Source organism: Lysinibacillus sp. BF-4 (assembly GCF_000743635.1).
GTDB lineage: Bacteria > Bacillota > Bacilli > Bacillales_A > Planococcaceae > Metalysinibacillus > Metalysinibacillus saudimassiliensis.
The window spans coordinates 1-48483 of sequence record NZ_JPUW01000016.1 but is presented as its reverse complement, the minus strand read 5'-3'; the positions used below and the strand labels follow the sequence as shown (position 1 = coordinate 48483).

Below are 48483 nucleotides of genomic sequence, written 5' to 3'. Positions count from 1 at the left end.
CTTTTTTAATGCAATTGAACGAATTTTACAAAAAGATAGTGATTAAAAAGGTTTACCTTTAATAAAAGTAGGGGAAAGTAAGTAAATATTGAAATATGAAGGGGGCTCCTAGGGTAATGGAGAGGGAGTTATGCGAGGTTAAAATACCAAATGGTGTTGTGGGCGATATTCATAGCTTTCGTAATTATGATCCTTTGCGTATTAAGCGCTATGCCATTCAACAAGAGCAGCTTTGTTTAGTAATGACAGAAAAAGATCGACGACAGGCATTAGAGGAGTTTAAGCAAATAAGCTATACCTTTTATGACGCAGTACAGGCGCAACAATTGCCAGAGGTCATGGCTTATAGCAATGTGATTTTTGAAGATGAGTTGACAGTGTTCACTTTCTATATGAAGAAAGCCAATTATAAAGCAGATTTATTAACAGCAATCATTGAACCTACCTTGCTGATTGATGCCTTTTACTATCAACTATATCGTGGTATTACTACACCGCAAATTACAATACGTTATGCAGCGGCAGATGGCTCAAGCGTGTATGATGTACAAACGCACTATCATATTTAGCAACTCACTATCTAAACCTACTGTTAGTGGGATTTTTGTATTGGGATTTGGTGATTCAACTATGGTATAGTTAAGAGGTACGGACAACTATAAAATATTGAGGAGTTTTTTGGTATGACAACAAATTATGCAAAATTAATCGACCATACATTATTAAAGGCGGATGCAACTCGTGAGCAAGTAGCCAAAATTTGTGATGAAGCAAAGCAATATAACTTTGCATCAGTATGTGTTAACCCAACATGGGTAAATTACTGTGCGGAGGCGCTAAAAGGAACAGACGTAGCGGTATGTACAGTGATTGGCTTCCCATTAGGTGCTACGACATCAGCTGTAAAAGCATTTGAAACAAAAGATGCGATTGCAAACGGTGCAACTGAAATTGATATGGTAATCAATATTGCAGCATTAAAAGACCAAGATGATGCGCTTGTAGAAGCGGATATTAAAGCCGTAGTTGAAGCAGCCAATGGTACATTAGTGAAAGTTATTATTGAGGCTTGCCTATTAACAGACGAAGAAAAGGTGCGCGCATGTGAATTAAGCAAAAAAGCAGGCGCTACATTTGTGAAAACATCGACTGGATTTTCGACAGGTGGCGCAACAAAAGAGGACGTCGCATTGATGCGTAAAACAGTTGGTGAAGCGCTTGGTGTAAAGGCTTCTGGCGGTGTGCGCAACAAGGCAGATTTAGAAACAATGGTAGCTGCTGGGGCAACGCGTATTGGCGCAAGCTCAGGCGTAGCGATTATGAATGATAAAACATCGAAAGATAATTATTAATTGTTGACCAAAAACGAGTATTACGATATAATTTTCTAGTACACAGCGTACATGAATTTGTATGTTTGTGTTGATGTGTGTTCGGAGGGAGGGAAAGAGAGATGTCAAAAACTGTAGTTCGCAAAAACGAATCGCTTGAAGATGCTCTTCGCCGCTTCAAACGTACTGTATCAAAAAGTGGTACAATTCAGGAAGTTAGAAAGCGCGAGTTTTACGAAAAGCCAAGTATTAAACGTAAAAAGAAATCAGAAGCTGCACGTAAACGTAAGTGGTAATTTAGTTCTTTACTCAATCCCGCACGTTATTCAACACGCAATTTGATTTTACTGAACAGACAATTGATATGCCTAGTACGAGTTTTCTCGTGCTAGGCATTTTGCATTTTCGTAGGCTTTAGCTAGTCGATTAGCGCTAAGTAGTGCTATAAGTCATACACACTAAATAATGCTCCTCTAAAATATGTTATAAAGCAGACTACGCTTTCTCAACTTTTAAATTTTTTGAAACTTTTTATTTTTTGTGTCGTAGAATAGAGTAAAGGCTTACATGAAGGGAGGAAATTGGTTTGAAGGTGAAACGTTTGGCGAGGTTGTTAGTGGCGCTTATGTTAAGTACAGTATTATTTGTACCAGCGCTGATGACAGTTGCGAGTGCTGCAACGTACACAGCGAATGGTGTTTATCATATTCCCATCCATGAGGAAGTGGAAAAGGGGCTTTATGCTTTTTTACAGCGTGCATTTAAAGAAGCAGAGGAAAATCAAGCGGATGCCATCATTTTAGATATTAATACGCCAGGTGGCTTTACATCTGCAGCAGGTCAAATTGCGATGTTAATGGAGCGTACGGATATTCGTACGATTGCGTATATTAATAAAGATGCGTTATCAGCAGGTGCGTTTTTAGCGTTACATGCGGATGAGATTTATATGGCGCCTAATGCGACAATGGGAGCGGCAGCTGTTATTGATCAGTCAGGTAATGCAGCTGATAAAAAGGCGCAAAGTGCGTGGTTAAAACAAATGAAGGCAGCAGCTGAGTCGTCAGGGCGTAATCCTAAGTACGCGATGGCTATGGCGGATGCAACGATGCATTTGCCGAAATACGGCGCACCTAAAGGTGAACTACTGACATTATCACCGTCTGAGGCGCTAGAGGTAGGGTATTCACAAGGCACAATGGCCACATTAGGTGATGTGCTAAAGGCTACAAAGCTAGATGGACGTGAGATTATCGAAGTAACGCCAACCTTTTTTGAAAATGTAGCACGCTTTATTACCAATCCCGTCATTGTACCGATCTTGCTTTCTATTGCGAGCTTAGGATTGGTGCTTGAGTTATATTCACCAGGCTTTGGTGTACCAGGTACTATGGGCGTTACGGCAATTGGCTTATTTTTCTTTGGGCATTTAGTCGCAGGGTTTGCAGGCTACGAATCACTTCTGTTACTTGTGTTAGGGATTGCTCTAATTGGTGCAGAATTTTTCATACCTGGTGGAATTATTGGTATGATAGGTACAGTGATGGTTATTGCGAGTCTTTTGACAGCAGGTGAAGATGTAACACATATGATGTTGTCGATTGTAGTTGCAGGCATCGTCGCAATAATAGGGATGGTGGTTATTATGAAAGTCTTCGGTAAAAAATTATCCATGCTCAATCGTCTCGTATTGAAGGATGCGACCACAACAGAAGACGGTTATGTGTCTAATGTCAATCGCATTGATTTAATCGGTCGTATCGGCAAAACAGAAACACCACTTCGCCCAGCAGGTGTTGTGAACATTCAAGATGAGCGCTTAGATGTTGTAAGTGAAGGTGCCTATGTGGATGCGAATGAACTTGTAGAAGTGATTAAAGTAGAAGGCTCGCGTATTGTCGTGAGAAAAACTAAGGAGGCATAACGAATGGATTTATCAACTATTGGTTTAGGTATTGGTATCGTAGTCGTTTTAATTGTACTTGCGGTATTCTTTACATTCGTACCTGTCGCGCTATGGATTTCAGCATTAGCAGCAGGTGTTAAAGTAAGTATTTTTACATTAATTGGTATGCGCTTACGTCGTGTAATTCCATCACGTATCGTAAACCCATTAATTAAAGCACATAAGGCGGGTTTACCTGTAACAATTAATCAGTTAGAAAGTCACTACTTAGCAGGTGGTAATGTTGACCGCGTAGTCAATGCGTTAATCGCAGCACACCGTGCTAATATTGAGTTAACATTTGAACGCTGTGCAGCTATCGACTTAGCAGGTCGTGATGTACTAGAAGCTGTACAAATGTCTGTAAACCCTAAAGTAATCGAAACACCATTTATCGCAGGTGTTGCGATGAACGGTATCGAAGTAAAAGCGAAAGCACGTATTACAGTGCGTGCTAACATCGAGCGTCTTGTTGGTGGTGCGGGTGAAGAAACAATCGTTGCCCGTGTTGGTGAAGGTATCGTATCAACAATTGGTTCTTCAGTAAGCCACACACAAGTATTAGAAAACCCAGATATGATTTCACAAACCGTACTTGCAAAAGGTTTAGATTCAGGTACAGCTTTCGAAATCCTATCAATTGATATTGCAGACGTTGATATCGGTAAAAACATCGGTGCTGAGCTACAAATTGAGCAAGCACAGGCTGATAAAAACATTGCGCAAGCGAAAGCTGAAGAGCGTCGTGCAATGGCGGTAGCAAAAGAGCAAGAAATGATCGCTAAAGTACAGGAAATGAAAGCAAAAGTAGTTGAAGCAGAAGCAGAAGTACCATTTGCGATGTCTGAAGCATTACGTAAAGGTAATTTAGGCGTGATGGACTTTATTAACTATAATAATATTCAAGCAGATACATCAATGCGCGAGTCAATCGCTAAAGGTGCAAAGCTTGATAAGCATGACGACCAAGAGTAATCAAAGGAGTGACACCGCATGGAACCGTTAATTTTCTTAATTATCGCTGCGGTTGTCAGTGCGATTATTGATAAGTCTAAGAAAAAAGAGCAACAATCGCCAAAACCAACCACAGTGAAGCATGCACCGCCTGTAACACAACCTGAGGCTAAGCCAGTAACGCAAGCACGCAAAGTCGAGATGCCGTCGCCATTGTTTCCTACTGAAACAAAACGACCAACATTTGAGGAGTTTGCGCGCGAGATTTTAGGCGAGGTAGAGGCAAAAGCACCGGTACAATCTAAACCAGCGCCAATCCTCGAGCCAAAACTAGAGCCTGTAATTGAACCAATTACGCGTGTTAGGGAGTCAATGCAAGAGCGAATGGAAAAATCGTCGGTAGTAGATACCACGGTCAAGCCTATTGAAGTCGTGCGTAAATCAACTAAAAATCGAGATTTGATACAGGCAGTTATTATGTCTGAAGTACTTGGACAGCCCAAATCACGTAAAAAACACCGTTAATTACAGTCAGCAACACGAAAACTCGTGTTTGCTGGCTGTTTTTTTTATGGATGGACATATACTGACCGCTACCCTTGTTATACTAAAAATATATATAAATGGTAGGTGATGACGGTGAATTATAAAAGCAAGACGCAGCGAGTAACATGGATGTACAACGAGTTGAAAAACGGCAATGTTTTACGTAAGCAGGAGATGGCAGAACAATTTGATGTCAGCTTAAAAACTGTGCAACGAGATATTGAAGAGCTGCGCATTATTTTTGGTGAAGAATACTCGCCTTATCATCTTGTGTATAGCAAGGCTAAGAGCGGCTATTTGTTAGATTTAGATGTGGTAGATGTATTAACAGAGCAGGAGATACTAGCGACGACCAAAATATTAGTCGAGTCACGTGCGTTTTTAAAAAATGAAATTAAAGGGATTACGCAGAAAATGTATCATCATTTGCCACGTGAGCGTCAGCGTATGTTAGAGGCTTATGTTAGTAACGAGATGCATTATTATGTTGAGCTCACGCATAAGAGCTCCGTCATGGCTAAGGTACACGAATTAGCCGAGGCAAGCCGCGCTAAGCAAGCGGTAATGTTAATGTATAAAAAAGAGCATGAACCAGAGGCAAAGGCTTATCATATTGAGCCATTAGGCGTTGTCTTTTCAGAGTTTTATTTTTATGTAATTGCGGAGAGCAATAAGCCAGAGCGCCCGCACCCTATAGCGTATCGTATTGATCGTATCGAGCATTTGCATATTAAACATCACTTTGAGCGCTCAGAGTCACAGCGCTTTGAAGAAAGTAGCTTTCAACAACGCATTCACTTTATGCATACAGGTGAGCTCGCAACAATTAAGATTCGTTTTAGTGGCCCTTCGCCAGAGGCCGTGCTAGACCGACTGCCAACAGGGCGCATTATAAGGCATGAAGAAAACGCTGTGATTATTGAAGCGGAAGTTTATTTACGCGGTATTGAAATGTGGTTACTTAGTCAAGGTGAGCATATTGAAGTGCTAGCGCCAGAACATTTACGTAATCGTATGCGAGAGCGTGCTACAAAACTAACAGAGTTATATGAATAGTACGGTAAAACCTTTTACAGATAGCGAGTAGAGTGATACAGTTAACTTGTATAAAATCTGTAGTAAGGGGATTAGTGAATGACAGAAGATAAAGCAACGACACTGCAAGTCGAAAACCCAAATGAAGCAATTATGTTACTGGGCATGGCAGATGCCAACATTAAAATGATAGAAGAAGCATTTAATGTACACATTATTACGCGTGGCGAGAGCATTCAGCTAACTGGTGAAGAAGCAGATAAAACGCGTGCGACTGATGTACTCAATGCCTTACTGCAGGTCATTCGTAAAAATAGCAATATTGATATGCGCGACGTGGCCTCAGCCATTGAGATGGAGCATAAAGGCACGCTAGACTTCTTTGCCTCATTGTATGATGAGGAGATTGCGCGTAGCGCGAAAGGGAAGCCAATCCGTGCAAAAACGATTGGACAGCGTGAGTATATACGCGCCATTCGCCATAGAGACCTTGTATTTGGCATTGGGCCAGCAGGTACGGGTAAAACCTATCTAGCTGTAGTGATGGCAACGCAGGCATTGCGTACAGGGCAAGTAAAGAAAATTATTTTAACACGACCTGCCGTCGAAGCGGGTGAGTCACTGGGCTTTTTACCAGGCGATTTAAAAGAAAAGGTCGATCCTTACTTGCGCCCCTTATATGATGCACTGCATGATATGTACGGAGCTGAACAAACAGATCGCTTAATTGAGCGTGGTACGATTGAGATTGCACCACTGGCTTATATGCGTGGACGTACGCTAGACGATGCTTTTGTTATTTTAGACGAGGCACAAAATACTACGCACCCACAAATGAAAATGTTTTTAACACGTCTAGGCTTTGGCTCAAAAATGGTTGTAACAGGTGATAAAACCCAAATTGACTTGCCGCGTAATACACAGTCCGGCTTAATTGCTGCTGAACGTATTTTACAAGGCGTAGAGGACATTCATATTCAAACGTTAGAGCAAGGCGATGTTGTACGTCACCCAATGGTCGCAAAAATTATCCAAGCCTATACTGAAAACGAAAATTAATTGTGACAGCCACAAATTTTGTGGCTGTTTTTTTTGCTTTTTTACGGTAAAACGAAGCATAACTTGTTATGATAAGTAATGGAAGGAGTGCGTTTTGTGGAAAAACAAATCGATAAAATAATGAAGCTATTTAATTTTCGTTATTTTTTATTACTCGTACTAGTTATTACAGGAGCGCTACAGTTTGGCTTGATGCTAAGCAACGTACAAGGCACTACCTACAACTTTAAGCCGCTTCAATTAGCGCCAGAAACCGTGCGCTCAACAAAAACGATTGAGGATACCGTAAAAACGGAGCAGGAAAAGGCCAAGGCCGAGCAGGAGGTTAAGCCCGTCTATGTCTTTTCAGAGGCGATAGCAGGGCAACGAACAGCGATTGTTAACTCGCTATTTGAGTATATTACGACAGCTAAAAGTGAAAGTGATAATCCAGAGGAGCAAGTGAAAGCTGTAAAGAAAAAACTCGCTTCTATTGATAATAAGGAAATCACCATCACACTGTCAGATGAGCAAATTGCGGCCTTACTTGCATTAGATGATAAGCAATTATTACACGCTAAAAAGGAAGTGCTAAGCTTTGTAAAAGCCACACTTGAACGACCTATTCGTACAGAGCGTGTGGCAAGTGAGCAAGATGCCATTGAATCCAAAATTCGTGCGCGCTTACCAATGAGCTTAAATGCACAGGATGCGATTGTACATATTGGTCGCTCTAGTATTGTCGAAACAGAGTTGCTTGATAAGGACCAAACGAGTAAATTAATTGAGCAAGCGCGTTCAAGCGTAGAGCCAACGCGACTTTTACAAGGACAAATCATTGTGCAAGAAGGGCAAATTATTGACAATGATATGTACCGTCAATTAGAGCTGCTTGGCATGACCGACAATCAACGCTCATTTAAGCCAGCAGTTGGCTTATTATTGCTAATTACATTGCAAATGACGTTTATTTACGTATTATTTGAGCGTGAGCCTTTAGAGTTGCGCAAAAAACGTAATGCATTACTGATTACGATGATTATTTATGCCATGTCTTTAATTTTAATGAAGTTGCTCAGCTTTATTGTGACGGATTTTGATATGATGATTTCTTTCATCTTCCCGACAGCACTTGCAACGATGCTGGTGCGTATGTTAGTTAATGAGCGTACCGCTATTTTAATTACAGTATTAATTGCAGCCGCGGCAGGTGTTATTTTCCAAGAAGGCTACTCAGCCGTCCTTCAAATGGAAATGGCACTCTACATTATTTTTGGTGGCTTTGCGAGTTTATTCTTTATGCGAAATGTCGAAAAACGCTCGCATATTTTAACCGCAAGTGGTATTGTATCCATCGTCAATTTAGTATTTATTATGTTTTACTTATTAATGACACAGTCCAATTATGGCATGAAAGAACTTGCTTTTTATGCGATTGCGGCATTTATGTCAGGCTTTATGTCAGGGACACTGGCAATGGGTTTACTGCCATTCTTTGAGTCAGCCTTTGGCGTACTATCAGCCCTGCGTTTAATTGAGCTATCTAACCCTAACCATCCATTGCTTAAAAAGTTATTGGTGGAAACACCAGGTACGTACCATCATAGTGTAATGGTAGCTAACTTAGCAGAGGCTGCGTGTGAGGAGATTGGGGCAGACGGGCTACTTGCGCGCGTTGGTTGTTATTACCATGATGTTGGTAAAACGGTACGCCCAACCTTCTTCATTGAAAACCAAATGGCAGGCATGAACCCACATGATGCGATGGCACCTGAAAAAAGTGCTGAAATTATTATGGCACATACAACCGATGGTGCGGATTTACTACGTAAATATAAAATGCCGCAAGAAATCATTGATATTGCCCTGCAACATCATGGTACAAGTTTATTAAAATTCTTTTGGTATAAAGCTAATGAGGAAGGCAAGGAGCTTGATGAGTGTGACTTCCGTTACCCAGGGCCTAAGCCACAAACTACAGAAGCGGCTGTTATTAGTGTTGCGGATAGCGTAGAGGCCGCTGTGCGTTCTATGAAGGAGCCAACGCCAGATAAAATTCGTAAACTTGTACAGGCCATTATTGATGACCGCTTAAAGGACGACCAGTTTGATGAATGTGATATTTCAATCAAACAATTAAAAACAATCGAAGAGGTATTGTGTGAAACACTAAATGGTATTTTCCACTCACGCATTGAGTACCCTGAGATGAAGTAAGGAGCGATTGATTTGCTAACTATTGATTTTTTAGACGAAACCAACACAATCCAGCCTGCACACCAGCAGCTAGTTGATGATATTTTACGCCATGCCGCAACCTTTATGGGCATTACAGAAGAAGCCGAAATTTCGGTAACATTTGTTGATGATGCAGCCATTCAAGACATTAATCGTGAGTACCGCGGTAAGGATATGCCAACGGATGTTATTTCGTTTGCCTTAGAGGAAGAAGAGGACGTAGTAATTGAAGGGATGCCACGTATGCTAGGTGATATTATTATTTCGACAGAGCGTACAGCAGAGCAAGCTTTAAGCTATGGGCATAGCTTTGAGCGTGAGTTAGGCTTCCTTGCTGTTCACAGTCTGTTGCACTTACTTGGCTATGACCACATGAATGAAGCAGATGAGCGTGCAATGTTTGGTAAGCAGGACGAAATCCTAACGAGCTTTGGCTTAGCGCGCTAATGGATGTTAACAAGTTTATTCGCTCATTTGGCTATGCAGCAGAGGGTGTAGTGAGTAGCTTACGGGAGCAAAATTTTCGTTCCCACCTTGTGAGTGCTGTTGTTGTTATACTAGCGGCAGCATTTACAGGATTTACACGACTAGAGTGGCTGATTTTACTACTTGTCATTGGTGGCATGCTAACACTCGAAATGGTCAACACTGCCATTGAACGCGTAGTGGACTTAGCCTCGCCTGAGGTGCATCCACTCGCTAAGCAGGCAAAAGACATTGCCGCAGGTGCTGTATTAGTATTTGCTTGCATTAGTGCCGTAATAGGCGCATTATTATTTTTACCGAAATGGTTTTAGAGGAGCGTATGAATGGAAAAATTACTTCAACTTGCAAAAGAAGCAAGACAACAGGCTTATGTGCCATACTCAAAGTTTCCAGTAGGAGCGGCGATTATTACAAAAGATGGTAAGGTCTATCAAGGCTGTAATATCGAAAACGCAAGCTTTGGCTTAACAAATTGTGCAGAGCGAACAGCTATTTTTAAGGCAGTATCAGAGGGCGAAACCGCATTTGAGGCCATTGCAGTGATTGCAGATACAGCAGGACCTGTATCTCCTTGTGGTGCATGTCGTCAAGTTATGGTAGAATTTTGCGAGCCGACCATGCCCGTATACTTAACGAATTTGAACGGTGATGTACAACAAACTACAGTAGGTGACCTGTTACCAGGCGCATTTACAACGGAGGACTTACAAGATGCAGGAAAATAAGTTTAAATCAGGTTTTATTTCAATTATTGGACGCCCGAACGTCGGCAAATCAACATTTTTAAACCGTGTTATCGGACAAAAAATTGCGATTATGTCAGACAAGCCACAAACAACACGTAACAAGGTGCAAGGTGTGCTAACAGAGGATGACAGCCAATTAATTTTCATTGATACACCAGGGATTCATAAGCCAAAGCATAAGCTAGGCGAATTTATGCTAAAAACATCAAAAAACACATTGCGTGAAGTAGATGCCATTATGTTTATGGTAAATGCCGAGCAAAAATTAGGACCTGGCGACCAGTTTATTATGGATTTATTAGAGGGCAACGAAACACCTGTCTTTTTAATTATTAATAAAATTGACCGCGTACACCCTGACGAGCTACTGACAATTATTGAGCGCTATACAGAGAAATTTAATTTCGCTGAGATTGTGCCAATTTCGGCATTAGAAGGTTTAAACGTTGATAATTTATTAGTAACGTTAAAAAAATATATGCCAGAAGGTCCACAGTACTACCCAGCAGACCAAGTAACGGATCACCCTGAGCGTTTTATTATTTCGGAGTTAATCCGCGAAAAGGTACTACATTTAACACGTGAAGAAATCCCGCACTCAGTAGCAGTAGTGATTGATAAGATTAAACGTGAAGAAGACAATCCTGATAAAATTCGTGTGCAAGCTACTATTATGGTAGAGCGTAACTCGCAAAAAGGTATTGTTATTGGTAAGCAAGGTGCTATGCTAAAACAAGTTGGTACACGTGCACGTAAAGATATCGAGATGCTACTTGGCTCAAAAGTATATTTAGAGCTTTGGGTAAAGGTACAAAAGGACTGGCGTAATAAGTCAACACACTTACGTGACTTTGGCTTTAACGAAGACGAATATTAAAACAGGGGAGGGCGATTCGCCTTCCTTTTTTTAAGGAGTGATAGTGATGCTGCATAAATGGGAGGGCTATGTACTCCGTACGCATGATTATGGTGAAGCCAATAAAATTGTTGTGCTCATGACGCGTGAAGCGGGGAAGGTAGCTGTTATGGCACGCGGTGCACGTCGACCTAAAAGTCGGCTAGCTTCTGTAAGCCAAGTATTTACGCACGCTATGTTTATGGTACAGCGCTATACAGGCATGGGGACGCTAAACCAAGCGGAGCCGCTTGAGGCACTGCGTCATTTACGCTCAGATATTGTGGCAATGGCGTATGCCAGTTATATTGTAGAGCTCGTTGACCGCGTTGTAGAAGAGGGGAACCCTGAGCCATATGCCTTTGACGTGCTGCAATACGCACTACAGGCGATTGACGAGGGTGTTGACCCTGAGGCGGTTACTTTGTTAGCCGAATGGAAGCTACTGGCGTATACAGGCGTACAACCTGTGCTACATGGCTGTGCAGGTTGCGGGTCAACAGAGGGAGAGTTTGCCTTTTCCTTTACACAAGGTGGCTTTTTATGCCATAAGTGCTTCCATCTAGACCCTTATATTATTCGGTTAAAGCCTGTGCATGTGCGCTTAATTCGTATGTTTTATACAGTGCCTGTTGACCAAATTGGTACGATTACATTAAAGACCGAAACGAAGCATTTAATCAAAACCATTGTGTCTACAATTTATGAGGAGCAGACGGGTATCCGTTTAAAATCTAAAAAATTTATTGACCAACTTGATAAAATGCAATTACCCCCACAATAACAAGCGTAGGAGCTACTGTCTCCTACGCTTTTCTATTAAATAATAGCTAATATTATGTTAAAAATTGTGTATAATGGTAGTTGTAGTACATAATTTAAAGGAGTGGGAAAATGAAGAAATTAACGACAGCATTAGCAGCGCTAGCGACATGTGCTTTATTAGCTACGCAACCGACAGAGGCAGCACCGACGTTTAAGGATGTAGATTACCAAACAGAAACAGGGCGCGCCATTTACAATTTAGTAAATGACAATGTGATTTCGGGTTATCAAGATGGTACATTTAAGCCAAGCGCAACGATTAACCGTTCTCAAGCAGCTAAGATTTTAGCGGGTGCATTAGATTTAGATGTTGATAATGTAAAGAGCCCTCATTTCACCGACGTACCAACTACGCATGCCAATTATAAATACATAGCAGCATTAGCAAATGCGGGCATTATTCGTAGTGGAGGTAAATATAATCCCCAAAATCCTGTAACACGCGGTCAATTTTCGCAGATGCTAGTGAAGGGAGCAAAAATTCCTTTTAATCCAGTGCAGGGCAATAAAACGTACTTTGCGGATGTTACAAAGGCTAATGGCTTTGCAGATTACATCCATACATTATATAAAGCGGGTTATATTAAAGGCGTTAAGCCAGGTTATTTTGCACCATCAAAAACAATTACGCGTGGTCAATTTGCGGTTATGTTAAATCGTGCACAGCTTGATTCGTCAGTGGCTGATAAATTAGATGTGGATTTTTTAAACCGCAATAATATTGCCAAAGCGAGTGTTTATGATGGCGGTACATTGTATGCATACGCGGACCCACGCTATGTAACGCAACTAAAAGATGCTTGGGCATTGGGGCAAGCAGGTAACCGTATTTTCGAAGGGCCAATTAAATGGTATGTGGTAGAGGCTGGCGAGAGTAAAGGTTACTTAGCTGGTGAGTCAAAAAGCGAAGCACCGATTAATTTAAGTAATCAATCGTCGTCGACGCAAGTACTATCTACAAAAGCGGGCGACATCGTTGGTATTTATGGTTTCCTTACACAAACAATGAGCTTAGGCGATATGGTAATGTATCGTGATGGGTATGTAATGCCTGTAGGTGATATTTCGACATCTACGCATAAACAAGTGGTAATTGATAAAGAGTATATCCAAACTTATCTTTATGCATCAAATGCAGGGTATGTCGTGAATACGTATGTTTGGAATGAAGCAAGTAAAAAGTTAATGATAGTTGATAGCCGAACATTTGGTTATGAAGAACCTCGTATAGTACAAGATTGGGGAAATGGCAGTTACCTCCCTTTTAAAAAACGCTAATCTTTTTCCTCTAGTCTTGTATAGACTAGGGGATTTTTTGTATAGTGTGCTTTTTGAATAAATGATGTATACTGTAGGCGTAGTTTTCCTACAAAATACTAAGGGAAGAAGTGAACGGTTTGTTCAAAGATGATCGATTTGCGCACTATAATGCAGCTGGCTTTCGTCAAGATTTAGTGGCAGGGATTACGGTAGGTATCGTAGCAATCCCACTAGGTATGGCGTTTGCGATTGCTTCAGGAGTAAAACCCGAATACGGCTTGTATACGACGATAATTGCCGGATTTCTCGTGGCACTTTTTGGGGGCTCTCGCTACCAGGTGGCTGGTCCGACAGGCGCATTCATACCAATACTGCTTGCGATTGTATTGCAGTATGGTTATGAGGACTTATTGATCGCTGGATTTTTAGCAGGGATATTTCTGCTTATTATGAGTGTACTAGGCGTGAGCCAGCTAATACAATTTGTGCCACGCTCAGTCACGATTGGTTTTACCGCAGGCATTGCGGTCATCATTTTTAGCGGTCAGATTGCTAATTTTTTTGGCTTAACCGATGTTAAGAAGTTTGAGTATTTTCATCAAAATATGCTAGAGCTTTGGCGTCAAGCGCACACATTTAATAGCAATAGCATTATCCTTGCGCTTGTAGGTTTTGCGACAATTATTGTTATTACCAAATTTGCGCCGCGTGTACCTGTACTATTGGTAGCGCTACTTGTGCCAACACTGCTATCTGTTGTTATTTTTAATGGTAGAGTCGAAACAATCGGCACTGCTTTTGGGGGCATTCCGAGTGCGCTACCGCCGTTTCAATTACCACAACTAACATTTGAAAAAATCTTATACTTGTGGCAACCTGCGTTAATTATTGCGGCGCTGGGTGCGATTGAGTCGCTACTATCTACAGTAGTAGCAGATGAAATGACGCATACTAAGCATAATGCTAAGCGCGAGTTATTTGGGCAGGGTATTGCTAATATGATTACACCGTTATTTGGAGGTATCCCTGCTACAGGCGCGATTGCGCGTACAGCAACTAATATTCGCTCAGGCGGCGTGAGCCCAATGTCGAGCATTATCCAAAGTGTTTTTGTGCTCCTATTTGTCGTACTGCTTGGCCCTTATGCATCGTATATCCCACTAGCGGCAATGGCCCCTATTTTAATGTATGTGTCATGGAATATGGTGTCGCGCCAAGCGTTTATCCAAATGGGTACGGTAAAAACGGGCGATGCTGTTGTGTTATGGGTAACTTTTTTACTAACGATTTTTGTAGATTTAACAACGGCTGTACAAGTAGGTATTTTGCTTGCGGCTGTGTTCTTCTTAAAGAAAATGATCGGTGAGTTACGCTTTACTAAACAAAAGCCAACAGAGGCCGAGTTGCTTCAGTTTGGGCAAGGCTTAACAAAATATGTGATTGCAGGTCCCTTGTTTTTTGGTACAGCTAAGCGCTTTGAGGATGAGTTTCCGCAGTGGTTGGAGGGCGATGTGTTAATGCTACACATGTCACGGGTGTCAGCGATTGATGCGACGGGTGAGGCGGCGATTGCTAGTCTGATTGATCGTGCGGAGGCTGAAGGGATACGTGTGATTATTAAACAACTACCACTTGAGCAACGCTCGTTATTAAAACGTAGCGGTTTATATGAAAAAGTGGGGCAGGATAATTTTTATAATGCCTAATAAAAAATGAGAAGTCGCAAATGGCGACTTCTCATTTTTAGTTAGCGTAGGGTAAAGTGATTTACCTCGTCTTGTAGGTGCTGTGCTAAATCAGCAAGTGCTTGTGTACTAGCCGAGATTTCTTGCATAGCTGCAAGTTGTTCTTCAGTAGCAGCACCTGTATCCTGTGCACTGCTTGAAGATTGCTCCGCTAGCTCTTGTAAGTAAGTTGAGCTGCGCAGTACTTCAGATGACATTGCTTGAATTTGTTGCACGGCGGCTGATACGGTTTCGACGCGACCATTAACATCATCAACCGAGCCTTCAATTGTAGTGAAAACGTCGAGTGAAGCGGCAGAGCGTGCTAGCCCTTCAGCTACTTTTGTTTGACCTGATTGAATAGACTGTACCGCTTGCTCAGCAGCTTGACGTACATCCTGAATCATTGTTTCAATGCGAGCAGCGGATTGACGAGATTCCTCAGCGAGCTTACGTACCTCATCAGCTACAACTGCGAAGCCCTTACCATTTTCGCCAGCGCGTGCTGCTTCAATCGCGGCATTTAAAGCGAGAAGGTTAGTTTGCTCAGAAATACCTGTAATCATAGCAGAAACTTCCTCAATTTCTACTGCACGCTGTGCCATAATTTCCATGATTTGCGTTGACTCACCAATAGTTGTATCAATGGCTGTCATATGGTCAGAAACTTCGCGTACAACGTTTACGCCGTCATGTACTAATGAGCGCATACCAGTAGCGGCGTGTAGCATCTCTTCGTTGCTAGTCGCAATTTGGTTAATACCTTCGCCTACTTCAGTTAAAGAATCAATTGATTGTAAAATATGTGAAGCTTGGGATTCGCTATTAGCCATATTGCTTTCTGCCGCTTGTGCGACCATTTCGGACGAAGCTAAGCTTTCTTCTGAACTTGCAGATAATTGTTCGGACTGTGCGGCAAGGTCCGTTGAAGATTGTCCCATTTTTTGTACAACAATATTCCAGCGTGTTAATAACTCATTGAGTGATGTTGCCATTTTGCTAACCTCGTCCTTACCTTTAATCGGTAGGGCAGGCATGCTTAAATCACCTTTAGCCATTTTATGCATAACTTCAGTTGTGGCAATAATTGGCGGTGAAATACTGCGGTTAGCTACATACGTAATAATAACGCCAGCGACAATAACGATAAGTAAGGCAATGGCAATTAACCATAGCGCTTGTGTTGTTAGGCCATTTAGCTCTTCGTTATGCATTGTTAAATCGTCTTGAATCGCTTTTTTTAAGGCATGTGATTCATCAAAAATCATTGCATTTGTTTTTGTACCTAGTGCTAATTGATCTTTTGATAGTTTATTATTTTTAAAATTAGTTATAATATCTTTAGTAATTGTGCGGTAATCAGTTGCGGCTGTAGCAATTGTTGCGACTTGTTTGGCATATTGCTTACCCACCATAGCCTCTAGTTTTTGTAACGTAGCCGAAAACTCATCTTGTGTTGTACCGATTTTTGTTACATACTCAGGATTTTCGTATAGCATGTAGGCACGAACATCGCCCACAATACGCCCTTGTAAAATTAATAATTCATTAATAATATTGACTTGCTCGACATCGTGCTCTAGTAACTCTGTGTAATTATTATCAATCGTGCGTGCGGTGTTAAAGCCAATCGCACCAATAATAATCGTTAACACAATTAAAATAGAGAAGGCTGTCATTAGTTTTGCTTTAATTGAAGAAAACATAAAAAAACTCCCTTTAACGTAATATGCTAATAAGTTCATTTTAATGCCATATTGTGTAAAGTCAATACTATTTACATAGACGCGCTGACAGTAAAGAGTAAAAAGTACTTGAAATGACTATAAAGTGGGTGATAAGACTCTAATCAGCTAAAAAAATAGAGCCCTGACACAAATTTGTCAGAACTCCATTAGGTATTAAGCATTTGGATAAATCATAGTTTTAGGGTCTACATATTTATCAAACTCCTCAGCTGTGAGTAAACCTGAGGCAAGCGCCGCTTCGCGTAAGGATGTACCTTGCTCATGCGCAGTTTTGGCAATTTTAGCGGCATTTTCGTAACCAATATACGGATTGAGTGCTGTTACTAACATGAGTGAGTTACTTAAGTTACGCTCAAGCACCTCCATATTTGGCTCAATACCAATTGCACAATGCTCATCAAATGATTTTAATGCATCTGCTAGCAGGCGTACGGATTGTAGGAAGTTATAAATAATGACGGGTTTAAAGACATTGAGCTCAAAGTTACCTTGGCTTGCTGCAAAGCCAATTGTCGCATCATTACCGACCACTTGCGTTACAACCATCGTAAGTGCTTCGCTTTGAGTAGGGTTTACCTTGCCAGGCATAATAGACGAACCCGGCTCATTAGCGGGAATAATAAGCTCGCCAATCCCACTACGTGGTCCGCTGGCTAAAAAGCGTACGTCATTAGCAATTTTCATAGCATCAGCCGCTAGTGCCTTAATAGCTCCGTGTGTAGCTACAACCTCGTCGTGGCTCGTTAATGCATGAAATTTATTTTCGGCTGACGTAAAGGTAATGCCTGTTTCTTCGCTAATATAACTTGCGGTACGGTCGCCAAACTCAGGGTGTGCGTTAATCCCTGTACCAACGGCTGTGCCGCCAATCGCCAGTTCTTTCATATAAGCTACATTTGACTGAATCATTTTTTCGGATTTTTTAAGCATAGCTACCCAACCACTAAACTCTTGCCCAAGTGTTAAAGGTGTTGCATCTTGCAAGTGTGTACGACCAATCTTAATAATATCGTCAAATTGCTCTGACTTATCTTGTAACGTTTCGGCTAGGCCTCGTACGCGTGGTAATAAATAATTTTCGACTTTCAATACACCAGCCACATGGAGTGCCGTAGGGAAGGTATCGTTAGAGCTTTGTGATTGATTAACATCATCATTTGGATGCACAAGGTCTGTATCACCTTGATGTTGTAAAATTTGATTAGCGCGGTGGGCAATCACTTCATTAACATTCATATTAGTTTGTGTACCGCTACCTGTTTGCCACACAACAAGTGGGAAGTGGTCATTCCATTGACCGTTTACAATTTCGTCAGCGGCTTGTACAATGGCTTTCATTTTGGCTTCGCTTAGTTTACCTAAATCAAAGTTAGCACGTGCGGCACTTTTCTTTAGGATAGCTAGCGCGTGGATGACTTCAATTGGCATTAAATCTTCACCGATTTTAAAATTCATTTTACTACGAGCAGTTTGAGCACCCCATAATTTATTTGTTGGTACTTGCATCTCGCCCATAGTATCTTTTTCAATACGATAATCCATTATCCATCTCTCCTTAGTGTCTTGACGTTTCAATTAATGATAACAATTCTCAATTGGCTGCGTCAAGTTTGTTACTTATCCTATTCCTTTTAGACAAAAAGTAAAACAAAAAACCAGCGAGCATTGAGGCTCACTGGTCAGTCGGGGCGGGTGGTGGTGTAGCGCCGCGGATTTTTAATTTCATTTCGATATTTTGTAGGAAAATATCAAGGTAGTATTTTAATTCGTTAAACTCTGCGCCATTTTGATCTTGTGTGTAGGCAATATAATCACTGCCGAGCGCTTGTGCGAGGTCGCGTTGAACAAGCACAAATAAATCAGGGAAGTACGTTTGGGCACATTCAACAAGTGGCATTTTACGGATTTGCTCTGCGCGTTCAGGTTGCTCAAGCTTAGCAAAATCTTTAACTAAAATTTCGAGCGCTAGGCGATAACCTGCTGCCGCAAGCTCTGTATGGCTCTCGATTTCGGCCGTATGTGCTTGGCGGTAAATGCGGATAAATTTTGGTGAAAACTTCATAATCACCTCAGAAATCTCCATATTTACGGCTGGTGGGTAAATGGATTTAAATGTAGTCGTTTGGTCATTTTTATTGAGCAAGTGAGTGGTTAAAAACTTTTCCTCGCAACCTTTGCATTTATGTAGTAAAAAAATAAACTCCTCGTTTTTGTTGTAGTCGATACCAGATGCACGCAGTGAATACGGGGCAACGACAATGCCACAATGTGGGCACTGCTGAGGAATCGTATACGAACGTCCTCCGTAATGCGGTATGCTACTTTGGAATTTAACAGTTTGTAAAGTCATAGTCATAACGAAGCCTCCTAATACGGTTATTGTATCAAATATTGTTACAGAAAAGCATATACAATTTTTGAACTTCTTTCATTGTACGCTTTTTCTTTTCGAACGCTCAAGAAACTGTTACTATATAGAATAGTATGCATTAGCAGTGAGAGTGGTGAAACAAATGGAAAATCAAGAACAGACGACGAAACCAGCAGGTCGATATTTACGAATTAAGCCTTTTGCATTTTTGATGCTGCTATTTCTCGTCATCCTAGTAACAGCGGGGCTAACAATTTTCGCACTAACATTTGGTGAAGAAAAGGTAGTAGAAGTGAAGGTCCCTGTCGAACGACAAGAGTTTGCACAATTATATGATGCGTTTGACGAATTAAACACGAAATACTATAAAGAAGTTGACAAAGAAAAATTAGTTGAGGGCGCAGTTAACGGTATGGTTGACGCATTAGATGACCCTTATTCAGACTTTATGACAAAAAAAGAAGCACAAGAATTTAGCGAAAGCTTAAGCGGCAGCTTCCAAGGTATTGGTGCTGAGGTGCAGGATAGTAATGGGCAAATTATGATTGTTTCGCCAATTAAAAACTCGCCAGCTGAGCGAGCTGGGTTATTACCAAATGACATCGTATTAGAGGTGGATGGTAAAAATATCGAAGGTAAAACAACAACAGAGGCCGTATCATTAATTCGCGGCGAAAAGGGCACGGAAGTTAAGCTCCTTATTAAACGCGGTGATGCTGAGCCAATGACCGTAACCATTAAACGTGACGATATCCCAATCGAAACCGTATACGGCGAAATGTTAGACGGTGGCATTGCCCACATTCAAATGACATCATTTAGCGAAACAACAAGCGATGAGCTCGTTGCCATTTTAGATTCGTTAAAAGATGTGAAGGGCATTGTACTGGATATGCGCCAAAATCCAGGTGGTTACTTAGAGCAGGCGTATGCAATTGCTAATTTATTTTTAGAGGATGGCAAGCCAATTTACCAAATCGAAATGCGTGATGGTAAACCAAAAGTATTTAAAGCCAAAGGACCTAAGGCGTACGATGTGCCGTTAACCGTGTTAGTAGACGAGGGTAGTGCCTCAGCTTCTGAAATCGTAGCGGCGGCGCTTCAAGAGTCGGCAGGTGCTAAAGTAGTTGGTGTACAATCTTTCGGTAAAGGTACAATGCAAACCGTTGAGGAGTACAAAGATGGCTCTAACCTTAAATATACACAAGGTAAATGGTTAACACCTAAAGGCAACTGGATTAACGAAAAAGGTGTAACACCAGACGTTGAGGCAAAATTACCTGACTACGCGACATTACCGTATTTAGATACAAAAGCGGAAATGAAGCAAGGTATGGTAAGTGAGCAAGTTAAAGCGGCAAAACAAATGTTAGCGGCACTTGGCTATGAGCCAGGTGAAACGACTACAACGTTTGATGAAGCGATGACAAGCGCAGTATATGCCTTCCAAGCAGACAATGGTCTTGCACAAGATGGTATTATTACAGGCGACACAACAAAAAAACTAATGGAAAAACTACGCGATAAATTGAAAAAAGATGATACACAAGTTAAAGCGGCAGTAGATGCATTAAAATAACAGAGGATGAGGGGGCGGCACTAGCTGCTCCCTTATTTTACTAGGAGGCAATTAACATGAAGGATGTTTATTTATTTAGTGGTTTTTTAGGCAGTGGCAAAACGTCGATGCTAACGGATGTACTGCGTCAGTTAAAAGAAGCGGGCGTTCGCCCAGCCATTATTATGAATGAGCTAGGCAAGCTGCCGTTTGATTCGCAAGCGGTAGATGAGGACATTCCGTTAAAAGAAATGTTAGAGGGTTGTATTTGTTGCACAGGCTCCGAAAAAACCGAAGCCCAAATCCAAACACTATTGCATGAGGATAATTTTGATGTACTGATTATCGAAACTACAGGTGCAGCACACCCTGTAGAGGCATTAGATGCGGTATACTCACCGATTTTTGCGGATCAGCTATGTGTTAAAGGCATTGTAACCGTTACAGATAGTCGTTTATTTTTAGACCGTGCAACATTGCCTGTACAAATGCGCTCGTTATTTTTAGAGCAAATCCGTCATGCGCATTTATTGCTTGCTAATAAAATGGATTTATTAACGGAGGCTGAGCAGGCGCAAGTCGTTTACGAAATGCAGGGCATTAATGACCATGCCTTTATTTTACAAACGACAAATGGTCGCGTGCCGCTTCAACTTTTACAAAATATGCAAGCAACAGCAAGCGCACCACATACGGCAGCACCTATTGGCAAACTTAATTTATCAACACGTCTTGTTACTTTTACAACACCTGTTACACAGGAGGCGTTTGAAGATTGGGTGCGTAACTTACCAAGCACCATTTACCGCATGAAGGGCTATGTACTTGTAGCGGGTAACAGTAAGCCTATGCTATTTCAATATGCGTACGGCATGGTGCAGTGGTTACCTGAGTATATTAAAATGACCCCTCAACTTGTTATTATTGGGGAAAATGTCAATGAATTAACTGTGCCTGGTTGCGTATAACTAGTACGCAAGTTGTACTATTGTAAAAATTCGGCAAAATAGAGAATGAACAGGGGGCTTTTTTCTCATAGATGATTTGTGCTACAATGAATTAATGAAAAAAAGCAAAACGTTCACGCTTAAGCAAGTATCGCTAGCTGAAGAACAGGAGCATATGTATTGAAAGACAAAACAATCATTTTAACAGGTGGGGGCACAGCAGGGCATGTGTCACTCAATCAAGCGATTATTCCGTCATTGCTCGAAAAGGGCTATGACGTACATTATATTGGTTCAACTGAAGGCATTGAGCAAGAGATTATTGGCGAGGCTTTCCCTAAAGTACCGTTTTACGGTATTGCGAGTGGTAAATTACGTCGTTATTTTTCGTTTAAAAACTTTACTGACCCGTTTCGTGTGATGCGCGGTGTAATGCAGGCTTTTCGCATTATTCGTCGAGTTAAGCCGAGCGTGGTATTTTCGAAGGGCGGCTTTGTATCCGTACCTGTAGTTATTGCGGCCAAGCTCGCTAATGTACCAATCGTCATCCATGAGTCAGATGTGACACCGGGGCTTGCTAATAAAATTGCGCTACCCTTTGCTTCACATGTATTTACCGTATTTGAAGAAACCCTTAAACATTTGCCATCAGACCGTGCAACATGCACAGGGTCGATTATTCGATCTTCATTATTTACAGGCGACCGCGAAAAGGGCATTGAGCGCTGTGAGTTTGCAGGGGATAAGGAGATTTTATTATTAATGGGTGGTAGCCAAGGCTCTAAGCTATTAAATGACATCGTCCGCGAAAACCTTGACCGCTTGTTAGCGCGCTTTGATATTATTCATTTATGTGGTAAAGGCAATGTGGATGTTACGCTGTATAACACACCAGGATATAAGCAATTTGAGTATGTAACAGATGAGCTGTCCGACTTACTACATGCCTCAGACTATATTGTGTCACGCGCTGGCTCTAACGCCATTTTCGAATTTTTAACATTGCATAAGCCGATGTTATTAATCCCGCTTTCTGCTAGACAAAGTCGCGGTGACCAAGTATTAAATGCAAACTTATTTAAGCGCCAAGCCTTTGCTGAGGTACTTGAAGAAGAAAAACTAACAACCGAAAGCTTTTTTGACGCTTTAAAGACGCTGATTGATAAAGCGCCACAATATATTGAGCGTATGGCAGATACGCAAACACCTAAAACACCTGAAGAAATGGTAGAATTAATTATCCAATACGAAAAATGAGGTGACCAAAATGTTTGTGATGACAGTAAATGATAAAGTTTCTTTGCAATTACTAGAGCCACAACATGCTGCGGCATTATTTGCAATCGTTGACCGTGAGCGTGAGTATTTGCGCCAGTGGCTAGGGTGGCTTGATAATACGCGCAGTGTACAAACACAGGCACTTTTCTTATTTACTGCTTTAAAGCAGTTTGCTGAGGGCAAGGGACTTACCACAGGTATTTTATATGAAGACGAGTTATGTGGCACAGCAAGTATTAATAGCTATGACCCCATCACCAAAACGGCAACGCTTGGTTATTGGCTAAGTGAAAGCCATACAGGTAAAGGCATTGCCACTGATGTAGTGCGTGCCTTGATGGACTATTGTTTTTTTGAACGTGGTATGGAGGTCGTAGAAATTCGTGCTGCGGTTGGTAATATTAAAAGCCGTGCTATTGCAGAGCGTCTTGGTTTTGCTTTGCAAGGTACAGCACATAATGCCGAAAACCTCTACGGACGCTGGGTAGACCACGCCGTTTACCAAATGACACGTAAAGCGTATAATCACAACTAAAAAAAGCCCGTAGCAACTGTCTGCATAGACAACTGCTGCGGGCTTTCTGTGTATTACATTGCCTCGTGTGCAGCATCTGCATCTGCATTTGCTGTAACAAGGTAAAATAAATCGCGTGGAATTTGGTATAGTTTAAATTTCTTTTCGCCTGCATTGATTTGCTCAAGTAGTGTAGGGTGTGTATCATTTGCCTCTACAACATATGGTAGCTTCGTTGCGGCTTTTTGTGATTTTACGTTTTCCTCACGAATGCGTAAGAAAACAGTTTGGAAATCTAGTTCAAAAAATAATTCAGATAAGAAGTCGTGCTTTGCTTTTTGATTATAGCCCATGCCTTGGAATGGTAAACCAATCCATGTGCCTAAAAAGCCTGCACCATCTTGAATGTCGAATAAGCTAATTGTCCCGATTACTTGACCCCAATCATCAGTAATCGTGCGTGAAATTGCTGCGCCTGCAGCTTCTTCTTCCATTAGCTGTTTCGTCATAAACCAGTACTCATCAGCTGATGTTGCCTTTTGACGAACATACGGGAAAACGGTCGGGTGTGATAATAACTCATATAACTCATTGCATTCTACTAACTCACGTTTTTTTAACATGCGAAACGCCTCCTTTTAAGGTCGAAAATAAATTCACTAGACGAAGCGACATCTTCTTTACGTCAAACTTTTCCCCAAGGTGAAAAAGGATAAACCTGCAAAGGAAAATAAATTATTACTATAATGAAAGTGTAGTGCATAAATCGCGTAAATGCAATTATTTTCTAGTATTTGTTCCGTAAATACTAATATATGACTACTCATTGATCGTAAATATTATTTCATTATGCGTTTTTTCGTAATGATTTCACGTCCAGCAAGAAGTATCATAATCCAAAAAAATAAAGAAAGCTATAGTTATTTTTCCTGCAGAAATGGAAAATATTTTCGGTAGACACCAATTTGTCACTTGCTTTATAAAGTGCGTCAAACGTGTCGAGTTTTTACGCAAAAAAGCGTACAATTACTACCAAAGAGGGGGATGGCCATGCAGAGGATTTTATTGATTGAGGATGAGGCGAGCATTGCACGTTTTATTGAGCTAGAGCTCAAGCATGAGGGCTTTGCAGTAACGGTGTGTACAGATGGGCGAGAAGGCCTACTAGCGGCGCAACGTGAAAGCTTTGATATGTTATTAGTAGATGTTATGCTCCCAGGTTTAAATGGTATCGAAATTTGTAGGCGTATACGCAAAGCATCGGATGTACCCATTATTTTAGTAACAGCGCGTGATGCGGTGATGGACCGTGTAGGTGGGTTAGATGCAGGAGCGGATGATTATATTGTTAAGCCTTTTGCTATCGAAGAATTATTAGCACGTATTCGTACCATTTTGCGTCGCACGCAACCAAAAGATGTGCTAGTAATTGAAGGCATTACGATTGACCGGACAGCACATAGTGTAAGCGCACAGGGGCAAGTTATTGAGCTAACTAAAACCGAATATGACTTGTTATTATTTTTAGCCATGCACCATTCACAAGTATGCACCAGAGAACAAATTTTAACGGCTGTGTGGGGTTTTGATACAGAGGTCGAGACGAATGTAGTAGATGTGTATATCAGGCATTTGCGTACAAAGCTCGGCGTGTTTGCCACCATTGAAACGGTACGCGGCGTAGGGTATGTGATGCGTCAATGACGTTAAAACAAAAGTGGGCGATTACAGCAGGACTTGTTATTTTTACGACGTACGCCATTGTTTGTATTGTCATGTATAGTTTTATTTATAACTGGTTATTAACTGAAGAGAAGGCGAAGGTAGAGCGCACATTAGCTGATGTTACTACCTATATAAATAGTGGCCCTTCTATTGAGGAGTTGCGCCGCCAGAGAGGCATGTTAACAACAATTGTAGACCAACAGCAAACGGTGCGTTTGTTTAACGCGGATGGTTTGGCGCTTGTGCAGATAAATGATAAATCTTCGGCACAGCCATTAGCTATTGGCTTTGAGGAGCGTAAGGTGGACGGGGAGCGTGCCTTTGTAACGACGATGCCAATAGAGATTGGCTTTATGCAAGGCTATATCCAACTCGTGCATCCTTTGCAACATTTTTTAGCGATGATGCGCTACTTGTTAACGGCAATGTTGCTCGCTGGTGTGCTGGCAATTGTAATTGCTGTAGCAGGTGGCTATTATTTGGCTAGTTTATTTATGCGCCCTGTCATTGAGTTGCGTGATGCTATGCGCGGTGTTGCACAGACAGGTTTTGCAGAGCGCACTACGCTTCCTGCACGTAAAGACGAGGTGGGCGAGTTGCTCGCAGTATATGAGCAGATGATGAGTGAGCTAGAAGGTGCGTTTTTACAGCAACATCAATTTGTATCAGATGCCTCGCATGAGTTGCGTACACCACTCCATGCGGTTGAGGGGCATTTGTCGTTATTAAAACGCTGGGGCAAAAATGATCCTGCGGTACTTGAGGAGTCACTAGACTTAGCGCTAGCTGAAACAACACGCATGAAAACGATGATTGAGGAGTTGCTCGCACTTGCACGTCGTACACCCACAACGGAGGAGGCGCGTGCGTCTGTTAATGAAGTCATTGAGGCTACTTGTCAAACGATTACGAGCACACATCCTGAGGTAACACTAACACTTCAATTGACGGAGCCAGTTGAAGCGGGCATTACTGTTGGCGGTCTCACACAAATTTTGCAAAATCTTTTAATAAATGCTGTACACTATAGTAAGCAAGACCCCCATATCGACATTACCACGTCATTTACGAAGGATATGGTGAGCATTAAGGTAGCGGATAATGGTATAGGTATTAGTGAAGCGGACTTGCCTTATATTTTTGACCGCTTTTACCGCGCAGATCATTCGCGCTTGCGTATTGAGGGCAGTGGGCTTGGTCTGAGCATCGTGCAAATGCTTGTGCATAAGTACCAAGGCACGATTACGGCGCACTCATCTGAGGCGGGTACAACATTTATTGTGCAATTACCACGCTACAGACCATGAATGTTACCAAATTTGACGAAAAGTATTGTATTTTTTGTGAAGAGTAGTAATATTGATATGAAAAAAGTTCTTTTCCAGTGTAAGCGCTCACTATTTGTTGTAAAAAAGATGGAATATCAGCGCATTTTGTAAGATAAGCGCAGATTGGCGTCAGTCGGAGCAAACATAGTGCAACGCTGTGTAAAGAATGATAGAATGTTATATGAAATGCAACATAAAATTTAACTATTGTAAATGCCGTAAACGGCAAAAATTTGGAGGTAATTTTTCATGTCGAACAATGTTACACCTTGGTCAGCTTTCGAAGGTCCTAACTTAGGGTACGTAATGGAGCAATACGACTTGTTTTTACAGTCACCTGAAGAAGTAGAGCCAGGCCTAATCGCTTTATTTGAGCAATACGGTGAACCAATCTTTGCGGACGGCTCTGCGCCAGTTGCACAAGCAATAACTGCAGCAGCACCAGCAAATGTTACGAAAATTTTAGCAGCAATGAAATTAGCTGAAGAAATTCGTCACCTAGGTCACTTAGCAGCAGACATTTACCCACTTAAAGATCGTCCATTAGACTTTTCACACATTGAGCCAAAGGCTTTTGGTCTATCAGACGCAGACCTTGCAGCGTTACCAGCAACAATGTTTTTTGAAACTGTACCTGCAAACGTTACCAATGGTAAGCAAGCAGTAGATTATTTACGTGGTATTTATACAGCAAAAATTGCGTATGAATACGACCATGTTGTAGTAGACGAAGAACGTAATTGGTTACGTTCTAAAATCGAGTCAGGCGCATTAAATGCACCACTTACTGCAGATGAGAAAAAAGCCCTTTTAGAGCGTTTAACTCGTGTAGAAGGCTTCGAAAAATTCATCCACAAAACATTCGTAGGTCAAAAACGCTTCTCTATCGAAGGTTTAGACACGCTAGTAGTGCTATTAGACGAATTAGACCGTCTATCACAAGCAGCAAAAATGAACGTTTTACAAATTGGTATGGCGCACCGTGGTCGTTTAAACGTGTTAACACATGTATTAAACAAGCCGTATGACATGATGTTTGCAGACTTTGCGCATGTGTCAAACGAGTACTTCCTACCAGAAGACGGCTCACTAGAAATCACTAAGGGCTGGACAAACGACGTGAAGTATCACATGGGTGCTACATTAACTAAGCCATCAGGCTATAAAGTGAAATTAGCATATAACCCATCTCACTTAGAGGTTGCAAGTCCTGTTGTTGTTGGTCAAACACGTGCAGCACAAGATGATGCTTCACAAGCAGGCGAGCCTGTTTTCGACCCAGCAAAAGCAATGGCTGTGTTAGTGCATGGTGACGCGGCCTTCCCAGGTCAAGGTATCGTTACAGAAACATTAAACTTCGCTAAAACAGAAGGCTTTACTACGGGCGGTTCAGTGCATGTTATTTCAAATAACATGATTGGTTTCACTACAGAAACATATGATTCACGTTCTTCAACGTATTCTTCAGACCCTGCTAAAGGCTATGAAGTACCAGTTGTACACGTAAACGCAGATGCACCAGAAGCAGTAGTACAAGTTGCACGTTTAGCATTTGAATACCGCGAAAAATTTGGCAAGGACATCCTTGTTGACTTAATCGGTTACCGTCGTTATGGTCATAACGAAACAGATGATCCAACTGTAACAAACCCAGAAACATACAAAATCGTGCCTAAGCACCCAACAGTACGCGTTCTTTACGGCGAAGCATTAGCAGCTGAAGGCGTAGTAACAGCGGATGCCGTTGCACAATTAGATACAGACATTTATGCAGAAATGCAAAAATCATACGACCACGTAAAAGAAGTGGGCGAAACGAAAGAGCCAATCACAGTAGAAATGCCACAAGCTGTTAAAGATGGCTACCCAACAAATGTTGATACATCAGTAGATGCAGCAGCACTTAAAAAAATGAACGATGAATTATTAGCTTGGCCAGAAGGCTTTGAGCCACAAAGCAAGCTAGGACGTATTTTACAACGTCGTGAGCAAGCATTTGAAGAAGGCAAAATTGACTGGGGTCATGCTGAGACATTAGCATTCGGTACAATCGTACAAGAAGGCAATCCAGTACGCTTCTCAGGTCAAGATGCACAGCGTGGTACATTCTCACAACGTCACCTTGTAATTCACGACAAAAACAATGGTGCTGAGTACACACCATTACATGGTATAACAGGTGCTAACGCATCATTTAAAGTATACAACTCACCACTTACTGAAGCAGGCGTTGTAGGCTATGAGTACGGTTATAACATGGAAAAACCAAACACATTATCCATTTGGGAAGCACAGTTTGGTGACTTCGCCAATATGGCACAAGTGATGTTTGATAACTTTATTTCTTCAAGCCGTGCAAAATGGGGTCAAAAATCGGGCTTCGTAATGTTATTACCACACGGTTATGAAGGTCAAGGACCAGAGCACTCATCAAGCCGCATGGAGCGTTTCTTACAACTATCAGCTGAAAACAACTGGACAGTAGCTAACTGTTCAAATGCAGGCAACTATTACCACTTATTACGTCGCCAAGCAAAAATGTTAGGTACAGATGCGATTCGTCCATTAGTTGTAGTATCACCTAAATATTTATTACGTCACCCATTAGCTGCTGCTACAAAAGAGCAACTAGCTGAAGGTTCATTCCAAGCAGTTATTGAGCAACCAGGCTTAGGTAATGATGTTAAAAAAGTGGAGCGTATTTTATTTGCAAGCGGTAAAGTAGCAATTGATCTTGCTGACCGCATTAAAGATGGTGAAGGCTTCGACCACTTACACATCGTACGTGTTGAGCAACTTTACCCATTCCCACAACAAAAAATTGCGGATATTATTGCACGTTTCCCTAACGCAAAAGAACTTGTTTGGGTACAAGAAGAACCTAAAAACCAAGGTTCATACTTATATGCAACACAATATATGTATGAGCTAGCTGAAGGCAAAAAACTATCATACGTTGGCCGCCCAGCAATGTCATCAACAGCAGAAGGCGACATGGATGCACATAAAGCAGAGCAAGCGCGTCTAATTGAAGAAGCCGTATCAAAATCAAAATAAAAGCGTAGCCGTAATTTCCGCCGCGCACTGGAACCACAGAGCGCAGTGCCTCGCATTGTGTGAGTGGTGAAGTGACGCCAAGGAAATCGGTTCAAATACTCCACCTAGCTGAAATTTCAGCTAGGGGAGCTATAAATTAGTAATTTGTTAGAAACGTAACCAATGCCAAAACCTTGAATAATCAAGATGGCTTCATTAAAATATTTTTGAATGGTTGTTTTAAAATCAAAGGAGGAAATTATAGTGGCTGAGATTAGAGTCCCTGAGTTAGCAGAATCAATTACAGAAGGTACAATTGCACAGTGGGTTAAAAAAGTAGGCGATCGCGTTGAGAAAGGCGAATTTATCGTTGAATTAGAAACAGACAAAGTAAACGCTGAAATCATTTCTGAAGAAGCGGGTATTTTAAAAGAAATTACAGCACAAGAAGGCGAAACAGTTGATGTAGGTCAAGTTATCGCAATCGTTGAAGCGGGCGAAGGTGGCGCAGCAGCACCAGCACCAGCTAAAGAAGAAGCAAAAGCAGAAGCGCCAAAAGCGGAAGCAGCGCCAGCACAACAAGCGGCACCAGTTGTTGAAGAAACTTCAGGTGAGCGTGTTGTAGCTTCACCAGCAGCGCGTAAATTAGCACGTGAAAAAGGCATCGACTTAGCGGCGATTTCGCCAGTAGACCCACAAGGTCGCGTTCGCGTACAAGACGTAGCGGCACATGGTACACAGCCAGCAGCACCAGTACAACAAGCAGCACCAGTTGCTACAACAGGTGCAATGGTATTTACACCAGCAGCTGAATCAGGTCGTGTAACGGTAGAAAAAATGTCTCGCCGTCGTCAAACGATTGCAAAACGTTTACTAGAAGTTAAACAATCTACAGCAATGCTAACAACGTTCAACGAAATTGACATGACAAACATCATGGCATTACGTAAACGCAAACAAGAGCAATTTGTGAAAGAAAACGACATCAAACTAGGTTTCATGTCAATCTTCACAAAAGCAGTTGTAGCAGCGCTTAAAAAGTACCCATATGTAAATGCACAAATCTCAGGTGACGAAATTCACTTAAACAACTTCTATGATATTGGTATCGCTGTATCAACTGAAGAAGGCTTAGTAGTACCTGTAGTACGCGATGCAGACCGCAAAAACTTTGCAGCTATCGAATACGATATTAAAGAGTTAGCGGGTAAAGCACGCGACAAAAAATTAGGTCTTAACGATATGGCAGGTGGCTCATTCACAATCACTAATGGTGGTGTGTTTGGTTCATTAATGTCTACACCAATCATGAACGGTACACAACCAGGTATCCTTGGTATGCACTCAATCGTTCAACGCCCAGTGGCTGTTAATGGTGAAGTTGAAATCCGTCCAATGATGTACGTGGCACTTTCTTATGACCACCGTATCATTGATGGTAAAGACTCTGTTGGTTTCTTAAAAATGGTTAAAGAATTAATCGAAAACCCAGAAGACTTATTATTAAACTCATAAGCATAACAAAAGGGACTGCCTCGGCAGTCCCTTTTTTATTAGCGTATCGCAGTAACGAGTGCAAAAATGACAATTGGGATGGTCATGGCTACAATAATACCGACAAGACTATACACCTTACGATCACTCGGATAACGCTGCCTATAGCTATAAGTGAGCAAGGTAGCTACGATTAGTAATAATGAGAGCGAAATAAATTTGACTGACGTAAATGTACCCGCACTAAAGTTAGTGATAGTGCCACCAATAGCTGCGATGAGTACTACAATGATAAGCATAAAATGCAGTATTTTTTTCATTAAACTATCCCCTTTTCTATCCATAACCTTTTAGCAATCTCTTAAACATTATACATAAATTAGGGAGCAACTGCCTATATCACCGTTTAACTTATACAAAATGCTACATGAAAATTCATGCTGTTTTCAGAAAAATGCTAAAATACTGTTGACAGTATACGCAAATTACGATAACATGACAAGTAATTAAATAAACAAAATACCTCATCTAAACGGATTGAGGTAGAGGCGCGATATTTATTAGGTTACAGCAGAGTGAAAGCAACGATGAAGCTATAATGAAGGAAATGTCGCCGAAGTGTATAAGTGGGCTTAAGCTTATATGCTGGGGTTGTAATTAATAATTGCAGCACTGTCTTAGTAAACGTTATTCCTTTTTACTAAGTTGAGCTATCTCGAGTAGGAATGTGATGTGGAATTTTGGGGCAATATGTATTCGACCTAAAGTTTTCGCGTAGGGTCGTTTTTTTTGTATTGTTTTAAGGAAAAAAGAGGGGGATTTGTCAATGAATAAAAGATTTGTACTTATGATTGTCGCAATATTCACAACAATCTTACTAGCTGCATGCGGTAGTAAGGATGCGGACGACAGTGGCGACAAGGCAACAGGAGATGACAGCAAAGAGTTTCGTGTAGGTATGGAGGCAGATTACCCACCTTACAACTGGACACAAAATGACGATGCAAACGGCGCTGTTGCAATTAAAGGCAGTAAAGAGTTTGCGGGCGGTTATGATATCGCATTTGCTAAAAAAGTAGCCGATGAATTAGGCAAAGAGCTAGTAATCGTAAAAATGGGTTGGGATGGTTTAGTACCAGCGTTACAATCAAACAAAATTGATGCGATTATGGCGGGTATGTCACCAACTAAAGAACGTAAAAAAACAATTGATTTCACAGATATTTATTACCAATCTGACTTTGTACTAGTGGTACGTAAAGATAGCGATTATATTAAAGACCAATATAAAGAGGGCGACAAATTTGTTGAAATGGATTCTATCCAAGCCTTCAAAGGTGCTAAATTAACAGGCCAATTAAATACCTCACACTATGATGTGATTGATCAAATTGACGGTGTTAAAAAAGAAACAGCGATGGATAACTTCTCTGCACAACGTGTTGCCTTACAGTCAGGTAAAATTGATGGTTATGTGTCAGAGCGTCCTGAAGGGATTTCGGCATCACAAGCTTTAGAAGACTTTACGTATGTTGTATTTAAAGATGGCTTTAAAGCAGACCCAACGGAGTCTTCAATTGCGGTTGGTTTACGTAAAGACGATCCAGACAAAGATAAAATTAACGAAATTTTACAAGGTATCTCTGAAGAAGAGCGCCAACAAATTATGGAAGACGCAATTCAGCAACAGCCATCAGCACAATAAGCAGGTGGTAAGGGGGGCGTAGATTTACGCCTCTCTTTTTTTATTAGCGATGAGCAGGGGGAGACAAACATGAGTTTAGATTGGATTATATCCATTGTAGAGAACAACTGGCACTTATTTTTACGTGCTATGGGCATCACATTGCTTATCGCGTTAATTGGTACACTTGTTGGTGCACTTATCGGATTTGTGATTGGTATTATTGATACAATTCCTAAAACAAAATCACCAAAGCAAGTATTGCTTAAAGTGGTACGCTTTATTTTAGCGTGTTATGTAGAGTTTTTCCGTGGTACACCAATGATGGTACAAGCCATGGTCGTTTATTACGGCTTAGATATGGCGCTAGGTATTGATTTAAATATTTTAACAGCAGGTATTTTAGTAGTATCTCTAAATACAGGTGCTTATATGGCAGAGATTGTACGCGGTGGTATTGTGTCGATTGATAAGGGGCAGTACGAAGCAGCGCAGGCTGTTGGTATGAGTCACGTTCAAACTATGATGCATGTTGTATTGCCACAAGTAGGGCGCAATATTTTACCAGCAACAGGCAACCAATTAATTATGAATATTAAAGACACAGCTGTACTAAGTGTTATTGGCGTTAACGAGTTATTTTTCCAAACGAAGTCAATTGCCGGTGCTAACTTCCGCTACTTTGAGGCTTTCTTTATTGCGAGTATTTTATACTTAATTATGACCTTTACAGCAACGCGTATTTTACGCTGGATGGAGCGTCGTTTAGACGGCCCGCAGGCATTTGAGAAGAAGGAGGTAGCGTAATGGAAACAGTCATTGGTATTAAACATTTAAGCAAATCCTTCGGTAGCAACGAAGTTTTAAAGGATGTTAATTTTGAAGTGAAAAAGGGCGAGGTAGTGACGTTAATTGGCTCATCTGGCTCTGGTAAATCAACATTGCTACGCTGTGTTAACCTTCTTGAAACGCCAAATGGGGGCGAAATTATTTATAAAGGCAATGATATTTTAAAAGAAATGAAAAATATTGAAGCCTATCGTACGCATTTGGGGATGGTGTTTCAACAATTTAACTTATTTAATAATTTAACAGTGCTTGATAATTGTATTGTAGGACAAGTAAAAGTGCTAAAGCGCAGTAAAGCCGAAGCGATTAAGGTTGCGGAGGAATACTTACAGCTTGTGGGCATGGAGGCATATGTGAATGCGCGTCCGCGTCAGCTGTCAGGTGGGCAAAAGCAGCGTGTAGCGATTGCGCGTGCGCTGTGTATGAACCCTGATGTCATGCTATTTGACGAACCAACAAGTGCACTTGACCCAGAAATGGTAGGCGAGGTACTAAAAGTAATGCGTAAGCTTGCGGATGATGGTAACACGATGTTAATTGTGACCCATGAAATGCAGTTTGCGCGTGAAGTATCTGACCGTATTGTCTTTATGGATAAGGGGGTTATTGTGGAGCAAGGCACGCCTGATGAAGTGTTACTCAACCCACAACATGACCGTACAAAAGCTTTTTTACAACGAACATTTGCTTAATAGACGCGATGTACTCTTTAGGAGTGCATCGTTTTTTTGTACGTAAAAAGCCAAGCTCGTAATGAGCTTGGCTTGTAAAAGGGGGGTACGATTTTTTTGAGTTTCTTCTATTATAATAGTGAGCAGATTATAACATTTCAGAAGTTGTTTTAGCTTGCATGTGTAGTTGCAGGTAATCAGGTCCGCCTGCTTTAGAGTCTGTACCTGACATATTAAATCCGCCAAATGGTTGGTAGCCAACAATTGCGCCTGTGCAACCACGGTTAAAGTAAAGGTTACCCACATGGAAGTCTTCGCGCGCTTGTTCTTGGTGGAAACGATTTTTCGTAATGACAGCGCCTGTTAAGCCGTATTCTGTGTCATTAGCAATTTCTAGTGCTTCGTCAAAGTCTTTTGCTTTACATAGCGCTACTACTGGGCCAAAGATTTCTTCGCGCATAATACGTGCATTGCGGTCAACATCAGCAAATACGGTTGGTTGTACAAAGTAGCCTGTTGAGTCATCTGCTGTACCACCTGCAATGAGGCGACCTTCTTCTTTACCGATTTCGATGTAGCTTGTTACTTTTTTAAATGCCGCTTCGTCAATTACCGTTGCCATGAAGTTTGCATTGTCTGTTGGGTCACCAACTGTTAGTTCTTTTGTTAGTTCTTCGACGCGCGCTACGACTGTGTCGTATACATCTTGGTGAATGACAGCGCGTGAACAAGCCGAACATTTTTGACCTGAGAAGCCGAATGCTGATTTAACGATAGATTGTGCTGCTAGTTCTAAGTCAGCTTCGTTATCAACAACAATCGTATCCTTACCGCCCATTTCTGCGATAACGCGTTTTAACCAAATTTGGCCTTCTGATAATGTTGAAGCGCGGTTATTAATGCGTAAGCCAACATCACGTGAGCCTGTAAAGCTAATGAAGCGTGTTTTTGGGTGATCTACTAAGTAGTCACCAACTTCTGCACCAGGTCCTGGGATGTAGTTAACTACACCTTTAGGTAAACCTGCTTCTTCTAAAACTTCCATAAACTTATACGCTACAACTGGTGTTGTTGAAGCTGGTTTTAATAATACCGTGTTACCTGTTACGACAGCGGCAACTGTTGTACCCGCCATAATCGCAAGTGGGAAGTTCCATGGTGAAATAATAACAGCTACACCTAGTGGGATATAGTCATAGCGGTTAAATTCGCCTGGGCGGCTTTCGACTTTACGTCCTGGTTTTAACTCAAGCATTTGGCGACCGTAATACTCTAAGAAGTCAATTGCCTCTGCTGTATCTGCATCTGCCTCGTTCCATGGTTTACCTGCTTCTTTTGTTAACCAAGCCGAAAACTCATGCTTGCGGCGGCGAATAATCGCAGCAGCTTTAAATAATACGTCTGCACGAATGGCAGGGTCAACCTTTTTCCATGTTTTAAATGCTGTATCAGCCGCTTGCATCGCTTGCTCAGCTAACTCTTTATTTGCTTTGGCTACGTGACCAATAACTTCTGTTTTTTTAGCGGGGTTATATGATGTGATTTTACCCTCTGTTGTAATACGCTCGCCGTTAATTACTAACGGATATGTTTTACCAAGCTCTGCCTCTACTTGTTGAAGCGCTTTTTTGTATGCCGCAGCATTGGCCTCAATCGAAAAATCAGTGAATGGTTCGTGTTTGTATGGAATCATAAAAAAAACCTCCTAAGTTTTAATGCAAAATAATTTTGCTGTAGTAATCAACCTTATGCATACTATGATGCAAAATAATTAGAGATAATGCAAGTGTTTTATTCCACTAACGCGAATTTTCTAATAATTAAAGTTGTGAAAACGCTGTCACAGCAATGTTTGAGATGGGAAAAGTTTTTTTACGCAAAGCATGGTAAAATAAACAGGACGAAGCTAAAAATGAGGGAATTACATGGATAATGATAAGCTAGTTGCCCTGTATCGTTTTATTACAGAGCAAAGCGTCAGTGGTGTATGTGCCATTGATCAACAAGGAAATGTATTAATTTACAACAAAAAAATGCGTGAGCTAATGGGAGTTACGGACGAGCAGTTTGAAAAGCAGAAGGCGCTCGAAATCGTCAATGGCGATTTTCAGCGTAGCGAGCTCTTTCAGGTGATTGAAACAGCCAAACCAATTATGCAGCATAAGGCAACGTTTTGGAATAAGCGCGGTGAGGAGGTTACGACCATCAGCAACATTATGCCGCTAATTGTAGAAGGTGAGTTGCTTGGTGCTGTGGAGTTTGTACGTGATATTACCCAGCAACAATACATGATGTACCAACCGCTCCGTCGCTACGGCGCACCGCTGACGTTTGATATTATTACAGCTGTATCAGATGCAATGAAGCGGGTTATTCAGATTGCGCGTGCCGCCGCACTTGGGCGCATCCCCGTTATGTTGATTGGAGAATCAGGCACGGGTAAGGATATGATTGCAGAGGGTATCCATCATGCTCTCATCGAAAAAAACGAATTATTTATTACACTCATTTGCCGACGTGATGAAGAAACGGTCATTGAGCGTTTAGAGAAGGCAATTAAAGAAAACCGCAACAGTACTTTCTTTGCGGAGCGCATTGAGTATTTGTCAATGCAAGCACAGGAACGTATTATTGCATTGCTTAATGAGTATGAGGATCGCAAGCATTACTTTATTGCCAGTGTGGGGGAAGACCCTGTCGATTTAATCCGTCAAGGGGAGCTATCGCAAACGCTGTACCATTTGTTTTCGAGTGTGTCGATTAAAGTACCAGCATTACGAGAGCGTAAAGAAGATATTTTGCCGTTTATTACGGACTACTTCCGTCGCCACCGCGACCAGTACGGCTCGCATATTAAATATATTGCGCCTGATGTCGAAAAGTTTTTACTGGCATATGATTGGCCGGGCAATTTAAAAGAGCTTGAGTTATTGCTTGATGAGGTGGGGAGTTTATTAACGACCGAAGAAACACTTGAAATGGTGATGCTACCTGCCCAGTTAAAGTGGCGTCTCGAAAAAGCGCATAAGCGTAATGAGGGGCTAGTAGTGGAGGAACAGCAGGATTTACGTCCGCTTGACCAATATTTGCATGAGGTGGAGCATTATTATTTACAAAAAGCGCTTAGCCTTCATGAAGGTAATATTTCGAAAACGGCTGAAGCACTTGGTTTAAGTCGCCAAAGCCTGCAATACCGCTTAAAAAAGTTTATGTAACGAAAAAGAGGCATCGCATACGCGACGCCTCTTTTATTATTTTTTAGCTCGTTTTGTGAGTCGACCAAGTGCGAATGCACCTAAACCAACACCAACAAGCGTCGTTGTTTTTTTATCAAATACTTGTTTCACAACAAGCTCCAGATTTTGTGGACGCTCAGCTAGTCGGCGCATAAAGTAGCCGTACCAGTCAGCACCAAATGGTAAATACGTACAGAAATTAAAGCCTTCTGCAGCAAGGTCGTATTGCATTTCGCTACGGAAGCCATATAACATTTGGAACTCAAACGCATCATGTGGAATATTATGCGCTTTAACAAAACGCTTTACGTGGGCAATAATGTTATGGTCATGCGTTGCGATTGACGTAAATTTGCCGTTAAGTAAATGATATTCAATTAGCTTAATATAGTTTTTATCAATGTCTTCTTTGGTTTGGTAAGCCAAGGAAGCGTTTTCTTTATAGGCCCCTTTTACAAGACGTAAGCGGTAATCCTTAAAGCGCTCAGCATTTTCTAGCGCTTCGTAAAAGTACGCTTGAATAACTGTGCCCACATTATCAAACTCTTTATGCAGACGCTCCATCAACTCAAAAGATTGGTGCAATGTTTCGTAAGTCTCTGTGTCAAAGTTAATAAATATACCGTAGTCATGCGCGGTTTTTACAATGTCGTGCAGGCTATTATAACAAAGCTCAAGGTCAAAGCTTAGACCGAGTTGTGTTGGTTTAAGTGAAATATGTGCATTCAGCCCTTCAGCATGAATGGTTTCGATAACAGCTAAAATATTGTTTTTTGCTGCCAGTGCTTCTGCCTCATCATGAACAAACTCGCCTAAATTATCGACTGTGCAGGCAATGCCTTTTGCGTTAAGACGCTTGATTGTTGTAACAACTTCTGGGATGGTTGTGCCTGCGACAACGCTTTGTGCGCCTAGACGTAAGCCAAATTTTTGTGCACCTGCGTTTAGTGCGCGGTTTTCAGATAATGCGATGAAAAAATCTCGTAAATTCATAAAAAACACTCCTTTTCACTTGTTGAAAATAATTTTAATTTGGATTATAGCACGTTTTAAAAAATTGCCAATGCCGCAAATACTCAGATAATGGAGAAATGAAGGGAAAAAAGAGCATTTTTCGTTGATATATCAATGAATTTTGCACTAAATAAAATATTTTTAAAATTAAGGTGCAAAATATTTTTCGGTATTATTTTTGAAATATAATTGATTAATCGTCGTATATAGGGTTTAATAGAACTTAAATTTCAAAAAATCGCAACAAGAAAAGGGGATGGCTAGATGTCACAAGAGCAAATGTACCAGCTTGTAGCAATTATTATTTATATGGCAGTGCTACTTGCAATTGGTTGGTATGCCTATAAGAAGACGAGTAATTTAACAGACTACATGCTAGGAGGGCGCTCACTTGGCCCGATTGCAACTGCGTTAAGTGCAGGGGCAGCTGATATGTCAGGCTGGTTGTTAATGGGTTTACCGGGCGTTATTTATGTAACAGGTTTAGGGAAATCGTGGATGGCAATTGGTTTAGTTGTGGGGGCTTATATTAACTGGTTAGTTGTAGCGCCACGCTTACGTGCCTATACGTATGTTAACGACACAATTACAATTCCGAGCTTTTTAGAAAAACGTCTACTCGACAAATCACGTTTACTACGAATTGTAACGGGTATTGTTATTTTAATATTCTTTACGTTTTATGTATCATCAGGTATGGTATCGGGCGGTAAGTTTTTCTTAAGCTCATTTGGGCTAGATTACCATATTGGTTTATTAGTAGTGGCCGCAGTTGTTATCGCTTACACATTATTTGGAGGCTTCCTCGCGGTAAGCTATACGGATGTTATTCAAGGGACAATCATGTTTTTAGCATTAATTTTAGTACCTATTGTGGGCTTAACGTACACAGGCGGTATTGCTGAAACAATTAGTACCGTAAAAAATGCCTCACCTCTACATTTTAGTTTCTTTGAGGGTGTTACAGCAATTAGTATTATTTCGTCACTCGCATGGGGGCTTGGCTACTTTGGTCAACCACATATTATTGTGCGTTTTATGGCGATTAAAACGATTAAAGAAACACGTAGTGCTCGCCGCATTGGTATTGGTTGGATGTTTTTAAGTATGTTGGGAGCTGTATTTACAGCGATTGTTGGGTATGCGTACTTCCTGCAACAAGGTGCGACACTTGAGGACCCGGAAACTGTATTTATTGTATTAGGTCAAATTATTTTCCATCCGATTATTGCAGGTGTTATTTTAGCGGCTGTACTTTCGGCTGTAATGAGTACGATTTCGTCACAGTTAATCGTTACGTCATCGGCATTAATTGAGGATTTATATAAGGCATTTAATAAAGCACCAAAGTCAGATAGTTACTATGTTTTCTTGGGACGAGTAGCGGTATTTGCGGTGTCTGTTGTAGCCATTATGTTAGCTTGGCCAAATAATGAGTCGGTGTTAGATCTTGTATCGTTTGCTTGGTCAGGTTTTGGTAGTGCCTTTGGGCCGCTTATTTTACTAAGCCTTTACTGGCGTAAAACAACGTCTCAAGGTGCAGTTGCAGGTCTTATTGTAGGTGCGGTTGTGGTCTTTGTTTGGGAGAAATTTAAGTGGTTCGAACTTTACGAAATCGTGCCAGGTTTCTTGTTAAGCCTTATTACGATTGTAGTAGTGAGCTTAATCACGTATAAGCCAAATAAGGAAATTGACGAAACATTTGATGCGGCAGTTGCGCATTTACATGAGGAAATGAAAAAATAATAGCACAAAAGGGAGTGGCCGCGGCCACTCCCTTTTTTGTTAGGATTTATTGACTTTTAAAATCGCATTAATACGGAAAGCAAAGAATCCTGCAAATACACCTAAAATAATATCTTTTGGTAGTGGGCCAAGCATCCAAGCCCAAGCCATCCAGTAATCAAAGCCTTCTGGTGCACCTGCCCATAGCATATAGGCTGCATACATCCAGTTTGTACCGATGATATACGTAATAACAGTACCAACTAACGAGGCGATGACATAGCTTTTTACAGTGCCATGCTTCTCTGTCATTTTGCCAATAATATAGGCGATTAAAATAAAGACGACGATAAAGCCAAAGGTAGGGGCTAAAATCATAGATATGCCGCCTTTAAACTGAGCAAAGACAGGCGCACCTGCTAGCCCAATTAAAGTATAAACGAGCATAGCGATTGCACCTTTACGTGCACCTAAAACTAGCCCTGCTAATGTTGCAAAAAAAGATTGTAGCGTAATTGGCACGCCGCCTACCACAAGGAACGGGGCAAAAGCCGTAATGTTTGCGCCAATCATCATAAGTGTCGAAAATAACGCACAGTATACCATATCAACTGTCGAAAATTTACTACCTGCGCGTGCTTGTTGAACTGTAGTTGCCATCAAGTATCACTCCAATAACTAGTATGTTTCTAGTTTAGTGGAGTAAAGTATTTAAGTCAACTATATATTTATAATGGTTAACACATATTAACGGCGTGAGTTCCATTCCGCAATAATAACAAATACAATGACGAGTGAGAAGGCAACAACGTAAAACCAAATCGGTACACTCATAAATTTCACCTCCAGCTCTCCACAAATGCGTAAAAATCGTATACACTAGAGAGGATGAATTTTTAAACGAGGAGAGATTGCTATGCTTCATAATACATGGAAAGATTCGCCAACTTTACGTACGGTAACTTGTACACATACGGATGCAGCGAAATATTTAGTATCAAACGTTTTAACAGTAGGTAAACAATACGAAGTGAAAAACGAAACAGACGAATTTATTTTCGTGATTGATAACACAGGTCACATTGGTGGCTACTATAAAACATACTTTGCATAACTCTATTTTAGCATAGACAGGTATCGCTTGAGCGATTGTTTGGAGGTTGTAATAGGCAAATGGGCATCATGATAAGACAGCTTGGCTTAATTACACTGGTGATTTTTGGTGGTACATTTTTGATGCGCTACCTACGAGCTGGCGAAGTGCTAGCTGACCAGTTAATGGGTGCAGGCGTAGGGCTTGCATTAGTAGTGATTGGGACACTCGTCCAACGTATCCAGCATGCAAAAAGAGGCTAGGGGAATGTCCCTTAGCCTCTTTGTTTTATAGTAATTTTGTAAGGTTTGCCATTTCGATTGCGGCAACGGCAGCGTCATAGCCTTTATTGCCAGCTTTAGTGCCTGCGCGCTCAATTGCTTGTTCGATGGTTTCGGTTGTGACGATACCAAAAATGGTTGGTACGCCGGTTTGTAGTCCGACTTGGGCAATGCCTTTAGCGGCTTCATTACATACATAGTCATAATGCGTTGTTGAGCCACGAATGACAGTGCCTAAACCAATAACAGCATCGTATTTTTTGCCTTCTGCCATTTTTTTAGCGATAAAGGGTACTTCAAAAGCGCCAGGTACCCATACCACTTCGATATTGTCATCCGCGACACCATGACGTTTAAGCCCGTCTACTGCGCCAGCTAGTAATTTGTCGTTAATAAACTCGTTAAAGCGACCTACAACAATGCCTACCTTTAATTGTGTACCGACTAATTGTGCTTGAATTGTGTTTACCATGTTAATTTCCTCCTTAAAGTACATGTTGCATTTTGTGTTTTTTTGCTGCCATATAGTTGGCGTTTTCTTGTGCTAGCCCTGCAATGAGTGGGATGCGTGCGCTAACCGTAATGCCGTAGCGCTCAAGTTGCGCCACTTTATCAGGGTTGTTAGTTAGGAGACGTACCGTTGTAACGCCTAAGTCTTTAAGCATTTGTGCACATAGGCGGTAATCGCGTAGCTCGCTCGCAAAGCCTAACAGTTCATTAGCCTCTACTGTGTCATAGCCTTGCTCTTGCAGCTCATAAGCTTTGAGTTTGTTTAATAACCCAATGCCGCGCCCTTCTTGTCGCATATAAAGCACTGCGCCTGTACCGTCTTGCTCAATGGCTGTTAACGCGGCTTGTAGTTGAGGTCCGCAATCACAACGTTTAGAGCCAAAGACATCACCTGTTAAGCACTCCGAATGAATGCGAATGAGCGGAGCTTCGGCTTCGTGTAGTGTGCCTTTTGTTAACGCAATATGCTCCTTATCGTCAAGCGTATTGCTGTAGCCAATCATCGTAAAATCACCAGCAACCGTTGGCATTACAACAGTAGCCTCGCGCGTAATGACTTGTTCTTTTTCGAGACGGTAGGCAATTAAAGCCTCGATAGTAATGATTTTCATGTTTAAGGTTTGCGCTGTTTGTTGGAGCTCAGGTAGGCGCGCCATTGTGCCGTCCGCATTCATAATTTCGCAAATGACACCTGCATGCGTACTCCCCGCAAGCATCGCTAAATCGACAGCTGCCTCGGTATGACCAGGGCGTGCAAGTACACCATCAGGCTTAGCAATCAAAGGAAAAACATGCCCAGGACGGCGGAAGTCTGCCGCTTTTGCTGTAGGGTCGATGAGTTTTTCGATTGTTTTGGCACGCTCAAAGGCGCTAATGCCGGTTGTTGTTTCCATATGATCCACGCTTACGGTAAATGCGGTTTGATGAAAATCCGTATTGCGTGCGACCATTGGGGCAAGTTGTAAACGGCTCGCAATGGTCGGGCTTAGTGGTGTACAAATTAACCCCTTGCCATACGTTGCCATAAAGTTAATGACTTCAGGTGTCGCAAGCTCTGCGAGTGCAACAAAGTCACCTTCATTTTCGCGGTTTTCGTCGTCTACTACGATAATCATTTTGCCTTGTTTTAAATCTGCTAGTGCTTCCTCTATTGTATTAAACATTGTATAACCACCTTAAAATCCGTTTTGTCGTAAAAAATCTGCTGTTACTTTACTATTTTGTCCTTGAAGCTGACGTGCTACATATTTGCTAAGCATATCGGTTTCGATATTGACGGTATCGCGCTCGCGCTTAAAGCCAAGTGTTGTTTGGTCAAATGTGTGTGGGATGAGCGAAACCGTTACCAGCTCTGGTTGTAAAGCAAAAATGGTAAGGCTAATGCCATCAACCGCAATAGAGCCACGCGGTATAAGTAAGGCGCTTGCCTCGCGTGAAATTTTAATATCCACATATACTGCGTTAGAGAAGGGGCGCTTACGTAAAATCGTGCCCACCTCATCCACATGACCTGCCACAAAGTGACCACCAAACCGTTTATTAGCTGCCATAGCGCGCTCAAGGTTAACGCGTGCACCAGTTTGTAAGCTAGCTAGTGTTGTTGCACGCACGGTTTCTGGCATGACGTCTGCTGTAAAACTTGATGTTGTAAAGCTAGTAACGGTAAGGCATACGCCATTTACTGCGATGCTATCGCCAATATGCATATCCGCTATAATATCGTGTGCGCCAATGGTGAAGGCAATCGCCTCCTTACCCATCGTCATGCTGTTAATCGTGCCAAATTCTTCGATAATACCTGTAAACAAAAGCTCACCTCATTTTAGCGTCATCGTAATTTTAATATCTTCGCCAATGCGCGCTACCTCATCAAATTTAAACGGACGGGGTAGTGCTTTTGTAATCATGGGAAGGGCGTCGCTACCTAATAATTTTGGTGCGACATAGGTAATCATTTTTTGCACAAAGCCTTGTTGTAAAAAGGCATCCGCAATGCCACAGCCTGCCTCAACATAAAGCGTCATAATGCCTTCGTCTGCTAGGCGGCGCAGTACATTGCCAAGTGAACAATTGTCGAGTACAAAAACCCGCACGCGTGCTAGCTCACGTGGTTCACTTGTAAAAAGCCAAGTAGGTGCGGCATGATCCGTAAATACCGTAGCACTCGCAGGGATTTTGCCGAAGCGGTCAATAATCACGCGAATGGGCTGTTTTTTAGTCGTGCTTAGGCGATTTGTTAGGCTCGGGTCGTCAATACATACCGTATTTGTGCCAACTAAAATGGCATCATGGTGTGCGCGTGCTAAATGCACATCCTCCTTGACCTTTTTGCCTGTAATAAAGGTTTGCTCACCCTTACTTGCTGTAATTTTGCCATCAAGCGAGATGGCTTGTTTTAACGTTACATAAGGCTGATGCTGTGAAATGAAATGAAAGAACGGTGCGTTTAATGCTTTAGCCTCTGTCTCTAAAAGTCCAACATGAACGGCAATACCTGCTTGCTCTAAGCGCCTAGCACCTTTACCTGCAACAAGCGGGTTAGGGTCAAGCGTAGCAATAAAAACATGCGCGACATTAGCCGCAATTAAGGCATCTACGCAAGCTCCTGTTTGCCCCGTATGATTGCACGGCTCTAATGTGACGTAAACATTAGCGCCCTCAGCTTTGTCGCCTGCAATTTTTAGTGCGTTGACTTCGGCATGAGCATCGCCCGCTTTTAAATGTGCGCCAAAGCCAACAATATCTTCACCCTTAGTGATCACGCAGCCAACAAGTGGGTTAGGGGACGTTTGGTTTTTACCTGTTTGCGCAAGCTGTAGCGCAAATTGCATAAATCGTTGTTCCATCCAAAAAGCACCTCCTCAAAATAATAAAAAGCCCGCTGCATCTAACAGGGGCTTGTGAAGTAGGCATTGCGAAATAAACCAGCGCGTACGCTAGTTTTTTGCCACTTCCTTCTCTCATCCAGACTGTACTGTCGGCTCTGGAATTTCACCAAATCCTGCTCCAAAGAGCTCGCGGGCTATACCGCCGGTTGGGACTTACACCCGACCCCGAAGGAAAACTATGCAATTAAAAAAGACCACACAACTGTTTTGTGGGGTCAGAAAATAAGCTACGGCAAAGCGCGTAACTTTTACTTCCTTCTCTCATCCAGACTATACTGTCGGCTTTGGAATTTCACCAAATCCTGCTCCAAAGAGCTCGCGGGCTATACCGCCGGTTAGGACTTTCACCTGACCCCGAAGGAAAACTATTCGTATGTGACACCCATTATACATGAATGTTCAGAAAAATCTAGTAAGGAATTTCGAAAAGTTGAAGCAGTATTCAGCAAAGAGTAGTGACAGCAAGCATAAAAACGCCACAGAAATAAATTTATTTCTGTGGCGTTAATTGTTATAAATCGCGACTTAAATTGCGCATTTCGCGTTCGATTTGTGCTTGTTGTACCGACGATTGCCCTTGTAGTAATAGGGTTTCTTCAACGTCTGCCAGTAAGCGTTGTTGCGTTTGTTGAAGCTCGGTAGCATCAAAGTGGGCCTCCATACGCTGCTCAGCTGAAGCTAAACGACGATGTAAATCCGCACGCTGGCGGTCACGCTGTGAACTAATAAGCAGTGCGATTTGGTTTTTCCATAATGGAATGGTAGTCATTAAAGACGTTTGGATTTTTTCGGATAGTACTTGGTTAGATTGTTGAATCATGCGAATTTGCGGTGCGGCTTGTACCGTTAGCTCGCGCGCAATTTGTAAATCATACAGGCGCTGATCAAGGCGCTGTAATTGATTTTTGGCATCCTCAAATGCTTGCGGTGCAAGGCTTTGTGGGTCTTGTGCCGCCATGGCTTCTATACGTGGTAACTCACGGCTCGTAAAATCATATTGCTTTAGCTCACCTGCGGCTAAAATGATTGATAGCTCGTCGTGATAGCTTTGGTTAAGGCGGTACATTTCGTTTAGTACCTCAATATCCTCTAATAATTGCTTTTGTGCGCGGTGCAATTGCAACTCAATACGCTCAATCTGAATGCTTGCCCGCTCATAGTGCATTGTACTTTCAGGCGAAGGTTCGCTCTTTTTTTTGAAGAAACGAGATAATAGATTTGTATCATTTTCTTCTACTTTAACACTCGTGATTGTATCCACTAATTGCTGCAAAGTATTGCCGACTTTAGTAATGTCGCGGTTTTTAATATGGTACAGCACGCGATCACTAAATTGTGAAATCGCGCGCTGTGTGTTGTGTCCAAGTGTAAGGATGGACTCATAGTTATTCATATCAATTTCGCCTGCGATTTTTAGCGCGTGTGGCTTGGTTTGCTCAGGCAAAAGTTCAAATGTTTTCATTATTTGTCGCCTCGCCATTCTATTTGTTTTTTGCGTTTTTCTGATGAATATTTGATGTAATCTAGCTCGTTGTTAAGGTGCTCAATATCATTAGCTAGCACTTCTTTTAAGTCGAGTTTTAACGTATCTGTTAAATCATCGAGTGTTGCGTGTGTTTCGGATAGCGCTGCTGTAATTTCCTTATCGCGCACTTGCTGGCGAGACAGGAAGCTGTATTTTTCGGTAAGCTGTACAGCTGAGTCAAGGTGACCATAAAAGAACGGCTCTGCCGCGAAAAACTTCTCAGGTGTTTGACGCACAAGGCGCACAATATTTTTTGCCACACTTGTCATCTCATGCAGTTGCTTAAAGGAATTAATAGAGCGCACTTTTAAGTAGGCATTATTGAGTGCTTTAATTTTTGTTTTGGCAATTTTAAGTTGGGCATTTACATGCTTAAACTCTTTGCGTGTTAGTGAAGTTTTGCGACGACGATTGAAAAGTTGCAATTGTTTTATAGAAAAATTGACGACCACATAACTACCAAAAAATGCGCCGAGCATTAACAAACTAGAATCCTGCGAATCTGCAGCAAAGCCAAATGCTAAAAAACTCGTAACTAGCGTAATCGTGTGGCGTAATAAGTTTTGAAAGAACGTAAGCATAGGGTAACCTCCTAAATAGTATCTCTCCCTATTATACGTCAAACAACGGGTAAAGTTTCAAAAAAAGTATTGACGACAACGGGATGGCGTATAGGAAAAATAAAAAGAGAGGGGATAACTTTTCCTCTCGTTATTAGGCTTTTAATGTAAGTCAACGGTATTTAAATAATAGGGTGATGCCGATGTTAAGTAAAAAATGGACAATAATTGGTACTACAATATTATTTGTTTGAAAGTAAACCCAGCCAAATACTAAGCTAGGGATTGTAATGTTAAGTAGCATAACGGGTTTTTTAAAATAGTGAACGTGCAACGCGACAAATGCGAGTGTAGTAATGCCAATGGCAAGCCAGCTGTTACCTAACCATAGCAATAGTAAATTTTGAATAATCCCTCTAAATAAAAGCTCCTCAAACGTTGCACCTACAAGCATCATGCTTGTAATAGCTAGTAGGGAAGCATTTTGATAGTCACTATTGGCACTAGGAATATAGCTAGCTGGTATCAAAAATGTGAGTAGGACACCAAATAACAGTAAACTACTAGATGCAATGGCTGTTAGCACTAGTAGGTTAAATGGTGCAGTAAAGGTGAAAAAGGCTGCGCGTGGTAGTACTTCATCAGATTTGCGACAAGGATACCCCGACTTCAACGCAAAGCGTAAGTCAGGGAGGAATTGTCGCCAACCTTTAGGTTGAGTTTCTTTTTTTAACTTCACTAAAAATAGTATACTATTTTTAGTGAAAGGCGGTGAAAATATGACAACAATTACAGCTAAAATTCAACTTTACGTTAATGAATCACAAGCAGAAAGCCTACGTTTGACAAGTAAAACCTATCAAAAAGCGTGTAATTGGCTTTCAGAGATAGTAGTTGTATCAAAAAATCTGAATCAACTCCAATTAAACAACTTGTATTACAAAGAACTTCGCCAACGTTTTGGTTTGAAAAGTCAAATGGCGCAATCCGTCATGAAAACGGTCATTGCCAGCTACAAATCAGCACAATCAAATGGACATGAATGGTCGCTTGTTCACTACAAGCGCCCTAGCTATGATGTAGTATGGAATCGTGACTATTCTTTAAACGAGCGACTTTTTAGTGTCAATACGTTAGATGGTCGTATTAAATTACCCTTCGAAGTAAAAGGGATGCAAAAATACTTCAATGACGATTGGAAATTTGGCACAGCGAAACTTGTGTACAAGTTCAATAAGTGGTTTTTGCATATCCCCATGACAAAAGGCATCCCTCTATTAAAGGAGCAAGATGTTAATAACGTTGTTGGTATTGATTTAGGGATTAATTTTCTAGCCACTAGCTATGATAGTAAAGGCAAAACAACATTCTTTAATGGTCGCCATATCAAACATAAGCGCGGTCGATTGAAAGCGACACGTAAAG

At 41.5% G+C, this 48483-nt stretch carries 47 protein-coding genes and 3 riboswitches; of the genes, 32 read left to right on the top strand and 15 right to left on the bottom strand.

Annotated elements, in window-relative coordinates; all coding sequences use genetic code 11:
• Nucleotides 1–116 precede the first annotated feature (116 nt).
• The 16 genes from CH76_RS07235 (at nucleotide 117) to CH76_RS07160 (ending at nucleotide 15005) form a co-directional block, all read left to right on the top strand.
• Nucleotides 117–569 carry a hypothetical protein gene (locus tag CH76_RS07235; protein WP_036144739.1) on the top strand — a complete coding sequence of 151 codons (453 nt, stop codon included), beginning with the start codon at nucleotides 117–119 and terminating at the stop codon, nucleotides 567–569.
• Nucleotides 570–683: 114 nt separating this feature from the next.
• On the top strand, nucleotides 684–1352 hold the full coding sequence (deoC, locus tag CH76_RS07230; protein ID WP_036144736.1) for a deoxyribose-phosphate aldolase: 669 nt from the start codon (nucleotides 684–686) through the stop codon (nucleotides 1350–1352).
• Between the two features lie 101 nt (nucleotides 1353–1453).
• A complete protein-coding gene (gene rpsU / locus CH76_RS07225) occupies nucleotides 1454–1627 on the top strand; it encodes a 30S ribosomal protein S21 (protein WP_036144734.1) in 174 nt (57 codons plus the stop codon).
• 329 nt (nucleotides 1628–1956) lie between these two features.
• Nucleotides 1957–3255: a nodulation protein NfeD gene (locus CH76_RS07220; protein WP_036144748.1), complete on the top strand. Its 1299-nt coding sequence runs from the start codon at nucleotides 1957–1959 to the stop codon at nucleotides 3253–3255.
• A 3-nt stretch (nucleotides 3256–3258) separates the two neighbouring features.
• Nucleotides 3259–4251: a flotillin-like protein FloA gene (gene floA, locus CH76_RS07215; RefSeq protein ID WP_036144731.1), complete on the top strand. Its 993-nt coding sequence runs from the start codon at nucleotides 3259–3261 to the stop codon at nucleotides 4249–4251.
• Nucleotides 4252–4269: 18 nt separating this feature from the next.
• Complete coding sequence (locus CH76_RS07210; protein WP_036144729.1) at nucleotides 4270–4755, top strand: hypothetical protein; 486 nt, start codon at nucleotides 4270–4272, stop codon at nucleotides 4753–4755.
• Nucleotides 4756–4869: 114 nt separating this feature from the next.
• Nucleotides 4870–5832 carry a YafY family protein gene (locus tag CH76_RS07205; RefSeq protein WP_051910268.1) on the top strand — a complete coding sequence of 321 codons (963 nt, stop codon included), beginning with the start codon at nucleotides 4870–4872 and terminating at the stop codon, nucleotides 5830–5832.
• A gap of 78 nt (nucleotides 5833–5910) precedes the next feature.
• The gene (locus CH76_RS07200; protein WP_036144726.1) at nucleotides 5911–6870 is read left to right on the top strand and encodes a PhoH family protein; all 960 of its coding nucleotides are present in this window, start codon (nucleotides 5911–5913) and stop codon (nucleotides 6868–6870) included.
• A gap of 96 nt (nucleotides 6871–6966) precedes the next feature.
• The gene (locus CH76_RS07195; RefSeq protein WP_081892653.1) at nucleotides 6967–9066 is read left to right on the top strand and encodes an HD family phosphohydrolase; all 2100 of its coding nucleotides are present in this window, start codon (nucleotides 6967–6969) and stop codon (nucleotides 9064–9066) included.
• Between the two features lie 12 nt (nucleotides 9067–9078).
• Complete coding sequence (ybeY, locus tag CH76_RS07190; protein WP_036144722.1) at nucleotides 9079–9534, top strand: rRNA maturation RNase YbeY; 456 nt, start codon at nucleotides 9079–9081, stop codon at nucleotides 9532–9534.
• Nucleotides 9534–9884, top strand: coding sequence for a diacylglycerol kinase family protein (locus CH76_RS07185; protein ID WP_036144720.1), 351 nt, complete (start codon nucleotides 9534–9536; stop codon nucleotides 9882–9884). The genes ybeY and CH76_RS07185 overlap by 1 nt, the downstream gene beginning before the upstream one ends.
• 12 nt (nucleotides 9885–9896) lie before the next feature.
• Entirely contained in the window at nucleotides 9897–10298 is a 402-nt protein-coding gene (locus CH76_RS07180; protein ID WP_036144718.1) for a cytidine deaminase, read from the top strand.
• Complete coding sequence (gene era / locus CH76_RS07175) at nucleotides 10285–11196, top strand: GTPase Era (protein WP_036144715.1); 912 nt, start codon at nucleotides 10285–10287, stop codon at nucleotides 11194–11196. The genes CH76_RS07180 and era overlap by 14 nt, the downstream gene beginning before the upstream one ends.
• Nucleotides 11197–11242: 46 nt before the next feature.
• The gene (recO, locus tag CH76_RS07170; protein ID WP_036144710.1) at nucleotides 11243–11998 is read left to right on the top strand and encodes a DNA repair protein RecO; all 756 of its coding nucleotides are present in this window, start codon (nucleotides 11243–11245) and stop codon (nucleotides 11996–11998) included.
• A 110-nt stretch (nucleotides 11999–12108) separates the two neighbouring features.
• Complete coding sequence (locus tag CH76_RS13475) at nucleotides 12109–13317, top strand: S-layer homology domain-containing protein (RefSeq protein ID WP_051910267.1); 1209 nt, start codon at nucleotides 12109–12111, stop codon at nucleotides 13315–13317.
• 110 nt (nucleotides 13318–13427) lie between these two features.
• Nucleotides 13428–15005 carry a SulP family inorganic anion transporter gene (locus CH76_RS07160; RefSeq protein ID WP_235190372.1) on the top strand — a complete coding sequence of 526 codons (1578 nt, stop codon included), beginning with the start codon at nucleotides 13428–13430 and terminating at the stop codon, nucleotides 15003–15005.
• Between the two features lie 41 nt (nucleotides 15006–15046).
• On the opposite strand, the gene CH76_RS07155 is transcribed toward CH76_RS07160, so the two are convergent.
• The 3 genes from CH76_RS07155 to CH76_RS07145 form a co-directional block, all read right to left on the bottom strand.
• Nucleotides 15047–16729, bottom strand: a complete 1683-nt coding sequence (locus tag CH76_RS07155; protein WP_036144705.1) for a methyl-accepting chemotaxis protein — start codon at nucleotides 16727–16729, stop codon at nucleotides 15047–15049.
• A 195-nt stretch (nucleotides 16730–16924) separates the two neighbouring features.
• Nucleotides 16925–18313 carry a class II fumarate hydratase gene (gene fumC, locus CH76_RS07150; RefSeq protein WP_036144702.1) on the bottom strand — a complete coding sequence of 463 codons (1389 nt, stop codon included), beginning with the start codon at nucleotides 18311–18313 and terminating at the stop codon, nucleotides 16925–16927.
• Nucleotides 18314–18443: 130 nt separating this feature from the next.
• Nucleotides 18444–19127: a hypothetical protein gene (locus CH76_RS07145; protein WP_036144700.1), complete on the bottom strand. Its 684-nt coding sequence runs from the start codon at nucleotides 19125–19127 to the stop codon at nucleotides 18444–18446.
• Between the two features lie 157 nt (nucleotides 19128–19284).
• On the opposite strand from CH76_RS07145, the gene CH76_RS07140 reads away from it, so the two are divergent.
• The 4 genes from CH76_RS07140 to CH76_RS07125 all read left to right on the top strand — a co-directional run bounded on the left by CH76_RS07140 (nucleotide 19285) and on the right by CH76_RS07125 (nucleotide 23460).
• Nucleotides 19285–20721 carry a S41 family peptidase gene (locus CH76_RS07140; RefSeq protein WP_036144698.1) on the top strand — a complete coding sequence of 479 codons (1437 nt, stop codon included), beginning with the start codon at nucleotides 19285–19287 and terminating at the stop codon, nucleotides 20719–20721.
• A 56-nt stretch (nucleotides 20722–20777) separates the two neighbouring features.
• Nucleotides 20778–21668, top strand: coding sequence for a GTP-binding protein (locus tag CH76_RS07135; RefSeq protein WP_036144696.1), 891 nt, complete (start codon nucleotides 20778–20780; stop codon nucleotides 21666–21668).
• Between the two features lie 159 nt (nucleotides 21669–21827).
• Entirely contained in the window at nucleotides 21828–22904 is a 1077-nt protein-coding gene (locus CH76_RS07130) for an undecaprenyldiphospho-muramoylpentapeptide beta-N-acetylglucosaminyltransferase (protein WP_036144695.1), read from the top strand.
• Nucleotides 22905–22914: 10 nt separating this feature from the next.
• Nucleotides 22915–23460, top strand: a complete 546-nt coding sequence (locus tag CH76_RS07125) for a GNAT family N-acetyltransferase (RefSeq protein ID WP_036144692.1) — start codon at nucleotides 22915–22917, stop codon at nucleotides 23458–23460.
• A gap of 53 nt (nucleotides 23461–23513) precedes the next feature.
• Here CH76_RS07125 and CH76_RS07120 read toward each other — a convergent pair whose 3' ends face one another.
• Nucleotides 23514–24062, bottom strand: coding sequence for a GNAT family N-acetyltransferase (locus CH76_RS07120; RefSeq protein WP_036144690.1), 549 nt, complete (start codon nucleotides 24060–24062; stop codon nucleotides 23514–23516).
• A gap of 427 nt (nucleotides 24063–24489) precedes the next feature.
• Between CH76_RS07120 and CH76_RS07115 the strand changes: the two genes are divergently transcribed.
• The 4 genes from CH76_RS07115 to odhB all read left to right on the top strand — a co-directional run bounded on the left by CH76_RS07115 (nucleotide 24490) and on the right by odhB (nucleotide 31043).
• On the top strand, nucleotides 24490–25143 hold the full coding sequence (locus CH76_RS07115; RefSeq protein ID WP_036144688.1) for a response regulator transcription factor: 654 nt from the start codon (nucleotides 24490–24492) through the stop codon (nucleotides 25141–25143).
• Entirely contained in the window at nucleotides 25140–26471 is a 1332-nt protein-coding gene (locus CH76_RS07110; protein WP_036144686.1) for a cell wall metabolism sensor histidine kinase WalK, read from the top strand. The genes CH76_RS07115 and CH76_RS07110 overlap by 4 nt, the downstream gene beginning before the upstream one ends.
• A gap of 270 nt (nucleotides 26472–26741) precedes the next feature.
• Nucleotides 26742–29549 carry a 2-oxoglutarate dehydrogenase E1 component gene (locus CH76_RS07105; protein WP_036144685.1) on the top strand — a complete coding sequence of 936 codons (2808 nt, stop codon included), beginning with the start codon at nucleotides 26742–26744 and terminating at the stop codon, nucleotides 29547–29549.
• Between the two features lie 243 nt (nucleotides 29550–29792).
• Nucleotides 29793–31043, top strand: a complete 1251-nt coding sequence (gene odhB / locus CH76_RS07100; protein ID WP_036144683.1) for a 2-oxoglutarate dehydrogenase complex dihydrolipoyllysine-residue succinyltransferase — start codon at nucleotides 29793–29795, stop codon at nucleotides 31041–31043.
• Between the two features lie 38 nt (nucleotides 31044–31081).
• Here the strand turns inward: odhB and CH76_RS07095 are convergent, their stop codons facing one another.
• Complete coding sequence (locus tag CH76_RS07095; protein WP_036144681.1) at nucleotides 31082–31342, bottom strand: hypothetical protein; 261 nt, start codon at nucleotides 31340–31342, stop codon at nucleotides 31082–31084.
• Between the two features lie 215 nt (nucleotides 31343–31557).
• A riboswitch (Lysine riboswitch) is annotated at nucleotides 31558–31743 on the top strand.
• Nucleotides 31744–31848: 105 nt separating this feature from the next.
• Here CH76_RS07095 and CH76_RS07090 point away from each other — a divergent pair.
• From CH76_RS07090 to CH76_RS07080, 3 genes are all read left to right on the top strand, one after another.
• A complete protein-coding gene (locus CH76_RS07090) occupies nucleotides 31849–32727 on the top strand; it encodes a transporter substrate-binding domain-containing protein (RefSeq protein WP_036144678.1) in 879 nt (292 codons plus the stop codon).
• Between the two features lie 69 nt (nucleotides 32728–32796).
• Nucleotides 32797–33513 carry an amino acid ABC transporter permease gene (locus tag CH76_RS07085; RefSeq protein WP_036144675.1) on the top strand — a complete coding sequence of 239 codons (717 nt, stop codon included), beginning with the start codon at nucleotides 32797–32799 and terminating at the stop codon, nucleotides 33511–33513.
• Nucleotides 33513–34247 carry an amino acid ABC transporter ATP-binding protein gene (locus tag CH76_RS07080; RefSeq protein WP_036144673.1) on the top strand — a complete coding sequence of 245 codons (735 nt, stop codon included), beginning with the start codon at nucleotides 33513–33515 and terminating at the stop codon, nucleotides 34245–34247. Before CH76_RS07085 ends, CH76_RS07080 begins: the two co-directional genes overlap by 1 nt.
• Before the next feature lie 127 nt (nucleotides 34248–34374).
• Here CH76_RS07080 and pruA read toward each other — a convergent pair whose 3' ends face one another.
• On the bottom strand, nucleotides 34375–35919 hold the full coding sequence (gene pruA, locus CH76_RS07075; protein WP_036144671.1) for an L-glutamate gamma-semialdehyde dehydrogenase: 1545 nt from the start codon (nucleotides 35917–35919) through the stop codon (nucleotides 34375–34377).
• A gap of 232 nt (nucleotides 35920–36151) precedes the next feature.
• On the opposite strand from pruA, the gene CH76_RS07070 reads away from it, so the two are divergent.
• Nucleotides 36152–37441, top strand: a complete 1290-nt coding sequence (locus tag CH76_RS07070) for a helix-turn-helix domain-containing protein (protein ID WP_036144669.1) — start codon at nucleotides 36152–36154, stop codon at nucleotides 37439–37441.
• 36 nt (nucleotides 37442–37477) lie between these two features.
• Here the strand turns inward: CH76_RS07070 and CH76_RS07065 are convergent, their stop codons facing one another.
• On the bottom strand, nucleotides 37478–38455 hold the full coding sequence (locus CH76_RS07065; protein ID WP_036144667.1) for a proline dehydrogenase family protein: 978 nt from the start codon (nucleotides 38453–38455) through the stop codon (nucleotides 37478–37480).
• 285 nt (nucleotides 38456–38740) lie between these two features.
• Here CH76_RS07065 and putP point away from each other — a divergent pair, with 285 nt between their 5' ends.
• Nucleotides 38741–40222 (top strand): sodium/proline symporter PutP, encoded by a 1482-nt coding sequence (putP, locus tag CH76_RS07060; RefSeq protein ID WP_036144664.1) that lies wholly within the window; start codon nucleotides 38741–38743, stop codon nucleotides 40220–40222.
• 39 nt (nucleotides 40223–40261) lie between these two features.
• On the opposite strand, the gene CH76_RS07055 is transcribed toward putP, so the two are convergent.
• Nucleotides 40262–40861: a biotin transporter BioY gene (locus CH76_RS07055; protein WP_036144662.1), complete on the bottom strand. Its 600-nt coding sequence runs from the start codon at nucleotides 40859–40861 to the stop codon at nucleotides 40262–40264.
• A 256-nt stretch (nucleotides 40862–41117) separates the two neighbouring features.
• On the opposite strand from CH76_RS07055, the gene CH76_RS07050 reads away from it, so the two are divergent.
• The gene (locus tag CH76_RS07050; RefSeq protein ID WP_036144660.1) at nucleotides 41118–41315 is read left to right on the top strand and encodes a DUF6501 family protein; all 198 of its coding nucleotides are present in this window, start codon (nucleotides 41118–41120) and stop codon (nucleotides 41313–41315) included.
• A gap of 59 nt (nucleotides 41316–41374) precedes the next feature.
• Complete coding sequence (locus tag CH76_RS07045; protein ID WP_036144659.1) at nucleotides 41375–41557, top strand: hypothetical protein; 183 nt, start codon at nucleotides 41375–41377, stop codon at nucleotides 41555–41557.
• A gap of 25 nt (nucleotides 41558–41582) precedes the next feature.
• On the opposite strand, the gene ribE (CH76_RS07040) is transcribed toward CH76_RS07045, so the two are convergent.
• From ribE (CH76_RS07040) to CH76_RS07010, 7 genes are all read right to left on the bottom strand, one after another.
• On the bottom strand, nucleotides 41583–42047 hold the full coding sequence (gene ribE, locus CH76_RS07040) for a 6,7-dimethyl-8-ribityllumazine synthase (protein WP_036144657.1): 465 nt from the start codon (nucleotides 42045–42047) through the stop codon (nucleotides 41583–41585).
• Between the two features lie 13 nt (nucleotides 42048–42060).
• On the bottom strand, nucleotides 42061–43248 hold the full coding sequence (locus CH76_RS07035; protein ID WP_036144654.1) for a bifunctional 3,4-dihydroxy-2-butanone-4-phosphate synthase/GTP cyclohydrolase II: 1188 nt from the start codon (nucleotides 43246–43248) through the stop codon (nucleotides 42061–42063).
• A gap of 12 nt (nucleotides 43249–43260) precedes the next feature.
• Nucleotides 43261–43893 carry a riboflavin synthase gene (ribE, locus tag CH76_RS07030; RefSeq protein WP_036144652.1) on the bottom strand — a complete coding sequence of 211 codons (633 nt, stop codon included), beginning with the start codon at nucleotides 43891–43893 and terminating at the stop codon, nucleotides 43261–43263.
• A gap of 9 nt (nucleotides 43894–43902) precedes the next feature.
• A complete protein-coding gene (gene ribD, locus CH76_RS07025; RefSeq protein ID WP_036144649.1) occupies nucleotides 43903–44931 on the bottom strand; it encodes a bifunctional diaminohydroxyphosphoribosylaminopyrimidine deaminase/5-amino-6-(5-phosphoribosylamino)uracil reductase RibD in 1029 nt (342 codons plus the stop codon).
• Between the two features lie 102 nt (nucleotides 44932–45033).
• Nucleotides 45034–45150: riboswitch (FMN riboswitch) on the bottom strand.
• Nucleotides 45151–45222: 72 nt separating this feature from the next.
• Nucleotides 45223–45339: riboswitch (FMN riboswitch) on the bottom strand.
• A 145-nt stretch (nucleotides 45340–45484) separates the two neighbouring features.
• Nucleotides 45485–46435, bottom strand: coding sequence for a toxic anion resistance protein (locus tag CH76_RS07020; protein ID WP_051910266.1), 951 nt, complete (start codon nucleotides 46433–46435; stop codon nucleotides 45485–45487).
• On the bottom strand, nucleotides 46435–47079 hold the full coding sequence (locus CH76_RS07015) for a 5-bromo-4-chloroindolyl phosphate hydrolysis family protein (protein ID WP_036144647.1): 645 nt from the start codon (nucleotides 47077–47079) through the stop codon (nucleotides 46435–46437). Before CH76_RS07015 ends, CH76_RS07020 begins: the two co-directional genes overlap by 1 nt.
• Nucleotides 47080–47230: 151 nt before the next feature.
• The gene (locus CH76_RS07010; RefSeq protein WP_235190371.1) at nucleotides 47231–47797 is read right to left on the bottom strand and encodes a CPBP family intramembrane glutamic endopeptidase; all 567 of its coding nucleotides are present in this window, start codon (nucleotides 47795–47797) and stop codon (nucleotides 47231–47233) included.
• A gap of 40 nt (nucleotides 47798–47837) precedes the next feature.
• Between CH76_RS07010 and CH76_RS07005 the strand changes: the two genes are divergently transcribed.
• Nucleotides 47838–48483: transposase (locus CH76_RS07005; RefSeq protein WP_036144644.1), on the top strand; the 646-nt coding region annotated here is incomplete at its 3' end.

What these genes read in the sequence shown, in the direction of transcription:
- fumC (WP_036144702.1), bottom strand. Translation starts at nt 18,313, where the DNA reads ATGGATTATCGTATTGAAAAAGATACTATGGGCGAGATGCAAGTACCA.
- CH76_RS07105 (WP_036144685.1), top strand. Translation starts at nt 26,742, where the DNA reads ATGTCGAACAATGTTACACCTTGGTCAGCTTTCGAAGGTCCTAACTTA.
- CH76_RS07200 (WP_036144726.1), top strand. Translation starts at nt 5,911, where the DNA reads ATGACAGAAGATAAAGCAACGACACTGCAAGTCGAAAACCCAAATGAA.
- rpsU (WP_036144734.1), top strand. Translation starts at nt 1,454, where the DNA reads ATGTCAAAAACTGTAGTTCGCAAAAACGAATCGCTTGAAGATGCTCTT.
- CH76_RS07220 (WP_036144748.1), top strand. Translation starts at nt 1,957, where the DNA reads ATGTTAAGTACAGTATTATTTGTACCAGCGCTGATGACAGTTGCGAGT.
- CH76_RS07155 (WP_036144705.1), bottom strand. Translation starts at nt 16,729, where the DNA reads ATGTTTTCTTCAATTAAAGCAAAACTAATGACAGCCTTCTCTATTTTA.
- pruA (WP_036144671.1), bottom strand. Translation starts at nt 35,919, where the DNA reads ATGATTCCATACAAACACGAACCATTCACTGATTTTTCGATTGAGGCC.
- deoC (WP_036144736.1), top strand. Translation starts at nt 684, where the DNA reads ATGACAACAAATTATGCAAAATTAATCGACCATACATTATTAAAGGCG.
- CH76_RS13475 (WP_051910267.1), top strand. Translation starts at nt 12,109, where the DNA reads ATGAAGAAATTAACGACAGCATTAGCAGCGCTAGCGACATGTGCTTTA.
- CH76_RS07110 (WP_036144686.1), top strand. Translation starts at nt 25,140, where the DNA reads ATGACGTTAAAACAAAAGTGGGCGATTACAGCAGGACTTGTTATTTTT.
- CH76_RS07085 (WP_036144675.1), top strand. Translation starts at nt 32,797, where the DNA reads ATGAGTTTAGATTGGATTATATCCATTGTAGAGAACAACTGGCACTTA.
- CH76_RS07020 (WP_051910266.1), bottom strand. Translation starts at nt 46,435, where the DNA reads ATGAAAACATTTGAACTTTTGCCTGAGCAAACCAAGCCACACGCGCTA.
- CH76_RS07090 (WP_036144678.1), top strand. Translation starts at nt 31,849, where the DNA reads ATGAATAAAAGATTTGTACTTATGATTGTCGCAATATTCACAACAATC.
- CH76_RS07035 (WP_036144654.1), bottom strand. Translation starts at nt 43,248, where the DNA reads ATGTTTAATACAATAGAGGAAGCACTAGCAGATTTAAAACAAGGCAAA.
- CH76_RS07210 (WP_036144729.1), top strand. Translation starts at nt 4,270, where the DNA reads ATGGAACCGTTAATTTTCTTAATTATCGCTGCGGTTGTCAGTGCGATT.
- CH76_RS07120 (WP_036144690.1), bottom strand. Translation starts at nt 24,062, where the DNA reads ATGTTAAAAAAACGTGAGTTAGTAGAATGCAATGAGTTATATGAGTTA.
- CH76_RS07125 (WP_036144692.1), top strand. Translation starts at nt 22,915, where the DNA reads ATGTTTGTGATGACAGTAAATGATAAAGTTTCTTTGCAATTACTAGAG.
- CH76_RS07015 (WP_036144647.1), bottom strand. Translation starts at nt 47,079, where the DNA reads ATGCTTACGTTCTTTCAAAACTTATTACGCCACACGATTACGCTAGTT.
- CH76_RS07080 (WP_036144673.1), top strand. Translation starts at nt 33,513, where the DNA reads ATGGAAACAGTCATTGGTATTAAACATTTAAGCAAATCCTTCGGTAGC.
- ribD (WP_036144649.1), bottom strand. Translation starts at nt 44,931, where the DNA reads ATGGAACAACGATTTATGCAATTTGCGCTACAGCTTGCGCAAACAGGT.
- CH76_RS07095 (WP_036144681.1), bottom strand. Translation starts at nt 31,342, where the DNA reads ATGAAAAAAATACTGCATTTTATGCTTATCATTGTAGTACTCATCGCA.
- CH76_RS07045 (WP_036144659.1), top strand. Translation starts at nt 41,375, where the DNA reads ATGGGCATCATGATAAGACAGCTTGGCTTAATTACACTGGTGATTTTT.
- CH76_RS07070 (WP_036144669.1), top strand. Translation starts at nt 36,152, where the DNA reads ATGGATAATGATAAGCTAGTTGCCCTGTATCGTTTTATTACAGAGCAA.
- CH76_RS07115 (WP_036144688.1), top strand. Translation starts at nt 24,490, where the DNA reads ATGCAGAGGATTTTATTGATTGAGGATGAGGCGAGCATTGCACGTTTT.
- CH76_RS07050 (WP_036144660.1), top strand. Translation starts at nt 41,118, where the DNA reads ATGCTTCATAATACATGGAAAGATTCGCCAACTTTACGTACGGTAACT.
- ribE (WP_036144657.1), bottom strand. Translation starts at nt 42,047, where the DNA reads ATGGTAAACACAATTCAAGCACAATTAGTCGGTACACAATTAAAGGTA.
- putP (WP_036144664.1), top strand. Translation starts at nt 38,741, where the DNA reads ATGTCACAAGAGCAAATGTACCAGCTTGTAGCAATTATTATTTATATG.
- era (WP_036144715.1), top strand. Translation starts at nt 10,285, where the DNA reads ATGCAGGAAAATAAGTTTAAATCAGGTTTTATTTCAATTATTGGACGC.
- floA (WP_036144731.1), top strand. Translation starts at nt 3,259, where the DNA reads ATGGATTTATCAACTATTGGTTTAGGTATTGGTATCGTAGTCGTTTTA.
- CH76_RS07145 (WP_036144700.1), bottom strand. Translation starts at nt 19,127, where the DNA reads ATGACTATGACTTTACAAACTGTTAAATTCCAAAGTAGCATACCGCAT.
- recO (WP_036144710.1), top strand. Translation starts at nt 11,243, where the DNA reads ATGCTGCATAAATGGGAGGGCTATGTACTCCGTACGCATGATTATGGT.
- CH76_RS07055 (WP_036144662.1), bottom strand. Translation starts at nt 40,861, where the DNA reads ATGGCAACTACAGTTCAACAAGCACGCGCAGGTAGTAAATTTTCGACA.
- CH76_RS07065 (WP_036144667.1), bottom strand. Translation starts at nt 38,455, where the DNA reads ATGAATTTACGAGATTTTTTCATCGCATTATCTGAAAACCGCGCACTA.
- CH76_RS07180 (WP_036144718.1), top strand. Translation starts at nt 9,897, where the DNA reads ATGGAAAAATTACTTCAACTTGCAAAAGAAGCAAGACAACAGGCTTAT.
- CH76_RS07235 (WP_036144739.1), top strand. Translation starts at nt 117, where the DNA reads ATGGAGAGGGAGTTATGCGAGGTTAAAATACCAAATGGTGTTGTGGGC.
- CH76_RS07135 (WP_036144696.1), top strand. Translation starts at nt 20,778, where the DNA reads ATGAAGGATGTTTATTTATTTAGTGGTTTTTTAGGCAGTGGCAAAACG.
- CH76_RS07185 (WP_036144720.1), top strand. Translation starts at nt 9,534, where the DNA reads ATGGATGTTAACAAGTTTATTCGCTCATTTGGCTATGCAGCAGAGGGT.
- CH76_RS07140 (WP_036144698.1), top strand. Translation starts at nt 19,285, where the DNA reads ATGGAAAATCAAGAACAGACGACGAAACCAGCAGGTCGATATTTACGA.